Source organism: Methanothrix soehngenii GP6, from assembly GCF_000204415.1.
Taxonomy (GTDB): domain Archaea; phylum Halobacteriota; class Methanosarcinia; order Methanotrichales; family Methanotrichaceae; genus Methanothrix; species Methanothrix soehngenii.
The window spans coordinates 798,561-856,231 of record NC_015416.1 but is presented as its reverse complement, the minus strand read 5'-3'; the positions used below and the strand labels follow the sequence as shown (position 1 = coordinate 856,231).

Annotated in this window: 49 protein-coding genes, 2 tRNA genes, 3 rRNA genes and 5 pseudogenes (2 of these 59 cut by a window edge); 33 read left to right on the top strand and 26 right to left on the bottom strand. The window is 49.1% G+C overall.

All coding sequences use genetic code 11. From position 1 onward, the window contains the following. The 3 genes from MCON_RS04320 to MCON_RS16010 all read right to left on the bottom strand — a co-directional run. On the bottom strand, nucleotides 1–968 hold the beginning of the coding sequence (locus tag MCON_RS04320) for an Eco57I restriction-modification methylase domain-containing protein (protein ID WP_013718798.1). The gene continues 1,753 nt to the left of window position 1, outside the view; only the first 968 of its 2,721 coding nucleotides appear in the window; its start codon is at nucleotides 966–968; the stop codon falls past the left edge of the window. 66 nt (nucleotides 969–1,034) lie between these two features. Further along, nucleotides 1,035–2,132 carry an RNA-guided endonuclease InsQ/TnpB family protein gene (locus MCON_RS04315; RefSeq protein WP_013718797.1) on the bottom strand — a complete coding sequence of 366 codons (1,098 nt, stop codon included), beginning with the start codon at nucleotides 2,130–2,132 and terminating at the stop codon, nucleotides 1,035–1,037. 32 nt (nucleotides 2,133–2,164) lie between these two features. Beyond that, entirely contained in the window at nucleotides 2,165–2,320 is a 156-nt protein-coding gene (locus tag MCON_RS16010) for a hypothetical protein (protein WP_013718796.1), read from the bottom strand. Nucleotides 2,321–2,448: 128 nt separating this feature from the next. On the opposite strand from MCON_RS16010, the gene MCON_RS04310 reads away from it, so the two are divergent. Then, nucleotides 2,449–3,762: an IS4 family transposase gene (locus MCON_RS04310; protein WP_083804753.1), complete on the top strand. Its 1,314-nt coding sequence runs from the start codon at nucleotides 2,449–2,451 to the stop codon at nucleotides 3,760–3,762. On the opposite strand, the gene MCON_RS04305 is transcribed toward MCON_RS04310, so the two are convergent. Both MCON_RS04305 and MCON_RS04300 read right to left on the bottom strand, forming a co-directional pair. Then, a complete protein-coding gene (locus tag MCON_RS04305) occupies nucleotides 3,759–4,886 on the bottom strand; it encodes an IS110 family RNA-guided transposase (RefSeq protein ID WP_232844339.1) in 1,128 nt (375 codons plus the stop codon). The two genes, MCON_RS04310 and MCON_RS04305, sit on opposite strands and share 4 nt — an antisense overlap. Nucleotides 4,887–5,221: 335 nt before the next feature. Then, nucleotides 5,222–5,791 (bottom strand): DUF1614 domain-containing protein, encoded by a 570-nt coding sequence (locus tag MCON_RS04300; RefSeq protein ID WP_232844338.1) that lies wholly within the window; start codon nucleotides 5,789–5,791, stop codon nucleotides 5,222–5,224. On the opposite strand from MCON_RS04300, the gene MCON_RS16645 reads away from it, so the two are divergent. The 5 genes and pseudogenes from MCON_RS16645 to MCON_RS04275 form a co-directional block, all read left to right on the top strand. Continuing rightward, nucleotides 5,790–5,999, top strand: a complete 210-nt coding sequence (locus tag MCON_RS16645) for a hypothetical protein (protein ID WP_232844337.1) — start codon at nucleotides 5,790–5,792, stop codon at nucleotides 5,997–5,999. The two genes, MCON_RS04300 and MCON_RS16645, sit on opposite strands and share 2 nt — an antisense overlap. 308 nt (nucleotides 6,000–6,307) lie before the next feature. After that, nucleotides 6,308–6,538, top strand: a pseudogene (locus MCON_RS17090) (transposase); the annotation flags it as partial. Between the two features lie 229 nt (nucleotides 6,539–6,767). After that, the gene (locus MCON_RS04290) at nucleotides 6,768–7,241 is read left to right on the top strand and encodes an IS110 family transposase (RefSeq protein ID WP_052297524.1); all 474 of its coding nucleotides are present in this window, start codon (nucleotides 6,768–6,770) and stop codon (nucleotides 7,239–7,241) included. A gap of 27 nt (nucleotides 7,242–7,268) precedes the next feature. Beyond that, a pseudogene (locus tag MCON_RS04280) lies at nucleotides 7,269–8,473 on the top strand (IS3 family transposase). Nucleotides 8,474–8,504: 31 nt separating this feature from the next. Next, nucleotides 8,505–8,942, top strand: a pseudogene (locus MCON_RS04275) (IS1634 family transposase); the annotation flags it as partial. Nucleotides 8,943–9,266: 324 nt separating this feature from the next. Here the strand turns inward: MCON_RS04275 and MCON_RS04270 are convergent. The 4 genes and pseudogenes from MCON_RS04270 to MCON_RS04250 all read right to left on the bottom strand — a co-directional run. After that, nucleotides 9,267–10,388, bottom strand: a complete 1,122-nt coding sequence (locus MCON_RS04270) for an IS110 family RNA-guided transposase (RefSeq protein ID WP_083804669.1) — start codon at nucleotides 10,386–10,388, stop codon at nucleotides 9,267–9,269. A 4-nt stretch (nucleotides 10,389–10,392) separates the two neighbouring features. Continuing rightward, nucleotides 10,393–11,244, bottom strand: a complete 852-nt coding sequence (locus MCON_RS04265; protein ID WP_013718789.1) for an IS110 family RNA-guided transposase — start codon at nucleotides 11,242–11,244, stop codon at nucleotides 10,393–10,395. After that, nucleotides 11,237–12,441, bottom strand: a pseudogene (locus MCON_RS04260) (IS3 family transposase). The gene MCON_RS04265 and the pseudogene MCON_RS04260 overlap by 8 nt, the downstream one beginning before the upstream one ends. A 63-nt stretch (nucleotides 12,442–12,504) precedes the next feature. Then, nucleotides 12,505–13,680 (bottom strand): annotated as a pseudogene (locus tag MCON_RS04250) (IS1634 family transposase); the annotation flags it as partial. Nucleotides 13,681–13,916: 236 nt separating this feature from the next. Here MCON_RS04250 and MCON_RS04245 point away from each other — a divergent pair. Continuing rightward, complete coding sequence (locus tag MCON_RS04245) at nucleotides 13,917–14,126, top strand: type II toxin-antitoxin system HicB family antitoxin (RefSeq protein ID WP_013718787.1); 210 nt, start codon at nucleotides 13,917–13,919, stop codon at nucleotides 14,124–14,126. Continuing rightward, entirely contained in the window at nucleotides 14,107–14,334 is a 228-nt protein-coding gene (locus tag MCON_RS04240) for a type II toxin-antitoxin system HicA family toxin (protein WP_048131873.1), read from the top strand. The genes MCON_RS04245 and MCON_RS04240 overlap by 20 nt, the downstream gene beginning before the upstream one ends. 260 nt (nucleotides 14,335–14,594) lie before the next feature. On the opposite strand, the gene rrf is transcribed toward MCON_RS04240, so the two are convergent. From rrf to MCON_RS04205, 7 genes are all read right to left on the bottom strand, one after another. Further along, nucleotides 14,595–14,716 (bottom strand): 5S ribosomal RNA (gene rrf, locus MCON_RS04235). Between the two features lie 121 nt (nucleotides 14,717–14,837). After that, nucleotides 14,838–17,740: ribosomal RNA gene (locus MCON_RS04230) — 23S ribosomal RNA — on the bottom strand. 126 nt (nucleotides 17,741–17,866) lie between these two features. Next, nucleotides 17,867–17,939 (bottom strand) — tRNA-Ala (locus MCON_RS04225). Nucleotides 17,940–18,064: 125 nt separating this feature from the next. Further along, a 16S ribosomal RNA gene (locus MCON_RS04220) occupies nucleotides 18,065–19,535 on the bottom strand. Together the 16S, 23S and 5S rRNA genes with 1 tRNA gene alongside form the textbook arrangement of a ribosomal RNA operon. Before the next feature lie 522 nt (nucleotides 19,536–20,057). Further along, nucleotides 20,058–22,085, bottom strand: a complete 2,028-nt coding sequence (locus MCON_RS04215) for a SpoIIE family protein phosphatase (RefSeq protein ID WP_162144994.1) — start codon at nucleotides 22,083–22,085, stop codon at nucleotides 20,058–20,060. Between the two features lie 311 nt (nucleotides 22,086–22,396). After that, a complete protein-coding gene (locus tag MCON_RS04210; RefSeq protein WP_048131870.1) occupies nucleotides 22,397–22,588 on the bottom strand; it encodes a hypothetical protein in 192 nt (63 codons plus the stop codon). Between the two features lie 362 nt (nucleotides 22,589–22,950). Further along, nucleotides 22,951–23,133, bottom strand: a complete 183-nt coding sequence (locus MCON_RS04205; RefSeq protein WP_048131868.1) for a hypothetical protein — start codon at nucleotides 23,131–23,133, stop codon at nucleotides 22,951–22,953. A 559-nt stretch (nucleotides 23,134–23,692) separates the two neighbouring features. On the opposite strand from MCON_RS04205, the gene MCON_RS04195 reads away from it, so the two are divergent. From MCON_RS04195 to MCON_RS04185, 3 genes are all read left to right on the top strand, one after another. Continuing rightward, a complete protein-coding gene (locus tag MCON_RS04195; protein WP_013718785.1) occupies nucleotides 23,693–23,953 on the top strand; it encodes a transporter suffix domain-containing protein in 261 nt (86 codons plus the stop codon). A gap of 30 nt (nucleotides 23,954–23,983) precedes the next feature. Continuing rightward, nucleotides 23,984–24,679 carry a dihydrofolate reductase family protein gene (locus tag MCON_RS04190; protein WP_013718784.1) on the top strand — a complete coding sequence of 232 codons (696 nt, stop codon included), beginning with the start codon at nucleotides 23,984–23,986 and terminating at the stop codon, nucleotides 24,677–24,679. A gap of 546 nt (nucleotides 24,680–25,225) precedes the next feature. Continuing rightward, nucleotides 25,226–26,716, top strand: coding sequence for a pyridoxal phosphate-dependent decarboxylase family protein (locus MCON_RS04185; protein WP_013718783.1), 1,491 nt, complete (start codon nucleotides 25,226–25,228; stop codon nucleotides 26,714–26,716). Between the two features lie 156 nt (nucleotides 26,717–26,872). Here MCON_RS04185 and MCON_RS04180 read toward each other — a convergent pair. The 3 genes from MCON_RS04180 to MCON_RS04170 form a co-directional block, all read right to left on the bottom strand. After that, a tRNA-Leu gene (locus MCON_RS04180) sits at nucleotides 26,873–26,959 on the bottom strand. A 239-nt stretch (nucleotides 26,960–27,198) separates the two neighbouring features. Then, complete coding sequence (locus MCON_RS04175; protein ID WP_013718782.1) at nucleotides 27,199–27,531, bottom strand: type II toxin-antitoxin system RelE family toxin; 333 nt, start codon at nucleotides 27,529–27,531, stop codon at nucleotides 27,199–27,201. 9 nt (nucleotides 27,532–27,540) lie between these two features. Further along, entirely contained in the window at nucleotides 27,541–27,711 is a 171-nt protein-coding gene (locus tag MCON_RS04170; RefSeq protein ID WP_013718781.1) for a hypothetical protein, read from the bottom strand. A gap of 91 nt (nucleotides 27,712–27,802) precedes the next feature. Here MCON_RS04170 and MCON_RS04165 point away from each other — a divergent pair, with 91 nt between their 5' ends. From MCON_RS04165 to MCON_RS04140, 6 genes are all read left to right on the top strand, one after another. Next, nucleotides 27,803–28,870 (top strand): ABC transporter substrate-binding protein, encoded by a 1,068-nt coding sequence (locus tag MCON_RS04165; protein ID WP_013718780.1) that lies wholly within the window; start codon nucleotides 27,803–27,805, stop codon nucleotides 28,868–28,870. Between the two features lie 54 nt (nucleotides 28,871–28,924). After that, nucleotides 28,925–29,938 (top strand): methyltransferase, encoded by a 1,014-nt coding sequence (locus MCON_RS04160; protein ID WP_013718779.1) that lies wholly within the window; start codon nucleotides 28,925–28,927, stop codon nucleotides 29,936–29,938. A 161-nt stretch (nucleotides 29,939–30,099) separates the two neighbouring features. Continuing rightward, complete coding sequence (locus tag MCON_RS15095) at nucleotides 30,100–30,597, top strand: PadR family transcriptional regulator (RefSeq protein WP_013718778.1); 498 nt, start codon at nucleotides 30,100–30,102, stop codon at nucleotides 30,595–30,597. Nucleotides 30,598–30,647: 50 nt separating this feature from the next. Continuing rightward, nucleotides 30,648–31,250, top strand: coding sequence for a class I SAM-dependent methyltransferase (locus tag MCON_RS04150; RefSeq protein ID WP_013718777.1), 603 nt, complete (start codon nucleotides 30,648–30,650; stop codon nucleotides 31,248–31,250). 20 nt (nucleotides 31,251–31,270) lie between these two features. Next, nucleotides 31,271–32,638, top strand: a complete 1,368-nt coding sequence (locus tag MCON_RS04145; RefSeq protein ID WP_202795828.1) for an MATE family efflux transporter — start codon at nucleotides 31,271–31,273, stop codon at nucleotides 32,636–32,638. A gap of 65 nt (nucleotides 32,639–32,703) precedes the next feature. Next, on the top strand, nucleotides 32,704–33,831 hold the full coding sequence (locus MCON_RS04140; RefSeq protein WP_013718775.1) for an ABC transporter substrate-binding protein: 1,128 nt from the start codon (nucleotides 32,704–32,706) through the stop codon (nucleotides 33,829–33,831). Here MCON_RS04140 and MCON_RS04135 read toward each other — a convergent pair. Both MCON_RS04135 and MCON_RS04130 read right to left on the bottom strand, forming a co-directional pair. Continuing rightward, nucleotides 33,824–34,444, bottom strand: coding sequence for a transposase (locus MCON_RS04135; RefSeq protein WP_202795827.1), 621 nt, complete (start codon nucleotides 34,442–34,444; stop codon nucleotides 33,824–33,826). The two genes, MCON_RS04140 and MCON_RS04135, sit on opposite strands and share 8 nt — an antisense overlap. 110 nt (nucleotides 34,445–34,554) lie before the next feature. After that, nucleotides 34,555–35,004 carry a helix-turn-helix domain-containing protein gene (locus MCON_RS04130; RefSeq protein ID WP_157863667.1) on the bottom strand — a complete coding sequence of 150 codons (450 nt, stop codon included), beginning with the start codon at nucleotides 35,002–35,004 and terminating at the stop codon, nucleotides 34,555–34,557. A 199-nt stretch (nucleotides 35,005–35,203) separates the two neighbouring features. Here MCON_RS04130 and MCON_RS04125 point away from each other — a divergent pair, with 199 nt between their 5' ends. The 14 genes from MCON_RS04125 (at nucleotide 35,204) to MCON_RS04060 (ending at nucleotide 49,901) form a co-directional block, all read left to right on the top strand. Then, nucleotides 35,204–35,572, top strand: coding sequence for a periplasmic substrate-binding domain-containing protein (locus MCON_RS04125; protein ID WP_157863666.1), 369 nt, complete (start codon nucleotides 35,204–35,206; stop codon nucleotides 35,570–35,572). A 379-nt stretch (nucleotides 35,573–35,951) separates the two neighbouring features. Further along, nucleotides 35,952–36,446 (top strand): PadR family transcriptional regulator, encoded by a 495-nt coding sequence (locus MCON_RS15090; protein ID WP_157863665.1) that lies wholly within the window; start codon nucleotides 35,952–35,954, stop codon nucleotides 36,444–36,446. 136 nt (nucleotides 36,447–36,582) lie between these two features. After that, on the top strand, nucleotides 36,583–37,251 hold the full coding sequence (locus tag MCON_RS04115; protein ID WP_202795826.1) for an FmdE family protein: 669 nt from the start codon (nucleotides 36,583–36,585) through the stop codon (nucleotides 37,249–37,251). A gap of 24 nt (nucleotides 37,252–37,275) precedes the next feature. Further along, nucleotides 37,276–38,457: a tRNA (N6-threonylcarbamoyladenosine(37)-N6)-methyltransferase TrmO gene (tsaA, locus tag MCON_RS16840; RefSeq protein WP_013718770.1), complete on the top strand. Its 1,182-nt coding sequence runs from the start codon at nucleotides 37,276–37,278 to the stop codon at nucleotides 38,455–38,457. A 38-nt stretch (nucleotides 38,458–38,495) separates the two neighbouring features. After that, on the top strand, nucleotides 38,496–40,094 hold the full coding sequence (locus tag MCON_RS04100) for an ABC transporter substrate-binding protein (RefSeq protein WP_013718769.1): 1,599 nt from the start codon (nucleotides 38,496–38,498) through the stop codon (nucleotides 40,092–40,094). A 385-nt stretch (nucleotides 40,095–40,479) separates the two neighbouring features. Then, the gene (locus MCON_RS04095; RefSeq protein ID WP_048131862.1) at nucleotides 40,480–41,553 is read left to right on the top strand and encodes a FecCD family ABC transporter permease; all 1,074 of its coding nucleotides are present in this window, start codon (nucleotides 40,480–40,482) and stop codon (nucleotides 41,551–41,553) included. A gap of 5 nt (nucleotides 41,554–41,558) precedes the next feature. Further along, complete coding sequence (locus MCON_RS04090) at nucleotides 41,559–42,395, top strand: ABC transporter ATP-binding protein (protein WP_013718767.1); 837 nt, start codon at nucleotides 41,559–41,561, stop codon at nucleotides 42,393–42,395. 9 nt (nucleotides 42,396–42,404) lie between these two features. Then, on the top strand, nucleotides 42,405–43,736 hold the full coding sequence (locus MCON_RS04085; protein WP_013718766.1) for an ABC transporter substrate-binding protein: 1,332 nt from the start codon (nucleotides 42,405–42,407) through the stop codon (nucleotides 43,734–43,736). Between the two features lie 178 nt (nucleotides 43,737–43,914). Next, nucleotides 43,915–45,096 carry an ABC transporter substrate-binding protein gene (locus MCON_RS04080; RefSeq protein ID WP_013718765.1) on the top strand — a complete coding sequence of 394 codons (1,182 nt, stop codon included), beginning with the start codon at nucleotides 43,915–43,917 and terminating at the stop codon, nucleotides 45,094–45,096. Nucleotides 45,097–45,134: 38 nt separating this feature from the next. Beyond that, a complete protein-coding gene (locus MCON_RS04075) occupies nucleotides 45,135–45,974 on the top strand; it encodes a class I SAM-dependent methyltransferase (RefSeq protein WP_013718764.1) in 840 nt (279 codons plus the stop codon). Nucleotides 45,975–46,001: 27 nt separating this feature from the next. Continuing rightward, a complete protein-coding gene (locus MCON_RS04070) occupies nucleotides 46,002–47,183 on the top strand; it encodes an ABC transporter substrate-binding protein (RefSeq protein WP_048131860.1) in 1,182 nt (393 codons plus the stop codon). Beyond that, on the top strand, nucleotides 47,184–47,543 hold the full coding sequence (locus MCON_RS15085; RefSeq protein WP_013718762.1) for a substrate-binding domain-containing protein: 360 nt from the start codon (nucleotides 47,184–47,186) through the stop codon (nucleotides 47,541–47,543). Between the two features lie 184 nt (nucleotides 47,544–47,727). Continuing rightward, complete coding sequence (locus MCON_RS15080) at nucleotides 47,728–48,177, top strand: ABC transporter substrate-binding protein (protein ID WP_013718761.1); 450 nt, start codon at nucleotides 47,728–47,730, stop codon at nucleotides 48,175–48,177. A 149-nt stretch (nucleotides 48,178–48,326) separates the two neighbouring features. Next, nucleotides 48,327–49,901: an IS1634 family transposase gene (locus tag MCON_RS04060; protein WP_013718760.1), complete on the top strand. Its 1,575-nt coding sequence runs from the start codon at nucleotides 48,327–48,329 to the stop codon at nucleotides 49,899–49,901. A gap of 117 nt (nucleotides 49,902–50,018) precedes the next feature. Here MCON_RS04060 and larC2 read toward each other — a convergent pair whose 3' ends face one another. The 4 genes from larC2 to MCON_RS04040 all read right to left on the bottom strand — a co-directional run bounded on the left by larC2 (nucleotide 50,019) and on the right by MCON_RS04040 (nucleotide 54,549). Continuing rightward, nucleotides 50,019–51,242, bottom strand: coding sequence for a nickel pincer cofactor biosynthesis protein LarC2 (gene larC2 / locus MCON_RS04055; RefSeq protein WP_052297520.1), 1,224 nt, complete (start codon nucleotides 51,240–51,242; stop codon nucleotides 50,019–50,021). A 2-nt stretch (nucleotides 51,243–51,244) separates the two neighbouring features. After that, nucleotides 51,245–53,092, bottom strand: coding sequence for a hypothetical protein (locus MCON_RS04050; protein ID WP_013718758.1), 1,848 nt, complete (start codon nucleotides 53,090–53,092; stop codon nucleotides 51,245–51,247). 179 nt (nucleotides 53,093–53,271) lie between these two features. Further along, on the bottom strand, nucleotides 53,272–53,874 hold the full coding sequence (locus tag MCON_RS04045) for a tetratricopeptide repeat protein (protein WP_048131858.1): 603 nt from the start codon (nucleotides 53,872–53,874) through the stop codon (nucleotides 53,272–53,274). 117 nt (nucleotides 53,875–53,991) lie between these two features. Then, complete coding sequence (locus MCON_RS04040; RefSeq protein ID WP_013718756.1) at nucleotides 53,992–54,549, bottom strand: DJ-1 family glyoxalase III; 558 nt, start codon at nucleotides 54,547–54,549, stop codon at nucleotides 53,992–53,994. Between the two features lie 126 nt (nucleotides 54,550–54,675). Between MCON_RS04040 and MCON_RS04035 the strand changes: the two genes are divergently transcribed. Beyond that, nucleotides 54,676–54,972, top strand: a complete 297-nt coding sequence (locus tag MCON_RS04035) for a hypothetical protein (protein ID WP_013718755.1) — start codon at nucleotides 54,676–54,678, stop codon at nucleotides 54,970–54,972. Between the two features lie 28 nt (nucleotides 54,973–55,000). On the opposite strand, the gene MCON_RS04030 is transcribed toward MCON_RS04035, so the two are convergent. Beyond that, nucleotides 55,001–55,492, bottom strand: a complete 492-nt coding sequence (locus tag MCON_RS04030) for a M48 metallopeptidase family protein (protein ID WP_013718754.1) — start codon at nucleotides 55,490–55,492, stop codon at nucleotides 55,001–55,003. A 296-nt stretch (nucleotides 55,493–55,788) separates the two neighbouring features. Between MCON_RS04030 and MCON_RS15075 the strand changes: the two genes are divergently transcribed. After that, on the top strand, nucleotides 55,789–57,671 hold the 5' portion of the coding sequence (locus tag MCON_RS15075; RefSeq protein ID WP_013718753.1) for a C1 family peptidase. Its footprint extends 106 nt past the window's final position; only the first 1,883 of its 1,989 coding nucleotides appear in the window; its start codon is at nucleotides 55,789–55,791; the stop codon falls past the right edge of the window.

Here is a 57,671-nt window from a genome sequence, read left to right as displayed (position 1 = left end):
GAGAACTCATAAGGGCTGTCCGGATAGTAGAGCCGGCGGATAATGTCTTTTAAAGGTTTGTCATCGATATTTAGCCGCAGGCTGAGAGTGTCCGGATTTTCCCTGCCCGATTCTTTTTCGAAATGGAATATGCCGGAGTTGTAGCGCTCGTCCGCCCGACGGAACAGCTCACAGAGCCTGGGGTAGACCCTCTCCCCAGAGAGGAGGTCCTCCATCTTCATCAGCCTCTCAATCCCCCGGTCCTCGCATATCCTGAGGAAGACTATGCGGTTGACCGTCGCCTGAACTGCATAGTTGAGCTCCCTGGTGTCCAGCTCCGGATTTCGCAGGGCGATATTTCTGGCCAGGATCTCCCTCCAGCCGGCGATCTCCTCCAGGAAGGCAGAATCCACCTGGGCCGTGCCTCTCTTGCCCCTTTTATCCCGGGCATATTTATCAAAAGAGCCTTTAAGGATGGCGTTCTTGGAGAATATGGCCGCAATCTCATCCCACTGCTCCAGATAATCCCTGCAAGTCAGATAGAGTATCCGCCCTTTGGAGGGCATATCCTTCTTGTCCGGCTTCACAGTGCAGTCGTAGACAGAGAACTCCTCGAAGTCGGTGAGGATGGACAGGGGCAGCTTTGCCGTCCAGGCATATCGTCGCAGCTGGAAGGCAGGGTGAATGTCCTCTCTGATGTCCACCGAGGGCTTCTTGGTCTCCAAAAAGAACTTGCGCTGGCCGCCGATGCGAAAAGAGTAGTCCGGAGCCCTGGTGGTGCCGCCCACCCTGATGGCGTCCTCATGGATCACATCCTTGTAGGCCTCGGCAAACCCCTGCTCGTTATCGATATCCCAGCCCAGGGCCTTGAAGAGAGGATCGACAAACTCTCGTCGAACCTGGGTCTCATTGTAGTGCCCTGACTTGTAGGCCTCCCGATTGCTCTCGAACCTCTCCACAAGCTCCACGATCTCTTTAGGTGCCGCCAAATCAGTCTCCCCTCGGATATCCAACCACCTAACACACAAAAAGCCTTTTGGTGACTGCTCCCCGCCCTAAAGAGCAGGGCTTCCACGGCTTCCTGTGCCGACAGATTGCAATCCCAATCTGAGAATATTTATCGCTGCGTTCCAATCCCGGTCCATCGACAGCCCGCACTGAGTGCAGTTATGGACTCTATCGGACAGCGACTTTTCAATGAGAGTACCACACCTGGAACACATCTTAGACGTATTCCTTGGATCTACCAGGACCACCACCGAACCGGCACTTGCAGCCTTGTAAGAGGTTAAAGTCACTAGCATGTTCCAAGCTACGTCTGAGATGCTTTTAGCCAGGCAATGATTATGAACCATGCCTTTGATGTTAAGATCTTCAAAAGCTATTAGACCAAATCTATCTACCAAGTTATGACTAACCTGATGGGCAAACTCATATCGCTTGTTAGCTATCCGCTCATGGACTCGCTCAACAACCTTAAGAGCTTTCTTGCGATCTGGAGTTCCTTTAGGAGCCTTAGAGAGTTTCCTTTGGGCTCTAGCTAACTCCTGTTCTTCTTCTCGGAAGAATCGAGGATTAGCTATCGTCTCACCATTGGAAAAGGTGGCGAAGCTCTCAAGGCCGACATCAATACCTACTACAGCCCCATCTTTCCAGGGAGGGAGAGGAACATCTTCAGTTTCGACGGAGAAGCATGCAAACCATTTGCCTGTGGCTGTCCTTCTGACGGTCAGCCGTTTGATCTTGCCTTCTATCTGGCGATGTAGCTTGATCTTGATATCGCCTATCTTGGGAAGACGTACCATGCCGTTAACAAGATTGCCGCCCTTCTCAGGTTGTGGATAAGTAAATGAATCGTACCAACCCTTCCCTCGGAATCTGGGATATCCGGATTCTTCTCCCGCCTTAACCCTTCTGAAAAAGGCTTTAAAGGCTAGATCTACCCGCTCCTGAACATTCTGAAGGGTCTGAGCATATACGTCTCTCAGTTCGGGTTTATCCTCTTTCCAACCGGGAAGAAGAGCGTTCGTTTCATATTTGGAAACTGATTTGCCTTCATTCTCCCAGGCGTTCTTTCTGTATGCTAGAGTCTGGTTGTATGTCCATCGGCACAAGTCCAGCGTTCGCTCCATCTTGGCTATCTGAGACTTCACATGAAAAACTTAAAAAAACAAGATGCTGCGGATCATCCGCATCCCTCCTTCAAATCTTTCTCCACCAAGTATCCTGCCTGACTGATGATCTTTATCATCTCGTCGATATCCATCATTCTTATGGGCGAAACAGAGCTGGGAATTTTTGGTTTGGTTTTCGTGACCTCTGGTTCTTGATAATTCTCCATGCGTCTTCGGTTAGCAGATCATTCCTAGCACAATCGTTATAAATGCACATTAATTTATCTTCTGAAATAGTTCATCTAATAAGATTTATATGGAATATGTGATACTATATTCAATCCAAGGGATTAGCATGCGAAAAGGAGTATCACAAATTGAGAAAGATATAGTCGAGCAAGAACTAACCAGGATGTTTGAATCCAAGTGGATTCGAGATAAAGCAAGAGAGAGCGGATTGATCGAAAGAGAAAGAAAGATTGATCCAGTGATAATGTTTTGGACTCTCGCTATCGGCTATGGCTCACAGTTGTATCGAACTATAGTGGAGTTGAAACGCGTTTACGAAGTCAGAGGGAAAGTATCAATTTCAGACAGCAGTTGGCATGATCGTTTCACTCCAGAACTGGTAAAATTTCTCAGAGAATGTGTGATTCACGGCATAGAGCACATTTCTGAAGAACCCAGTAGGATTTTGGGTGACCGTCTAGCTAGCTTTCGGGATGTAATGATTCAAGATAGCACTATTATTCGGCTTCATAAAAGCCTTGCTGATAAGTGGCCAGCCACTCGTTCCCGAAAAGTGGCTGCAGGAGTAAAAGTGGCATTTTTAACAAGTGCCATAGCCAATAGTCCAAAAAGCATTTCGATACTGCCTGAGAATACCAACGATGTAAAGACCTTAAAAATAGGTCCCTGGGTAAAAGATATAATATTATTAATAGATCTAGGATTTTACAAATATCAACTGTTCAGCAGGATAGTTGAAAACGGCGGATCCTTTGTCTCTCGCCTCAAGAGCAATGCAAATCCCTTAATAGTAGGAACAAATCAGGTACGCAATACCCGTGGCGTTGATCTAAACGGGAAACATTTGAAAGATATTAAACTAGAAAAATCCGATGATATTTTTGATGTAAATGTGGAAGTATCATTTGACCGAAGATCCTATCGCGGCGAGAGCAAAAAAGATAATAAGATATTTAGATTAGTCGCCATTTATAATACCGAAGCAGAAGAACATCACTTTTATCTAACTAATATTTCATCAGATATATTAAATGCTTCAGAGGTTGCAGCGGTTTATTCTGGGAGATGGGAAGTCGAACTCATCTTCAAAGAATTGAAGAGCAGATATGCGCTAGATCAGATAACAACAAAGAGCCCATACGCGATTGAGGCCTTAATCTGGGTCTCAATTTTGACGCTTCTTGTCAGCAGAAAATTGTATTCGATAGTGCGAAAACTAAATCCCGGTGCCAAAATGGTTCGCTTTACTCAATTGAGATGGAGTAACATCTTTGTCCAAAATTCCTCGCATCTATTGTCTGCGATATTGGATTACCTTGGAATAGAGCATGATTTCTCTACAGTCTTAAATGTGTGTTCAAGTGAGGCACTTGATCCGCATGTCAATAGAGAACGATTCAGGGAGGGATTGTGGTCTTAACCGAAGACGCATGGATAATTCTCGTGATTCATAAGCAAATGATAGATGATGCAGAGCACTTTTCTGGCGAGCGCAACGGTTGCAATATTCTTCTTTCCGCACCTTGCCAATATCCTCTGGAAGAATCTCATTAACCTTGAATTCTTCTTGGTCCTGGATATGGCTTTTGCAACTTCCACCAAGATCCTTCGCATATGCTTAGATCCCGTCTTAGTGATCTTCCCAGTTCGCAGCTTCCCTGCCGATTGGTAGACCGAAGGCACAATACCGAAGTATTTTGCCATCTTATCCGCACTCGGAAAGTCCCTGTAATCTCCCATTTCTGCAATAATGGTAGCTGCCGAAATGAATCCAACACCTGGAACAGACAAAATAATTTTCAAATCATCCTCGAAGGGTTTGACTTTTTCGGCGATCTCAGCTTCCAGAATTTTTATCTTCTTGCTAATATCATCTATGACATCAAGATTTGCCTTGATCAAAAATACCTGAACGGGATCTAATCCATTCTTGATGGCTTCTCTGAGTTCGTCCTCCTTTTTCCGAATCCTCTTCGAAGGTATTCCAGATATGATCTGATCGATCGTCTTTCCTTCCAGAAGCCTATCAATGATATATCTTCCAGATTTGCCAAAAGAGTCGGATATGACTGAGGAGAGCTTGATGCAGCAGGTCGAAAGTGATTGATGAATCTGGTTCTTGATTTTGGACCTTGCATTGACCAGTGTCTCACGAGCACGAGTTATGCTTCTTAGATCTCGGTAGTCTTTTGGATAGATTCTGGAGGGCGTGATGAGATTATTGAGACAATATATCGCGATTCGTTCCGAATCAAGTTTATCGGTTTTCTTGTGCTCAATATTCCGGATCTGATATGCATTGGCCAGGATAAATTCGACATGACCTTCTAGAATGGTGAAGATAGGATACCAAAAACCTCCCGTGGATTCTACAGCCAGCCTCTGGCATCTGTGGTTTATTATCCAGGATCTGAATGCCAAGAGGCCATCTTGGTTCATATTAAAACGTTCTTGGAGCTTCAATCCACTTCGGGATATCATTGTAGCAATAAGAAAATCCCTGTGGATATCTGCTCCGCAAACTATTTCCTTATCTGAGTCCATCGTCTCACTTGCCTGATATGGGCAGATGATGATCACTCGTGCGTGCAACTTCACATACGCGTTCAAAGACGCATTTGGGCATCCACGAGATCATGGTTGTCTTTGTGTCGAGATCATGTCTCAGGTCACAGATCAACCTTCACTGCCCATATCAGCCTTGCCTATGGCTCTATGGGTTTTTCATGCTTTGGGCATGATCCCCGCCTGAGGATCATGGGCTCTTTGTGGTTGGGTCAGAGCACAGCAGCTTTCCACTGAGGCAAAAAGACACAGAGAATTTCCGATTCAAGTCTGCCCATACCAAATAGCGAGTAGCCTTTTTTAGCTTGCTCTGATCAATCGTTTGCTTCCTCGCATGAGCCTCGAAAGAGGCAGACGATGCCAGCTGCTAAGAGGACGGCGATGATTCCGGTGAGAAAGATGCCATCGAAGACCCCTGCTCCGCCTATGGACAGCACAACCGGCTGAGCGCGGAGAAGCTGCAGGGGGGATAGGGCAGGCAGGATCCCTGGGGTGAGCAGGCTGAGGATGTCCGCTCCAATCAATGTTCCTATGGTGCCGCTGATATAAGCCAGAGGAGGGGAGCGGCGATATCCTCTGGCCAGGGCCAAGCCCATTACCGCTGCCAGAAGAGGGGAGAGCCAGAAGGGCAGGACTATTCCCTCGCCGGGAATGGCCTCTGCGACATAGTAGGTGACGGCGGCCACCACCGCCACGCCGAGGACGGATTTGAAAAACGATGCCCGGCCCCGGAGGATGAGATGTGCGGAGACGACCAGAGGTATGATGCAACCTCCGACGTTCACCGCTAGATAGAGGGGATGAAAGGTGGTGGGAAATGCTGCCGGGTATTGGCTCATCGCCGTCATGTACCATCCAGGGTAAGCGGAGATTGGGGACTCCATGAGTGGGATGTCCACCAGGCTTCCCAGAATGCAGCCGAAGACTGCCAGGGTGGCAGTCCAGTGGCTGAAGCCGACCATCTCGAAGGCGGACCGGGATAGATGCAAAAAGAGGAAGATGAATATCAGGGGCAGGGCTAGGATCAGAAGCAGGATGATGACTGTGATGGGCAGTATTAAGATCTCAAACAGGATATTCGCTCCGGATTGATATCTGCTTGAAGGTAAATAGAGTTTTCTGGCATGTGGAATGTTTTAGTAATTTAAAATTATATATTTTCATTAGGATATATAATCATGCCAGGAACCGTCATGATTATATAAATAATGCTCTACTGTATGCAGAACATAAGCAATAAAAGAGGGGGTAGTGTATTTCCTTTTCTGTAAAATGATATAAAGGCCCTGTACCCACTATATGTTTGGAAACAAGGAGGATACAGAGCCATGGAGATATTTGATCTGCTAGAAGATTACCTTGTCAATGTCCCGATTGCGATCGGGACTCTTTCCCCGTAGGTGAAAGATCAGGATGACGGATTAAAGAAGCTACTGACCTGGTTCTTGAACCTGGTCATGCAATTAGAGGCGATACAGCAATCAGGAGCCGAGCCCTATGAGCGAAATGACACGCGAACAACTCAACGCAATGGCTATAAAGAGCGATCTCTTAAAACGCGTGTTGGAGACCTGGAACTTAAAAAACCTCAATTCAGAGACCTTTCGTTTAAATCCTGTGTTTTTAGTGAAACCCACATGAGCACATTGCTCATGCAAGAAGGATGAAAACCTGATATCATTGCAAAGCCATTAATTGCTTTGATATGGGCGGTGAAGGCAGTCCGCCGTTTAGGGGCGTAGACCTCGTTAGTGAAACTAGCCAAATCCCGCGGATGCAAGAATGCGTCAGTAGAACGCGAATGCGAATGAGCACCCTTTGAGGATTAAGTTATCCGCCCATATCAGGACGGGAACAATCATGGAACTGCAGAGGAATAAAGTTTGTGGCATTGACGTGCACAAACGATTTCTGATAGCAACAATCCTTTGCCGAGACGGGAAGAAGGATACTCAACGCTTTAGCGTTACCCTGGAAGATCTCTTAAAATTTAGAGATTGGGTTATCGAAAATGGATGTGAACAGGTTGCCATAGAATCAACTGGAATCTATTGGCATCCTGTTCACTCTGTTCTTGAGGGAAAGATCGACTTGATTGTGGCGAATTCCTACAAAATTAAGCACACGCCAGGAAGAAAGACTGATGTCAGCGATTCCGAATGGATTGCTGAACTTTGTCTCAACGGCATGATTGAGCCTTCCAGGATTTTTCCTAAAGATGATCGAGAGTTAAGAAGGCTAACCAGAGCCAGAGAGGGTTACGTCAAGCAGATGACTCAGGAAAAGAACAAGATACACCATGGAGTGAACCCCTCCGAGTGGACAAAAAGTTAAGCAATGCCGACTCATGGAGGGAAGTGCATGAAGAAGACCAGGCGGCGTTACGACCGGGACTTCAAGATATCAGTATTAGCCGAACTTGAGGCAGGCAAGCCACTTGCTCAGATCGCCCGCGAATATGGCATCCATCCGAGTCTTCCTTGCCGATGGAAGGCAGAGCTGGCTGAAAATCCCGAAAAAGCATTCATGGGTAACGGAAACAAGTACAAAGATCAGGCGAAGATTGCAGAATTGGAGAGACTTCTGGGCCAGGCTCATGCTGAAATTGACCTTTTAAAAAAAGCCTTCGCCATGACCCAGAAGAAGGTCCGCGAGGAGAGACGAAAGCCGATGTTGAGGGACGACATATGATCATTCAGGAAGCTCAATCAGATGGCCTTCTGTTGCCAATATCTCACTCCTGCTTGGCGCTGGATGTGAGTCGCAGCGGTTACTACGAGTGGTTGAAGCGGTCCGAAAAGTTCACTGCGGAGAATAGCGAATCTTCGGATCTGGTTAACCAGATTCAAGAGATAGCTTTGGAGTTTCCTTATTACGGGTACAGGAGAATTACAGCAGAACTTCAAAATCGCGGCTATGCGGTCAACCATAAGCGCGTGCTGAGGCTCATGCGCCAGGAGAAGTTGCTTTGCTATAAGAAGAAGTTCAAGCCGGTAACAACCGATTCCACTCATGGTCTGCCGGTCTATCCTAACCTTCTAAAAGGCAGGGAAATCACGGGACTGAACCAGGCATGGGCTTCTGATATCACTTATGTCCAGCTGCAGCACGAGCATATCTTTCTCGCGGTTATCCTGGATCTCTACAGCAGAAAGTGCATCGGGTGGGAGCTGAGCAGGAGCATAAGAAGCGATCTGGCCATGAGTGCTCTGGCAAAGGCATTGAAGAACCGTTCCAAGGAATCCCTTGAGGGTCTTATTCATCATTCTGATCAAGGCGTTCAGTATGCGTCCAAGGATTATGTAGACTGTCTTAAGGCGCATGACATCCAGATCAGCATGTCGAGAAAAGGAAATCCTTATGACAATGCTTTTGCTGAGAGTTTTATAAAAACACTGAAGGTCGAGGAGGTATATCTCAATGAATATGAGACATTTGAAGATGCATTCAGGAACATATGCAACTTTATTGAAAATGTGTACAACCATAAGAGGCTGCATTCAGCTCTCAATTACAGATCTCCGGTTCAGTTCGAAGTGGAGGTTGCCTTAAATACCATTGCTTAACTATTTGTCCATTATCAGGGGTGCAGTCCACAGATTCGTCCTGGCGAGTAACGATAAGACTCTCGAGGGGGAATTGATGCTTCAATATTACAAAGGCCAAAACGCTGTCGAGAAAGGCTTTCGATTCCTAAAAGACAAAAGCTTCCGAGTGGCAGAAGTCTATCTCAAGAAAGAGGAAAGGATCGAAGCTCTATCCATGATAATGGTTCTATCTCTGTTGATCTATTCGATTGCAGAATGGATGATTCGGAAGAGGCTGAAAGAATCAGGAGAAACTGTGTTAAACCAGCTAGGGAAACCCACGCAATGTCCTACGTTGAAATGGATATTCCAAAAGTTCAGGAATATAAATGAGGCAATTATTGAACTGAAGGGATCGGTTCATCGAGAGGTCATTAATCTAAATGAAGAACAAATTAAAATTATCAAGTTGTTCGGCCTAGGATGTGAAAAATGCTATATCGGATGAGAGACATGCGGGATGTGGGTCAAATGGTGTCTGGGCTCCCTAAATTTAGTATCACAAAATCCCACATAGCCATATTTCATGGTCGTTGGGCTACTGAGCGCCCTGATGGCAAGCTGCAAGGAACTGCCACGCTCACCTAACACATTTTTATTTTTAAGCGAATACCCTGATGCTTGCATCGGGGATAAAGGGCATCCGTGTCCAACTTAGGGATTGAATCAGATCCGAGTAGTACTATCTTTTTGCGGCGACGCCTCGGATGCCCCGTCTGCTTGCAGCGAGGTGCGTCGCCGCCGTTTCGCATGAAAAACCCGAAAAATTGATTTAACCGAACCCTCCTATGCTATCGCTCTTCGTAACAACATAACCTGCCCGCACGATGCAGTCAATCATCTCTTGGATCGACATCTCAATAGGAGACGGCGGTATTAAGGGCTTCTGACGCATATTCTTCTTATCTCTGTCTTCAATATACATTTCTTGATTTATGAGAAGATGGTGAAGAATGCACAGGACCTTTCTTGCCAGAGCAACCGCTGCTACTTTAGATCCCTTCTTGGCTTGAATCCTCAGGAAGAATTTCTTCAGCTTGGAATCCTTGGTTCTCGATATGGCATAGGCGACCTGGATCAGCATTCTTCGGATATGCTTGGAGCCTTGTTTGGTTATCCCTCCAAGGATTGTCTTTTCTGCTGACTGATATAAAGAAGGAACAAGGCCACACCATGCGGCAAGCTGCTCTGGCTTTTTGAAATCAGTATAGTTGCCAATTTCCGCCAGAATGGCAGTTGCAGAAACAAAACCTGTCCCAGGTATAGACATTGCAATGGCTAAATCGTTCTTACGATATTGAATTCTGGCGCTAATCTCTCCATCCAGCTCATCTATCCTCTCCTGGATGGATTTCATCAAGCTCAGAGAACCCCTAATCAAAATGACCTGAGAGACATCCAGACGACTCTTGATAGACTCTTTAATTTGATCCGCCTTTTTCTTAAGTCGTCCAGATGGAATGCCGTCAATTATATCATCAATCTCTCTTCCTTCTAGAACGCAATTCAAGAGGTACATCCCGGACTTGCCAAAAATATCAGAGATAACTGAGGCCAACTTGATGCATGCAGAATCGAGAGATTGGTGTATCTTGTTCTTTTCCTGAGTCATCTGCTTGACGTAACCCTCTCTGGCTCTGGTTAGCCTTCTTAACTCTCGATCATCTTTAGGAAAAATCCTGGAAGGCTCAATCATGCCGTTGAGACAAAGTTCAGCAATCCATTCGGAATCGCTGACATCAGTCTTTCTTCCTGGCGTGTGCTTAATTTTGTAGGAATTCGCCACAATCAAGTCGATCTTTCCCTCAAGAACAGAGTGAACAGGATGCCAATAGATTCCAGTTGATTCTATGGCAACCTGTTCACATCCATTCGCATGAAAAACCCGAAAAATTGATTTAACCGAACCCTCCTATGCTATCGCTCTTCGTAACAACATAACCTGCCCGCACGATGTAGTCAATCATCTCTTGGATCGACATCTCAATAGGAGACGGCGGTATTAAGGGCTTATGATGCATATTCTTCTTATCTCTGTCTTCAAGATACATTTCTTGATTTATGAGAAGATGGTGAAGAATGCATAGGACCTTTCTTGCCAGAGCAACCGCTGCTACTTTAGATCCCTTCTTGGCTTGAATCCTCAAGAAGAATTTCTTCAGCTTGGAATCCTTGGTTCTCGATATGGCATAGGCGACCTGAATCAGCATTCTTCGGATATGCTTGGAGCCTTGTTTGGTTATCCCTCCAAGGATTGTCTTTTCTGCTGACTGATATAAAGAAGGAACAAGGCCACACCATGCGGCAAGCTGCTCTGGCTTTTCGAAATCAGTATAGTTGCCAATTTCCGCCAGAATGGCAGTAGCAGAAACAAAACCTGTCCCAGGTATAGACATTGCAATGGCTAAATCATTCTTACGATATTGAATTCTGGCGCTAATCTCCCCATCCAGCTCATCTATCCTCTCCTGGATGGATTTCATCAAGCTCAGAGAGCCCCTAATCAAAATGACCTGAGAGACATCCAGACGACTCTTGATAGACTCTTTAATTTGATCCGCCTTTTTCTTAAGTCGTCCAGATGGAATGCCGTCAATTATATCATCAATCTCTCTTCCTTCTAGAACGCAATTCAAGAGGTACATCCCGGACTTGCCAAAAATATCAGAGATAACTGAGGCCAACTTGATGCATGCAGAATCGAGAGATTGGTGGACTGCACCCCTGATAATGGACAAATAGTTAAGCAATGGTATTTAAGGCAACCTCCACTTCGAACTGAACCGGAGATCTGTAATTGAGAGCTGAATGCAGCCTCTTATGGTTGTACACATTTTCAATAAAGTTGCATATGTTCCTGAATGCATCTTCAAATGTCTCATATTCATTGAGATATACCTCCTCGACCTTCAGTGTTTTTATAAAACTCTCAGCAAAAGCATTGTCATAAGGATTTCCTTTTCTCGACATGCTGATCTGGATGTCATGCGCCTTAAGACAGTCTACATAATCCTTGGACGCATACTGAACGCCTTGATCAGAATGATGAATAAGACCCTCAAGGGATTCCTTGGAACGGTTCTTCAATGCCTTTGCCAGAGCACTCATGGCCAGATCGCTTCTTATGCTCCTGCTCAGCTCCCACCCGATGCACTTTCTGCTGTAGAGATCCAGGATAACCGCGAGAAAGATATGCTCGTGCTGCAGCTGGACATAAGTGATATCAGAAGCCCATGCCTGGTTCAGTCCCGTGATTTCCCTGCCTTTTAGAAGGTTAGGATAGACCGGCAGACCATGAGTGGAATCGGTTGTTACCGGCTTGAACTTCTTCTTATAGCAAAGCAACTTCTCCTGGCGCATGAGCCTCAGCACGCGCTTATGGTTGACCGCATAGCCGCGATTTTGAAGTTCTGCTGTAATTCTCCTGTACCCGTAATAAGGAAACTCCAAAGCTATCTCTTGAATCTGGTTAACCAGATCCGAAGATTCGCTATTCTCCGCAGTGAACTTTTCGGACCGCTTCAACCACTCGTAGTAACCGCTGCGACTCACATCCAGCGCCAAGCAGGAGTGAGATATTGGCAACAGAAGGCCATCTGATTGAGCTTCCTGAATGATCATATGTCGTCCCTCAACATCGGCTTTCGTCTCTCCTCGCGGACCTTCTTCTGGGTCATGGCGAAGGCTTTTTTTAAAAGGTCAATTTCAGCATGAGCCTGGCCCAGAAGTCTCTCCAATTCTGCAATCTTCGCCTGATCTTTGTACTTGTTTCCGTTACCCATGAATGCTTTTTCGGGATTTTCAGCCAGCTCTGCCTTCCATCGGCAAGGAAGACTCGGATGGATGCCATATTCGCGGGCGATCTGAGCAAGTGGCTTGCCTGCCTCAAGTTCGGCTAATACTGATATCTTGAAGTCCCGGTCGTAACGCCGCCTGGTCTTCTTCATGCACTTCCCTCCATGAGTCGGCATTGCTTAACTTTTTGTCCACTCGGAGGGGTTCACTCCACTGCCAAGTCTAGATCTCTCGTTAGCGATCGTTGCCTCATTTCGCTGAACTTCTCCTTCAATGAGATAGCCTTTCTCAAGCTGCTCATCCTTCTTTGGACGGCCTCTCTTTGAGTCGATGCGTTTGGAGATTTCACATATACTTAAGCCAGTTAGTGTGAAATGAGGATTTTCCGATATCCATCGATCTGCAGCCTTTCTGGCATCAGCTTCACACGCAAAAACTATATATCCCAGTTTCTTAAGCGATTTTCGCGCTTCAGTGAACTCTTTGCCGATCCGTCTATCGAAAGTCTTTGCCTTACTAGCATGCATTTCTCTGGAATCGACCACAACCCACTTCTGATCTATTCCTCCATAGTTAATTTCCGTCTCAAAGATACTATATCGATCATCAGAGCATGTTTTCATCTCTAGATCTAGTCTCTGAAGATCTTTAACCTCACGAACGGTTGTTGGAACGCGAGTTATCCATAGAGTGCTATCGCCAAGAAGACGAATATTCTCGGAACTGAAGAGGGCGCTATCTGCCGCAAAGTAGTTCTTTCCGGAGAAGTCCAGATTAGACTTGAACATCTGAATCGTCTCAATAAGAGTTTTCTTATCCGATTTATTTCCTGAATGGGCCTGGACAAAGAGAGGAATACCGCATTGATTGGTCACCATGCTCACAATGAACTGTTTTAGATCCCAGCGACCGTCTTTAGGATGACCAAGAGTTATCTCCATAGCAGGATTGCAGTCCAGTCCTTCGTAATCGCCATGAACACCAAAACTCGTGGTATCAACATGGTAGATATTAGTGCCAAAAGCGAGCTGTTGCATGCATTTCATGGCTATATTATTGAAAAGAGCCGTCGAGCCAAATTTATTGATCCGGTCGAGGGTTCTGCCGACAACATCCTCGTTAAAATCTTCTGGGACAACACCAGGATTAAAAAGACGTTCTAGCGCTAAATTTTCAAAGTAGCTGGGAAATATATACAGTCTGCGTTCCGCGAAACCCAATCCGTTGATCACCATTGCTTTTATTATCGCAGAATGGCTCAGTTTGCAGTTACGAGTCTTAGGAATCGATTCATCAATCACCTCTGAAATTCCCAAAGCATCGAATATCGCGGCAACTAAACCTAAGTGGTCAAGCGATAGCGTTGATAATTTCATTTCAAGCCCCTTCATATCCCTTTTCCACTTAAAAGATCATGTCAACATAAAAATGTTTCATAAAAGAAATGCCACCTGCGGGATGTGGGATTTGAAGTCGTAGAAAAGATATTTAGGTAGAGCACAGAAGCTTTCCCGTTTGGTGTCTTTTCCGGACGCACAGCAGCCCCATCGACCATGCTGCATGGCCAGGCTGCAAAGTAAGACAACCACCAACAAATTCATTTAATAAATTGGCAGGATATTAGAGCATGCGTTTCGAGGTCGTTGTAAGAACGGATGAGGATGGCTATTACGTTGCCACCGTTCCTGAACTTCCAGGCTGTCATACTCAGGCCAAGAGCTTGGACGATCTGATGAACCGGATAAAAGAGGCAATTTCGCTCTATCTGGAAACGGAAGGCGGCAGTACAGCGGGAAGCTTTGTGGGAGTGCAAGTCGTTGAAGTTGAGACCGCTTGAAGCCGAAATAGTGATTAAAGCTCTCGTCAAGATAGGCTTTCAGCCGGTAAGACAGAAGGGCAGCCACCTCATCATGAAGCATCCAGATGGAAGGAAAACCGTAGTCTCCGTGCATCCTGGAGAAGAACTTGGGCGAGGAATACTGAGGGAGATCATGAATGATGTCGGGATGAACAAAAAGGAATTTCTGGATTTGCTGAAGAGATAGGATGCGGCATGGTTGCCTGGATTTGTGATAATAGCAATTCGGAGAGCCCTAAGCTCCAGTTGTGGTTAAAAAAAGAAAGTTAGGTGAGCACGGCAGCTCTCCGTCCGGCCGCCTTTCCGGGCGCACAGCAGCCCGATCGACCGTGCAGTATCGATAAGATGGAAACCGTCATCCGTGCAGCGAGGATAAGTTGGGTTTAATGTGCAGTAATTCTGGAGCCCAAGCTCGGCTTGAAGCTCTAATAAAAAGATATTAGGTGAGCATGGCAGCGATCTACAGTTCCCGAGGGCTCGCGCACCTAAGTACAATGCAGAACGTGGACAGGCTTATCTTCTGAGTTCGGAATGGGTTCAGGAGTTTCCCTGTCGCTCTGGCCGCCATGCTCGATTCCAAGATCCGGAATCGAACCGGTATTTCTGCCACCCTAGACCTAAGTCCAGGGATCTTGGCTTATAAGCCGTGCATATCGTTGCTTTGCGACACAGATTTCGCCCGAGCTTAGCGGAGCGCTGCAGAGTTGTTAGTAGCTGCGAGCTGAACACCTCGTTGCCTTGGTGCGTACACACCAGCTCTATCAAACTCGTCTTTTACGAGTACTCTAAGCGGTCTCTTTTCAGGGGCGGTTTCGGGCTTAGATGCTTTCAGCCCTTATCCGCGAGCACGTAGCTGCTCGGCATGCCTTGCCAGACAACCGATAGACCAGAGGTGCCGTTGGTTTGTTCCTCTCGTACTAAAACCAACCTGCCCTCAGACCGCAATACACCCCTAACAGATAGTAACCGACCTGTCTCACGACGGTCTAAACCCAGCTCACGATCTCCTTTAATAGGCGAACAACCTCACCCTTGGCCGCTGCTGCACGGCCAGGATGGAAAGAACCGACATCGAGGTAGCAAGCCACCGGGTCGATATGTGCTCTTGCCGGTGACGACTCTGTTATCCCCGGGGTAGCTTTTCTGTCATCTAACGCTCTCACCAAGAGAGCTGAGAGGTTCGCTAAGCCCGACTTTCGTCTTATCACCTCTTGCTATGCGAGGTAACATCAGGCTGACTTATGCCTTTACACTCTTTGTTGGGTTTCCGACCCAACTGAGTCAACCTTAGGGCGCCCTTGATATCTTTTCAAGGGCGTGGCGCCCCACCCAAACTGCCCACCTACCGAGGTCCTCTTCTCAGAGTGAGGGCGGCGGCTCCGAAAGGGTAGTATTCCAAGGGCGACTCCACTCGGACTGGCGCCCGAGCTTCGACGTCTCCTACCTATGCTCTACAATCAGAACCACAGCCCAACGGCAGGCTGCAGTAAAGCTCCACGGGGTCTTCACTTCCCATTAGGGGTCTCCAGACTCTGCACTGGAATGTAAGGTTCACCGGGTACCAGCTAGGGACAGTGAGACTCTCATTGTTCCATTCATGCAAGCCGCCAATTAAGCGGCAAGGTACTACGCTACCTTAAGAGGGTCATAGTTACCCCCGCCGTTGACAGGCCCTTCCTCCCGTTGAACCGGGTTTTCAGGTACCTGCACTGGGCAGGATTCAGTGATTGTACTAGTCCTTACGGATTCGCAATCACCTATGTTGTTATTAGACAGTTAGAGTCCCCTCGTCACTGCGACCTGCTTTTTGCAAAGCAGGCACCACTTATCCCGAAGTTACGTGGCTAATTTGCCGAATTCCCTTAGCTAGCATATGCCGAAACGCCTTAGCCTTCTCAGCTTGGGGCACCAGTGTTGGATCTCGGTACGGACTTTCAACTCCCTTTTCACGGACTCCTGGAATTTGCCAACTTACGTCATCACGCTTTCTCCTGGTTCTCGCCATTACGGCTCTCCACAGGATTATACGATTGAACGCCCAGGCAAGGACGCTTGACATATCCGGAAGCGTCAGTTTTAATGTTGAAAGGTACAGGAATATTAACCTGTTTCCCATTTGGCGTACTCCGATTAAGGTACGTCTTAGGACCGACTGACCCTCGGCTGACGAACATTGCCGAGGAACCCTGGCCCTTACGGCGATCGGGATTCTCACCCGATTTTGCTGCTACTGCTACCAGGATTTTCGTCTCTACGCGGTCCACACCTGCTCACGCAGATGCTTCTGCCCACGCAGAGCGCCTCCCTACTAGATCACCTTGCGGTGCTCCGTGGTATCGGTAATCGGCTTAGCCCCGTCCATTTTCGGGGCCCTGAATCTCGACTGGTGAGCTGTTACGCACTCTTTAAAGGATAGCTGCTTCTAAGCTAACCTCCCAGTTGTTTATGACCCAGGACTCCCTTAAGTGTTGACACTTGGCCGATATTTGGGGACCTTAACCACGGTCAGGGTTGTCTCCCTCACGGACTAGAAGCTTACCCCCCAGCCCGGACTGCTGGTCGTCTACGACGACGGCGGTTTTGGAGTTTGACAAGAGAACAGACCCTTTCGAGTCCGGCTTCCCCAATCAGTGCTCTACTCCGCCGACTATCTCAGACCAGGTCATACTGCGATATGTTTCGGGAGGAACCAGCTATTTCCGACCTCGATTGGACTTTCACCCCTAGACGCGGGTCACGAGAGCGATTTGCATATCAACACCTCAAACGGTCCTCCACGCAGCTTTCGCCACGCTTCGACCTACCTACGCCTAGATCGCCCGGCTTCGGGTCGCATACGGACGACTGCACGCACTTGTATACGTCGCGCCTCTTCTCATGCGCGCTTGTCGCTTTCGCTACGGCTTCCTCTGTTAAAGAATTAGCCTCGCCGCCAATATGCACTCCCTGGTTCGTTCTTCAAAACGCATGTTAGAACGCTGGCAGTCTCTCTCGTACTGCGGCGTTGCCACCGTTTCCTTCGAAAGAAAGATCCTTTGGCGCCCTAACGCACTATCGCCAGCCAATTTCAGGCTCTTTGCACCTCCCTATTTGGGGTACTTTTCAGCTTTCGTTCACACTACTACTACGCTATCGGTCTCAAGTTGTATTTAGCCTTGGAGGTTGGTGACCCCCAAATTCCCGCGCGATTTCCGACGCACGGTACTCAAGTCATGGTCTCGGTATTGATCTGTTACGACTACGTGGCTCTCACACTCTATGGCAGGCCATTCCAGGCCACTTCGACTTCCAGATTAAAACGTTTAGACCAGCTTATAACACCACATCTCCCTTGCAGGATTCGGTTTAGGCTCTACCGCGTTCACTCGCCGTTACTGACGGTATCTCGGTTGATTTCTCTTCCTGTCCCTACTAAGATGTTTCAATCCGGGACGTTCCCGATCCTTGAGGATCAAGTCTTAGACTTAGGATTTCCCATTAGGACATCCTCGGTTCAATGGCTCCATGCGCCTCGCCGAGGCTTATCGCAGCTTGGCACGTCCTTCTTCAGCACTTGAGCCGAGCCATCCCCTGGCTGGCATAAGCAGCTTATGCCCCACTAAACTCAGTGAGCGTCTGGTCGCAAAGCTTGTGCACGGCTTCCTTGGACCGTAATCTTGCGGATTACGGACCTCGGCCCTTCCACATCGAGTCTGCCTCGATGTGTGCATTAGTTCAAATGGACTTGCTGGGATTCGGACCCAGGGCCTCCGCCTTGCAAAGGCGGCGCTCTACCAGCTGAGCTACAAGCCCCAAATCCTGCCCAGCAGATGATTATCAATTTGGCTGGATAGATTTCTTTTTCTATGGTCTTGATCGACATTTCAGCTTCCGATTGGCTCAGAGAGCGGCATGCTGTTTTGCATGCTCGTAACGTTAGGAGGTGATCCAGCCGCAGATTCCCCTACGGCTACCTTGTTACGACTTAACCCCCCTTGCAAAGCCCAAATTCGAACGCCTCCAAAGAAAGCGCTCTCATTCAGACCCTACTCGGGTGGTTTGACGGGCGGTGTGTGCAAGGAGCAGGGACGTATTCACCGCGTTCTGTTGAAACGCGATTACTACGGATTCCAGCTTCATGAGGGCGAGTTGCAGCCCTCAATCCGAACTAAGATTGGTTTTAGGAGATTCCCGTCCCCTTTCGGGGTAGATACCCATTGTACCAACCATTGTAGCTCGCGTGTAGCCCGGGATATTCGGGGCATACTGACCTACCGTTGCCCATTCCTTCCTCCGCTTTAGCAGCGGCGGTCCCCACAGTGTACCCGTCACTCCAGAGAGTACGCTGGCAACTGTGGGCGTGGGTCTCGCTCGTTGCCTGACTTAACAGGATGCTTCACAGTACGAACTGACGACGGCCATGCACCACCTCTCAGCTAATCCGGCAAAGTCTTCAGCCTGGCCTTCATATTGCTGTCGGTCCCGGTAAGATTTCCGGCGTTGAATCCAATTAAACCGCAAGCTCCACCCGTTGTGGTGCTCCCCCGCCAATTCCTTTAAGTTTCAGCCTTGCGGCCGTACTTCCCAGGTGGCTCGCTTCACGGCTTCCCTACGGCACCGACAACGGTCGCACCGTGGCCGACACCTAGCGAGTATCGTTTACGGCTAGGACTACCCGGGTATCTAATCCGGTTCGTGCCCCTAGCTTTCGTCCCTTGCCGTCAGGTCCGTTCTGGTGAGACGCCTTCGCCACTGGTGGTCCTTCAAGGATTACAAGATTTCACCCCTACCCCTGAAGTACCTCTCACCTCTCCCGGCCTCGAGCCAGACAGTATCTCCTGAAAGCCTGACAGTTAAGCTGCCAGATTTCTCAAGAGACTTATCCGGCCGGCTACAGACCCTTTAGACCCAATAATAACGGTTACCACTCGAGCCGCCGGTGTTACCGCGGCGGCTGGCACCGGTCTTGCCCGGCCCTTGCTATGAAATGCTTTTTAGGCATCTCGACAGCCAGATTTGTAACCTGGCACTCGAGGTTCCCTTATCGCTGTTGCCAGCATTGTAAAGTTTTCGCGCCTGCTGCACCCCGTAGGGCCTGGATTCGTGTCTCAGAATCCATCTCCGGGCTCTTGCTCTCACAACCCGTACCCGTCGTAGGCTAGTAGGTACGCTACACCCACTACTACCTGATAGGCCGCAGACCCATCCTTAGGCGCCGGAGCTTTAAATCTCGATGCATTCCAGCAATCGAGACCTATCGGGTATTATACCCAGTTTCCCGGGTTTATCCCCGTCCTAAGGGCAGGTTGTCCACGTGTTACTGAGCAGTTCGCCATGTATTGCTACATTCGACTCGCATGGCTTAGTCGAACCTCGATAGCAGTAACCTCTGGCAGGATCAACCAGAATTCTCTAGGAAGTTTTCGTTATATTCCGAACCAATCGGAATTGGCTGAGTCGCCAAGACCATTGTCAGACACGAAAAAACTCGCGTCTCCACTTGTTCCGTATATCGCAACCTGGAAGTCGGCCCATCATTAAATCAGGGTCGCAGCCTTAGGGATGCGATGCCTAAGCGGCCCATTACTGTAGGCAGCTCTATTATTTAAAGCTTGCCTTTCAGCGAGCTTTGTTCTGCATCCAGTATTGGCCCATCGCCAAAGGAGTTTCTCCTATTTATATTTTGTGACCTTTGCGAGATTCATCTGAGCAATCCTCAAGTGAATTCGCGGATCAGGCCAAAAGGATGAACTCTTTCGGCTCCGAGTTGTGATCGAAGTTCCTATTTAAGGATTTCGCCATTCAAACATTCCGGTTATGATCGGAGCCAAATGACGATCCAGTGAACCCACCACATCGGCCTCTACCCCATTCAGACAATGCTATTTAAAGTTGCCGCAAACAGGCTAAATGCCTGCTTCCTTCGCCAATTCATCTTCGCTTGATAACTATCATAGCGAGATCAACTGGATTCATTGACCCCACCGAGAAACCCTGAATCTCCTTCTCTGCGATCCATAGAATCTCCTCTGCGGATAGAGTGCGATTGTTTATGACCAGATTAATGAGCCTCTCCAATCCGAAAGGCTCCCCATCTTCGTTCTCGGCCTCGACAACCCCATCAGAATATATGACCATGACATCCCCAGGTTGAACGGGTATGCACGTCTCCTCCAACTCCAGCCGATCTAGCATGCCCAATGCTATTCCTCCTCCACCCAGCGTATCCACCATACCACCAGGATCAACGATAAAAGGCGGATTAAAACCGGCATTCACATACTCTAAGATATGATTGGAAGGATCAAGGAGGGCATAAAAGCAGGCCAGATTCGTGCCCCGACCGTACTGGCTGATCTGAGAGTTGAGCTTGCTTATGGTATTGGATGGCCCCATCTTTTCCGGACAGGCGCGGATGAGAGCTCGCGACATAATGGCGAGCATGGCCGCCTGAATCCCATCTCCTCCCACTCCCGCCATGGCCAAGGCGATCTTATCATCCATTCTAGAGACATCATAAAGATCGAAACGATTCGTGCTTGAGGGATTGTAGAGAGCCTCGATCTCATATCCCTCCTCCTCAGGAAGAACGGAAGACACTAAACTGAGCTTTACCTCATCGATAAAGTCGGTCTTCATGCCCGAGCCGCTCAGCTTGAGGGCATCTGTATCCAGAGCAGCTGCGTAATGCTTCAGGTCTGATGCCATGCTGTTGAAGGCCCAAGCCAGATCCGCCAGCTCTCCTGAGGTATTCGCCCGGACATCGAAATCTCCTCGCGAGATCTTCTCCGCCATCCGGGCTAAAGAATCGATGTCCTCCTCAATCCTCCTGCCAATCAGGAATCCTGCTCCCAGCACTGCAATGACGGTTATGGCAAAAGCACTGAGGGCCATATCCCTTACTCTTCGCGAGGAGTCGCTCAATCCCTGGGTCGCACTGCTAGCCACCTCCTTGATGCCGGCATCGATGAACCGGGCGGGAAGGCTCATCTCCTCCGAGGCATAAGCAATGCCCAGGATCCAGCCAGGGGTGGTTATGGGCGAATATGCCACATATCCATCATCTCTCCCCAAAGCAACAATGGCAGATCCAGAGCTTCCTTTAAGCATCTTCTTTGCTACCGCCCTTACCTCAGGACTGGCAGCCTCAGATAGGTTTTCCGAGCCGAATATGATATTTAGTGGCTCGTCCGGCTTGTTATTGGACCGAGCTACTATCAGGCCAGTCCCGTCGATAATGAATGGATAGCCTCTGCCTCTCATCATGGAGAGATCTGTGAAGATGGACTCGATTGACACATCCATCCCCATGATGCCCGCGAATTCGCCCTCTCGGAAGAAGGGTGTGGTGATCGTCATCATCCTGTCGCCCTCATCATTCTCATAGGGTCCTGTCCAGATGGTCTTCTTTCTGGATTTGGCCAATGCATAATTGGGCGTGTCCTTGTAGCTGAATGGAGCAGTGCTCTTCAAGGAATCAGTGCTATAAGGCCAGGTGACCAGCACCCCGTCTTCTGTTCCAATGTAGGAGAGGGTGAGCACAGGCTCGGTCTCATGCAACGACTGCATGACCCTTGCAGGAACGCACAAGGATCTTATGGTGGCATTCCTCATCCCAGGAGTGAAATTTGAGCTGGTTGGCGCAATCCATATGCCAGGCGGAACGCAGCTATCGCTCTCCGAGAAGCTGCTGGCATAACTGGCCACCAGCTCATTCTGATGAGCCAGACTCCCGAAGAACTCGTTATACTGATTGGCCTTGGCAATGGCGAGCTGAACCTGATCAGCCTCATTGGGCATCACCAATAGAGCGGAGCGGTTCAGGGATACGCTGAGTTGTGTTATGTTCTCTTGAACATCACGGGATGCCTGATCCATCTCAAGGAGAGAAACGATGCCCACGTAAAAGAGCGGCAAGAGGGCAAAGGCTGCCAAAATCACGAAAATCTTGAATCCCAATCCTTTGATGCCAGCCATTCTTTCCATTTTTCTTTTTAAACCCAGACGTCAGCAGCTCATTCTTCGCTTTATCTCTTCATATCTATTATCAAATCGCTACCACTTTGCCATCACTGCGGCTATCATTTCAGAGCCCTGGGAGGGCAGCAGCATACGATGGTGTTGATTGATCTGATGGTATAAGCTTTTTCTCTCCCTTTTTTTCATAATTGCTATATGTTTTCTCCACCGTTTTCATGCATGCCCCCCATACAATATAAAGGCCGCGTCATCCAACTGATTGCCCCCTCTGCAGCTGATGTAGAAAGACATCAAAGATCGCCGAAAACGCGGGAGCTCCCCTTTCCAAATATCTCCTTTCTGTGATCGAGGCCGCCCGGGAAAGACAATACAACCCGGCCGAAGAGGAATAACTCTTCAACAGCAATCGAAGAGCTGAGAGAAGAGAATGACAGGCTGAAAGAAAGGCTGTACATCCAGACCCAGCTTTCGGAGAAATACAAAAGAGAGGCAAAGCGCCTCCAGGAGGTTGCAATGAATGCTGCTAACTTCCAGAGAACGACAGATTGACCGGGAACTCCTTGCGGTGCTCCGACGAGGACCGAGACATGACTATCAGCTCCTGAGGGCCCTCGGAATCCAGCCGTCAGACTGAGATCTGATGCGGGCTGTGAATGAGCAACGGGAGCCGCTGGAGATGCACGGCGTCAGCAATTAGATTTAGCGATAAGCCAATAGCTTCTCCCTTTTTTGTAGAGACCTTTATTAAAGCTCACAAACGAGGAGCGATGGTCGAGAAATATAACCCTTTCCACCTTCACCTCGACCTGAGCCCGCCGCATGGCAAGAGAAGCTCTGCAGTTGCTCAAGGCTTAATATAGGCATTCAATCCGAGGGTAATCGGCTTATCATCAACTTTAGCGGTAGTAACGATATTCCCATGTGTACTTGCAACAACAAGGGTTTTGCCGGACGACGATGGGGTTGGTTTTTCCAGGTCAATTTCTATGAAGAGCTTATTTTCCTTGATTTCTACTTTCAGAGTCATACGAGTTCTCCTAGTGGCCATCTTTTAGACATGCTCATCTATTACCCTTTCCCTAAGAGATCTTCAGACATTTTTCGATGATTTTCGCGCTGCAACCATGAGGCTCCTTTTCTTTAACGGTTGAGCGATCCTTTAGTTGCATGCTCGGGTCGTTGCCTCCAGAAGGATAATCCTCCATCCGAGTAATTCGAACTCTTCTCGCAGATCCGCAAGGTTTCAAATGTGGCAGTTCCAATGTCTTTTGGCCGCTCTATATCCAGCCAACGAATTTCCCGGGGCAGCAAAGCCGGCTGCCAGAGATCGGCCTTCCGTTATTCAGCAGATCTTAAGACAGCTCCGCCAGCCTGATGTCGGGATCCTCTGCCTCTTCCGGTTATCCCGCCGTGCCCGCCATCATATCCCTGGCCCAACGCCGATCCGCCGCCTGGGATAGGGCGTCATGAATCAAACCAGGACGAGATGTATCACCCTGACGGCTCCGGCCTTGTACTCTTCGATCCCAGCAACATCCTTAATGCTAGAATTCAAGTGCTTTCAGAGCCACTAGGATGTGGGACCCATGAAATATGATGCTCAAATTCTGAAGCGCTGGTTGGGAATGGCCCTATTCATTCTCTCCTTCGCCTTCTACGGATTCCTGCTTCTCGTGCCGCTCACCCCGTTCTCCGCTGAGGGCAAGATAGCATTCTCCGCCGCCGTGGTCGTTTTAGCGGAGGGTTCATTCTGGCTCTCGGTCCTCATCCTGGGCCGCGAGGCGATAGCAAAGTATCGGAAAGTCGATTGGCGATCCCGCCTTTCCGGATTGCTGAAAAAGATTTAAACCAGCGTGTGCAAGAGGGTGGCTGATCTTATGTTGCCCCGTGTAATTTTGCATAATGCCGTCAGCCTGGACGGCAGGATAGACGGCTTTCCCATGGACCTGCAACAGTACTACGAGCTGATTTCCATATGGAAGGAGGATGCCACACTTGCCGGATCTCACACCTTTCTCCAGGCCGCGAGCGTTGCCCCGCCGGAAGATGAGAGCGCTTTTGTCCCGCCTAAAATGGATCCGGGCGACAAGAGGGCGATTCTGGTCATCCCTGACAGCCGCGGGCGCATACGCACCTGGCATTATCTGAGGACTCTTCCCTACTGGCGCCATTTTGTGGCCCTGTGCTCAAAGTCAACGCCCGATGATTATCTCGAATATCTCAAACAGAGGCATATCGACTGCATAGTCACCGGCGAGGATCATGTGGACCTGAGGACGGCCCTGGAGGAGCTGTGCTCTCGCTATGCCGTAAGGGTGGTGCGGGCGGATGCGGGCGGCACATTGAACGGCCTGCTCCTCCGCCAGGGGCTGGTAAATGAGGTAAGCGTGCTCATCTATCCCAGCCTCGTAGGGGGAGAGACGACGAGCAGCATCTTTCGCGCCCCCGACCTGCCGGCCGCCGCGGATGGGGCTCCTGGCCAGGGGGCAGAGGGCACGATCTCGCTCCAACTCATGAAGACAGAGAAGCTCAAAGGTGATGTGATGTGGCTGCGCTATGAGGTCCGGCGATAGCCTGGCGGGAAATGCGGCCCAAATGAAGTCTTTAAATAGAATTCTTCCGCCTTCCTCCCTCCATGCCATGACACTGCATCATTTACCGCCTTGGCCACCATGGGGCAGCCAGCAAGATATCATTCGCCTTCTCTCTAAGTTGAGAGACTGCCTTGCCGTCATCATGCAACTGCCTGCATAGCTGCTCATAGTTTGTAAAGTGGTGCCGCCCATAGCTGAGCAACTGCTGAAATGAAGGGCGTGGGGTGTTGTAGTGCCTGGCAACTTCGTTATAGAAATCCCTTGGTGTAGACGTTATTTTGACATGGCAGTTATAAGCCCGAATAAGGGATTTGGAGTCGTATGATGGTTTTACAGGCATGTTTACCAATCTTTCTTAATCAGCCACGTTGCAGACCAGGATCTTAAAAGTTCTCATTGCCTTAATCCTATGTGCAAGAATAAATGAGATGATAGGAGTGAATCTATCAGAAGTAGCAGGGATAGACGCGAGTAATTTCTACCCTCTGCAAATCACTACCTTGAAAATACGCTTAGGAGGAGAATATGATCATGAAGGAGACCGATGTGATGCCAGGAAAATCGGCAGAAGAATCTCTTGACCCTGAGGACTGGGAATCCATGCGCATGTTAGGCCACCGAATTCTAGACGACATGATGGACTATCTGGAGACGCTGCGGGACCGACCGGCCTGGCAACATGCGCCGGTTGATGTAAAGGCACATTTTGCGGGATCTCCCCCTGTTATCCCCCAAACACCAGAAGAGATCTATCAGGAGTTCACTCAGTACATACTGCCTTACCAGATCGGCAACAGCCATCCGCGTTTTTGGGGCTGGGTAGCTGGAACCGGAACCGTGATGGGGATGTTTGCGGAGCTGATATCGGCTGCAACTGATGCCGTTAGTGGCTCCTTTTCCTACCTCAGCAACAACTACGTGGAGATGCAGGTTCTAGACTGGTGCAAGACTATGCTTGGCTACCCTGCCACTGCCAGCGGCCTTATTACAAGTGGATGCTCCGCTTCGAACCTCATCGGATTAGCAGTAGCTCGAAATGCTAAAGCCCAGTTTGACCTGCGAAGCAAGGGCATGCGGGCTGCACCGCAGCTAATGACTCTCTACTGCTCAGAAGAAGCTCACTCATCGATCCAGAAAGCTGTTGAGCTGCTCGGCTTTGGAAGCAGAGCGCTGCGCCGCGTACCTGTAAACGAATCCATGCAAATCGACCTGGAATCCTTAAAGGAAGCAATCAAGACCGATCGCGAGGGTGGGTACCATCCAATTTGTGTTGTTGGAGTCGCTGGAACTACCAACACCGGAGCCATTGACGATCTTGAGGCTCTTGCAGAAATATGCAGTAAGGAGGGTTTGTGGCTGCATGTCGACGGTGCATTCGGTGCATGGGCGGCCATAGCACCGAGGTCGAAACACCTTGTCGCCGGCATAGAAAGAGCTGACTCTCTGGCGTTCGATCTCCATAAATGGATGTACCTGTCGTATCCTATCGGCTGCGTGTTTATTAGAGACGCCGATGAACACCGTCGCACGTTCTCACTGACACCGACGTATCTCGCACACGGTGAAGGAGAGCGCGGATTGACAGGTATCGACGTGCCCTGGCTCTCTGACTACGGTTTTGAACTGTCGCGCGGCTTTCAAGCTCTCAAGGCATGGATGACTATTAAGGAACAAGGCACAGAGAAATATGGACGCCTCATCCAACAGAATATCGACCAGGCTCATTATCTAGCTAGCTTGGTCGAGAAATCTCCTCAGCTTGAGATGGCATTGCCAGTTTCGCTTAACGTAGTCTGCTTCCGATATATCCGATCAAACATGAGCGATTCCATGCTCGATCTTCTCAACAAGCAAATTGAGGTAGAACTTCAGGAAAAGGGGATTGCCGTTCCCTCGATTGTTACCATCAAAGGCAAAAAGTACCTGCATGCTGCAATAACAAATCATCGGAGCCTTCAGAGCGACTTTGACTTATTGGCGCGAGAAGTAGTTCGAATCGGAGATGAGCTGGGCTAAAGGAAATTGCTATAAGCTCATTCCCGAATGCGCTGGCTGCCGTCCCGGGTCTAGGCTGATGAATGCCAGGTGCAAAGCCTTCCTAAGCAATGTATAACAGGCTTGGAGACAAATCTAGGAGAAGCCCAATAAGCGATATCAAGAAAGAGAAATTAGTGCGGGGGACGGGATTCGAACCCGCGAACGCCCGCGCGACAGGGCCCTCAACCTTGCTCCTTTGACACGGGCGTGGAAAACCCCCGCTCGCAAATATGAGTTATAGATCGGCTCGCTTAGCCGATCCCAGCTCTAAGATAGCTCTAGCGACATTGAATCGAGGTCAAGAGCCCTCTTCTTGATCTCTTCTGCCGCCCTTGTCACCATTCTCCATTGGCCAATTCGGTACGAATCAAGACGACTGCAAACTGATGATTCTCCGGCCGCTAATATTCGATACCCAGAGGTGGTTCACACTAAATGAAAAAGACATCCTCTCCTATCTGTTACAGATAATCGTATAGGAGGTTTATTTCCTTCAACAGCTCAATTGTTCTGTCCTTTTGAAGGATCTCCTCCGTCTTCCCATAGGCTTCATTGTGATGCCCTAAATACAAAAACACAATGCAATCATCTATAATCGTATATGCTATAACAAAAGGATCGACATGCACAGCACGGACCCCTTTAAGCCTATGGCTTTTGGGCTCTCCCATATCAGGATTGATCAGAATCTGATCTATTTTATTAATGAACCTGTCTTTAAGCGCCTTGTTTTTCCTTGTTAACTTAATAAATTGCCTGTCAAACTCAGGGACTCTATAATAAATACATCTCATAAAATTTGGTTACAGTTCTCTGAGCGAGTTCAAGAATTCATCTTTGTCACTATAGCCTTTTCCCTTCCCAGCCTTAAACTCTTTTATGCCTCTAATAACTCCTGACGCGAACTCATTTGCCTGAAGATCTTCTAAGGAAGATTTTTCCTTCTTTGAGGCTGGCTGAACTACTGCACTCATTAGATTAACATATTGGCTGAATGCATACTTAAAGTCTCTTCTCCGGCTGACACATCCATTTAAGCCCATAAGTTAGCATACAGTAACCGACATGCGCGGAGTCCAGGTTTCGATCCCGGAGGATCCGCATAGGGTCATCGCGATCAGCCGAGGAATCATAGACACTGCCATGTACTCATTCGGCGTGCAGGACAAGCTGGTAGGCGGGAGCGTATACAACAAAGATAGTGGGTATGGCAACTACACATACGACAACGAGACCCATCGCATATGCCCCTTTATCTCCTTCCTGCTCAATCCGGATTATCGGAATCTCACCAATGTGGGAGCTTTTGGCGGGCCCCTAGGAGTTGCACCCAACGTAGAGGTTGTGGCCTCACTTAATCCAGACCTGGTGATAATGAGGGATCAGGGCGCAGATGAGGAAAACACAGCTAAGTTCCTGGACGCCGCAAAGCGCCTGGAGATTCCCGTAGTTGTGCTGAAGTATGCGGACTGCTACGATGATATCAGCGTCGGCACCATATATGAAGAGATCAGGCTCTTGGGAGAGGTATTTGGAAAACAGGAGAAGGCAGAGGAAATTGTCGCCCTCATGAACGAGCAGGTAGAACTGATCAGGGAGCGGACCAAAGACATTGCAGATGAAGACAAGCCACGAGTGCTGTACTTCGGCGCACCATCCTATGCAAAGGATAGGGGAGGCGCAGGCTATGCTTTCGGCACAGATACCATAGAGTCTGCTTTCCTGGAGGACATAATCAATGCCAAGAACGCTTATGACGGCGACAATACCGAGCTAATCTCCGCCGAGCGCCTTTTATCCATAGATCCCGATGTAATAATATTGCCGACATACTCCGGCTACCATCCTCCCAGTGTGATGTACAATGAAGAGCAATTTGGGAAAGTCCAGGAACTTAGGGCCCTTAAAGATAGGCGGGTTTATTCCCTTACGGCCACACCGATAATGGACGAGAGACTGGAGTTTCCAATTAACTTGATGATAGCGGCGAAAGCTATCTATCCGGATCGCTTCGAGGACATAGATCTTGAAGAGTGGATTGGCAATTACTTCAAAGAGCTTTACGGCGTGGACGATGAGAAGGCAAACGAGCTTATGGACGCGCTGCTTCTGCGCTACCTGGAAATAACCTGAATTGATCTTGTCAAGTGATCGCCCAATACAACTTCAGAAATAGGAGAAATTTCAATGAATCTGCCAGAGGTAAATGTCAGCTGCGAGGAGCTTTACAGGATGCTTTATGCTCCTATTAAAGCTAAGCTGATGATGAGTGGAATCGAGCTAAATGTCTTTAACCAGCTATCCGAGCCCAAATCGGCAGAGGAGGTGGCGAAGGAGATCCGAGGTCAATCCCGGAACACCATGCTATTTTTAAATGGCCTGGCTGCCTGCGGCCTGATAGAAAAGCATAACGGCCTCTATCGGAACGCACCAATTGCACAGGCTTTTCTGGTTGAGGGAAGCCCAACCTACTTAGGAGAGGGGTTTGCCCATCAGGCCTCCATGACCGATGCGATGCTGGCAAACCTGACAAAGATGATCCGAGAGGGACCGCCGGCAAAGCCTCCGGAGGACGATGCCGATCCTCAAAAATGGAGCCAGTTTGCATCCTGGATGGCCAATAATGAGCGCGCGGGCATTGCCCAGCAGATGTCAGAGCTGATCTCTCTGCAGCCTGAGTTTGCATCATTTCGAAAGATGCTGGATCTGGGCGGCGGTCCAGGCATCTTTGGAATTTCAATGGTCGCAAAGCATCCCACCATGAGGGGAGTGATCTTTGACCGAAAGCCTGTAGTCGAAGTTGCGGAGAGGTTCATCAAAGAGTATGGAATGGAGGACCGGATGGAGGTTCTTGCAGGAGATTACAATCTTGATCCCATTGGCGAGGGTTACGATCTCATCTGGGCAAGTGCCACCCTCAACTTCGCCCGGGAGAATATGGACTCTGTGATGAAGAAGATCTACGAGGCCCTCAATCCCGGCGGCCTTTTCGTGAACCTTTCTGAAGGCCTTACTGATGAGGGAACGAAGCCGGACTTCTATGTGCTCTGTACTGTGGGCTGGGCCATGAACGGCCCGATGATGGCCTTCGAGCAGGGCTTCATTGCCGATGCCATGCTGAATGCTGGATTCAGATCGGTGCGGTCTCGCACTCTTCGAACCGGATGGGGACCAATGGATATCGACATTGCTCGAAAATAAGAGGGCGTGATTCTAATCTATTTTTTTTAAAATTATGAGCGAGATGTTGATAGCTTTTATATGAAGTAGTTGTAATATATTCATACTAATCAATACCAAAACTCGGATAAGTGTTAACCAAAAGGCATATATATCTATACTGACATGTCGTTATCGATATAATGGCAACTGGTCTCTTGAAGATGTTGATGCTTCATATCATAAAAGGGGGTGAAGTATCCGGCTATGATTTAATAAAGAAAGTGGAAGCAATCACGGGAGAGAAACCCAGCACAGGATCGATCTACCCATTACTAAAAAAGATGGAGAGGGAAGGCTGGGTCTTAGGCAGGTTCGAAGATGGCAAGACCTACTACAGCCTGACTGAGACCGGCAAAGAGCACATAGCTCAGATAAAAGAGGCAAAACACGAGTTTATCAAGAAGATTCATCAATCAATAGCTTTGGCCAACGAAACCTTTGAAGATAGCGATATCCAGGCCCTCATGAATGAGATGCATGACACTCATAGAGGTGTTCATTCTCAGGACATAGAACAGTTGAAACTCCTTGAGTCATTAATTCGTGAAGTCGCTGAGCTTTCGCGTAGAGGTGTTGGGCGAGGAAAAATAGAATCCATCCTCTTGCAGGCCAGGGATGAGCTAAAAAAACTTGATTAGAAGTATTTCAAAAGAAAACTGAGTTTTGGCTTCAGGTGTAGAGGGCAACTATGACTGATCTGAATCATTATGATGGTGAAAATCGCTATGGACAAAACGGACACAGACGATGCCGAAGTAGCTTCTGGATACACGATCCCGAGCAGGTCTTCAGTGAGCTTAATCTCAGAGAGGGCGACTGCTTCCTCGACATGGGATGTGGATCTGGAGATTATGCCATTCGAGCTTCAGAGATCGTCGGGAATTCAGGCAAGGTATTTGCGCTGGATAGGTGGCAAGACGGCATAGATGATCTGACTGAAAAAGCCGGTTCTCTTAGGTTGAATAATTTAAGGGCAATCGCCGCAGATATCACCGCCCCGTTGCCCATCGAAGATGGCAGCATCGATGTTTGTTTCCTGGCGACAGTGCTTCACATATTCAAACTGGCCGATGTAGAAGGCGTTTTGTTCAACGAGATTCGCCGCGTCTTAAAGCCCGGTGGGCGAATTGTAATCATCAACTGCAAGAGAGAAATCCAGCCTTTCGGTCCGCCGGTGCATATGCGTCAGTCACCAGAAGAGCTCGAAGGATGTATCAATAGTTACGGCTTTGAAAAGACAAGCCTAGCGGATCTTGGGTTCAATTATATGATCCAATTTATTAAAAAATGATGACGGACAGGAATTCTCGGTTGATTGAAGGGCCCATACCAAAAACATTGATCATGCTGACAATCCCCATGATTTTTGGAACTATTAGCATGATTATTTTTAATTTGACAGATACCTTTTTTGTCGGCCAGCTGGGAACCGGCCAGCTAGCGGCGATGAGCTTCACCTTCCCTGTTGTCCTTTTCGTAAACAATTTGGCCCACGCAGTTGCCATTGGAGCCTCTGCTGTGATTTCACATTCAATCGGTGAGGGAAATCGCAATAAAGTAAAAAGACTGACGACGGATAGCATAGTTCTATCGCTGTTACTCGTGGGCTTCATTGTGCCAATTGGTCTTCTTACCATCAACCCTTTATTCCATTTCTTAGGAGCTTCCTTAGAAATCATAACGTATATCAGAGAGTATATGGTAATATGGTATCTCGGTTTGGTTTTCATTGTAGTCCCAATGGTTGGAACCAACGCAATTAGAGCAGCCGGAGATACAAAAACACCCGCATTCATCATGATGTTTGCAGCTGGCGCAAATATTATTTTAGACCCAATTTTGATTTTTGGAATCGGCCCGGTTCCACGTCTTGAAATTGCGGGCGCTGCAATGGCCACAGTAATCGCACGGGCCCTAACCCTGATTATGTCATTGTATTTTCTGTATTATAACGAGAGGATGCTTTCGTTTGATATTCCCTCGTTAAATTCCATCCTTGTTTCCTGGATTCAAATTCTCTACATAGGTTTGCCCAATGCAGGAGCAATGATAATCACCCCCCTTGCTGCCGGATTTATTACCAGAATAGTGGCTACTTATGGCTCGGACGCTGTTGCTGGTTTTGGCATTGCGACTCGAATGGATTCGTTTGCCCTTATAGTTATTATGGCTCTCGCAAGCGTGGTAGGTCCTTTTATCGGTCAGAATTGGGGCGCAGGTAAGTTCGATCGCATCAAATCTGGGACGAAATTCAGTTACCGATTTTCCCTGATATGGGGCTTGATTATGTTCATAGTGTTTGCATTTTTGGGTGGCACAGTTGGATCGATATTCAGCGATGATCCTGAGGTTATTTCAGTTACAGGCCTTTATCTGTCAATTGTTCCAATAGGATATGGCCTGTATGGGATTGTGGCAATTTCAACATCTGCAATGAGCGTATTAAAAAAGCCAATACACGCAGCAATTTTGACACTTACTCAAGCATTTATTTTGTACATCCCAATGGCTTATGTTGGCTCTCTCCTGATTGGCCTTTGGGGCGTATTTCTCGCACTCCCTGTATCGTATTTGGTCTCAAGCATTGTTGCAATTTATACGCTTAATCGAATTATAATGTATAGAGAAAAAACAGTCAAAAGAGTGATTGATCAAAAGATTATTCAAATGGAGGCATAAAATTGACAGGAGGAGATAATACGAAAAAAATTAGACCCTGTGGTGTGCATAGGGCGGTACCGTTCATGAGAGTCCCGCTTACCCTCGGCTTTGCTGTCATGGGCCTGCTGGTCTTCATTCTCAGCAGCAACGTCCTGGCCGCCGATGAAAAAGTGGATACGCTTACGGTTGCCGCACTAAGCGGCGATCAGGGATTCCCCTCGCCCTACGGCCATTACCCGCATGGCGGAGGGTATATCATGATGAGCTTCATCTTCGACACATTGATATGGAAGGATCAGAACGGCTTTGTGCCCGCTCTGGCAGAGACATGGAAATATCTGCCGGATGAGAACGCCTATCTCTTCCACCTGAGAAAAGGCGTTACTTGGAACGATGGCGAGCCCTTCACTGCAGATGATGTGGCCTTTACCTTCCAGTATACTAAAGATCATCCCTATCCGCTGGTGGACTCAAGCATCATTGACAAGGCGGAAGCCATAGACGAGAACACCGTTAAGATCGTCCTCACAAAGAGCTATGCGCCCTTCCTGGACCAGGTGGCAGGTGCTCAGCCAATCCTGCCTCTGCACATCTACAGGAATATGAGCGATCCCGATGACTACAAGGATGAAAAAGCACTTACAGGCACTGGTCCCTTCCGGTTGGTTGACTATGACCAGACACAAGGGACCTACTTCTACAAGGCCAATGAGGATTACTATCAGGGATCTCCAAGGGTCAAGCAGCTCAAGTTCGTAAAGGTCAGCAATGAGATGGCGTCTGCATCCTTAAAGAAGGGTGACATCGACGCTGCCAGCGTGCCAGCTGAAACAACGGAACCACTGGAAAAAGAAGGATTTGATATCAAAGAGTCACATGACACGACCATGATCATGGCCATAAACCATAAAAAGGAACCATTCTCTGATGTCAGGTTCAGGAAGGCCATCTACTACGCCATCGATCGCCAGGCTCTGGTGGATATCTTCCTTCGGGGCTTTGGCTGTGCAGGCTGTCCCGGGATCCTGCCTTCAGACCATCCATGGTATAATCCCGACCAGGAGCAGTATTCCTTTGACCCGGCAAAGGCAGAGGAACTGCTGAAGGAAATGGGATATTCCAAAGATGGTCAGTACTTCTCTAAGGATGGAGAACGCCTGGAGATAGAGCTGCTAGTACAGCCGGGCTTAAATAAGCCCAATTTTAGATAGTAAGTGCCTTCCCTCGATATGTCCATTTGAATGGCTTTGCCATTGTCTTGTTGAAGTACTCGACAAACGCCAGAACCTTGGCGTTCAGATCATTGATAGAAGCAAAGCTGGCCCGCCTGAGCAGCTTCCTGACCAAAATGCTAAACCATATTTCGACCTGGTTCATCCAAGAAGCGTGTATCGGCGTGTAGTGAAAGACAATTGAGTGAGATGGATCGGCCAAGAATGATTCGCGAGTTTCGATTGACTTCAGAATACCATCTCTGCCTTTGATTCCTAAGTCGATGTCCAAGTCGGATACATCTGCCACATACCTCACAAGAGACTCTGATTTATGGATATTGAGATTGTCGGCGACAAAGTGCCAGCGGGATGTGGATAAGGATCTTTCTACCACCTCCTTGATATGGGATACGAAGTCATCTTCATTGCGCGTATCGCCGCAAGAAATGGTGTCAACCTTTCCCTTGGCTACCGCAAAGCTCACGATGAATGATTGAGTTCCATGCCTGATGTATTCAAACTCCCTGCGTTCCACTTTTCCTGGTGCCATTGGCAATCCAGGGTGTTTGCGTTCGAGAGCTTGTACCCCAGTCATTTCATCGATGCTCATTACGACTTCACCTTTTTGAGCCAAATTAATGGCTTGTTGATACAGTGAATTGATATCGTCTACCTTTTCGTCGAATTGATCGTCCGGAGCAGGTGTTAGCCAGTAACGAATCAAGTGCGGTTGGAGGTCATTTTTTTTAGAATCCTGGCAGAATGACGAGCTGAAATCGTATCTACAATGCCCCGCTTTATTACTTCTGCTGCAATCTCACGGCTTGTCCATTGGCTAATTGGACGTCCCGATTCTTCAGGTTTCTCACAAGCCAGCTGTTGGATCTGACAAATCTGGTTTGCAGTTAAACGAGGTGGTACTCCTGGTCTTGGCAGGTCATCCAAGCGTTCTTCAATACTCAGATCATCCAAAGAAATCGGCTGCAAGTCCAGCCATCGTCGTCGCCATAATCGAGCAGTGTCCAAGGAAACCTCTAATTCATTAGCGATTTCACGATTGTTCTTACCCATCGCAGCCAGCAAAACAATCCGTGCTCGGATAACTTTTTGCTGCCCTGTAGTATACCGACGAACAAGCAATTCCAACCCTTGGCGCTCGACGTCGTTCAAGTTGATTGCTGGTGGTTTCGGACCCGGCATTGATACTCCCCTGTTGTAGAGTATCTGTCAATGATTATATATAAAACCTTATCGTTAGGTTCATCTCAGCCCGGCTGTACTAGTAGCTCCCACTGAAGAGCGCCTCGGAGAGCTGATCGAGCATCAGCTTGAGTCTGGCGGCATCACGGTCAACCTGCGCAGCATGGATTTGAAGACCAAGGATAGCATGGTTGACGACTGGAAGTTCGACCTGGCAATAAACTATCACGGCGGCATGGGTGCTGATCCTTCAGTCCTAAATCGTATCATCATTGGAACAGGGCTCTACAGCTCACGCTACGCTGAAGATGTGCAGCTTGTTGATCTGCTAAATGAGCAGGTTTCAGAGATGGACCCTGCCAGGCGCAAAGAGCTGGTCAGTCAGGCTCAGGAGATCATCGCATGCGACCTGCCATCTCTGCCTTTGTTCTATATCGACTCCTTTTGGGCCTCTGATGACAGGGTGAGCTTCTACTATACTTACGGAGGAGTGGCCATGGGAACGCCAACGGCATTGAACAAGATGGCCTTTGTTTAAAATTGGATACTGTTGCTGCGGCCCGATAAGCTGCAGTCAGTTCATTTTTTCAAAAATTCGGGTAGTATGACAAAAATTACTGCAAAATAGTATCGATATCCTGCGACTTGATCGATCTTGCTATAGACATCCTGGCAGCAAGTGTCTGAGGTATATCAAGAACCGATTGGTGGAGATGGCAATCATTTTCATCTCTTCTAATTTTTTATGAAATTATAGAATTCTATTCATACTTTATATGCACACAGGCTCAAAAAGTATATATATCTGGATTGATATGTCTAAATCGATACATAGACATGGAAGCTGATTGAGTGAATAGATCGAATGGAAGTATAACCAACAGCGATATATGCATCGATATAGCGATACTGATATAATGGCAACTGGTATCTTGAAGATGATTATGCTTCACATCATGAAAGATGGTGAAGCATCCGGCTACGATATAATAAAGAAAGTGGAAGCGATTAGCGGAAAGAAACCCAGCACGGGATCGATCTATCCGCTATTGAAAAAGATGGAGCGAGAAGGCTGGATCTCAGGAAGAGCCGAAGACGGCAAGACCTACTACAGCTTGACTGAGATCGGCAAAGAGCATGTTGCTCAGATAAATGAGGTTAAACATGATTTCATCAAAAAGCTCCATCAATCTATAGCTCTGGCCAGCGAAACGTTCGAAGATGCCGATGTGCAGGATCTCATGAAAGACATGCATGACCTTCACAGGGGAATGAGAGTTCCCGTAAAAGAACAGATAGAGCTGCTCGCTCCGCTGATTCATCAGGTTGCGGATCATCTGGAAACCGACACGGATCGAGAGAGGGTCCGGTCTGTAATTCTAAGAGCCATAGATGAGCTGAAGAAGATATAATCAGAGACAGTTGGATTCGGAGATGGTTGGATTGAGCGAAATGAATACAGAACAGATATTTGCAGAAGATAGACGAATTGAAGACTTTAAGCAAAACCCTAGAGGAGAATTTCTTCAGGCCATACGTGAGAAAGATATGGCCCGCTGCCTCGTGAAGACTGCTGAGATCCACGGGCACTTCTGTCCGGGAAGCGCTCTTGGCGTCATGGCTTCGGTGCATGGCCTGAATCTTCTGGGCCTGGATTCGATCTCTTCCGACGGATTAGAGGACCTCATGGCCGTTGTAGAAACAAACGCATGCTTCGCCGACGGAGTGCAGGCCGTATCCGGCTGCACCTTGGGGAACAACGCCCTGGTCTACCGCGATCTGGGAAGGCTGGCAGTTACCTTCGCCATTCGAGGAAAGGAGACCGGAGTCCGCATAAGGGTTCAGCCCGATTTCAGCTCTAGCGTGGCCAAGGCCTCCCCGGAGTTCTACCCTCTGATGGAAAAGGTCATCAAGAATCGGGAGGGCGGCGCAAGGGAAAAAGCAGCATTTCGAAAAGCGGGGAGGCAGGCGGCCTTCGGCGTCATCCAGCTACCATTCGATGAGCTATTTGCAGTCGAGACCTTTCGGCCTCTGCTGCCTGAATACGCTCCAATTACGGAGAGCATCGTCTGCTCCAACTGCGGCGAGATGATCATGGCCACTAAAACCGTGGGCGGTCTCTGTTTCATGTGTGCAGGAGAAGCTTATCGTCAGGTCGAGGGAAGAGGCATTGTTGCCAAAGAATCTGAAAGACCATCTGCTTCAACCAAGAGCTGACCCAAATATCCTGGTGAGAGAGAAATGGATGCAACAGATACGACTTGCGGGCGTCAATGCGATAGGCCGAACAGACATAAAAAGGGAAAAAGCAGCTTCTGGATGCAGGACCCGGATCTGGTTTTCGGCGGGCTTGATCTGCAGAGAGGAGACTGCTTTCTAGATTTGGGCAGCGGGCCGGGAGATTATTCCATTCGAGCCTCGAGGCTTATAGGCGATACCGGTAGAGCGTACGCTCTGGATAAAAACCAGGATGCGATAGTTGATTTAAGGGATAAGGTCGTTTCAGAAGGATTAAAGAATATTAAGGCTGAGGTCTGTGATATTTCCGGTCCTCTGCCGGTCAAGGATAGTTGTGTAGACATTTGTTTCATATCTACCGTGCTTCACTCCCTCAATCTGGCCGATGTAGAGAGCACCCTGTTTAGCGAAATAGGGCGTGTTTTAAAACCTGAGGGGCGGCTGGCAATTATCGAATGCAAGAAAGAGGACCAGCCATGCGGACCGCCGATTGATATGCGCATATCAGCTGAAGAGCTGGAAAGAACGATAACAAAACACGGTTTTAGAAAGTTGAGCTTGTGCGACCTAGGCTATAACTACTTGATTCAGTTCAGAAAAATCCCCGAGGAGTTGACCGATTTGTTGAAACAAAAAGATGCCAGCATTGTACTGCATCCGGTGGGTATTATAAGAAGCAAGATAGAGAAACCATTCCTTGTTGCCGGTGAAGAGGGACTAAAAATGCAGGGCGACCTCAAAGATGCCGTAGTTAAAATTCATGAGATGCCTGGAGAAATCTCGAATATCATCATCTACGAAGGTCTGGATGGCATCCTGGACGGAATTGAGGAGTATTCTCATCTTGTAATTTTATATTGGGCGCATAAAGTCCCCGAAGAGGGCCGGTCGCTTACGAGGGTGCACCCCATGGGCAGAGAAGATATTCCCGAAAAAGGCATTTTCTGCACCTGTAGCCCTGCAAGGCCCAATCCGGTGCTTATGACCGTCGTCCATCTGAAGGGACGAAAGGGAAACGTCCTGGAGGTCCTCGGCCTCGACGCTGTTGATGGAAGCCCTGTTATCGATATAAAGCCTTACGTCAAGGACTTTTTCCCGCAGGAAGATGTCCACATCCCTGAATGGATGCAACGCCTTCAAGAAGAGGTAAATAAAGGCAAATCACCGAATAAAACGCAGAGCTAATAGCATTTTTTTAGTTAGCAAAATTTGTAGGAGGAATTTTGATTAGGAAAAATCTGCCGATTAAAGGGACTCGTGGAGCTTTGTCCTCAAAAGTTCCCCTTGCCCTCGGATTTGCGGTCGTGGGCCTGTTGCTTCTCATTTTCTGCAACATGGCAGCGGCTTCCGATGAGACCATAGACATGTTTACAATTGCCGACCCAACCGGCGACTGGGGATTTCCCTCTCCTTACGGCCATTACCCGAGAGGGCCTGGATATATCAGAATGAGCCTGATCTTCGACACACTCGTATGGAAGGACCAGAACGGCTACGTTCCTGCTCTCGCGGAGAGCTGGCAGCTGGAGGACGACGCTTACGTCTTTGACCTGAGAAAGAACGCGACCTGGCAGGACGGAGAGCCCTTCACCGCTAATGATGTGGTTTTCACAATCGATTATACCAAAGAACATCCTTACCCTCTGGTAAGCCCAAAACTTGTGAAGTCTGCCGAGGCTCTGGACGACTATACCGTCAAGCTCTATCTTAATGGCTCTTATGCCCCGTTCATCGAGATGGTTGCGGGAGCGCTCCCCATACTTCCTGAGCACATCTACAGCAATGTGGCCAATCCTGCCGAGTTCCTGGAGGATGAAGCCTTAACCGGCATGGGTCCCTTCAAGCTGGTCGATTACGACAGGGCGCAGGGGACATACCTCTACGAGGCCTATGACGATTACTACCTGGGCGCTCCAAAGGTCAAGCAACTCAGGTTCGTAAAGGTTAGCAATGAGATGGCGGCTGCGGCACTGGAGAAAGGCGATGTCGATGCAGCGACAGTCCCTCCCGAGAAGGCTGAGGATCTGGGGGTGGCGGGCTTTGATGTCCTGAGAGGTTCACACGACGGCATCACCAAGCTCATGGTCAACCACAGGAAGGAGCCATTCTCCGACGCAAGGTTCAGACAGGCTCTGTACTACGCCATCGACAGACAGGCTCTTGTGGATACGGTCTTGCGCGGCTACGGAATCATCGCCAGCCCCGGCCTCCTAGCCCATGATAACGATTTATGCAATCCCAATGTGGAGACATACGATTATGATCCGGCCAGGGCCGGGGAGCTTCTGGAAGAGCTGGGCTACACCAAGGACGGCCAGTACTTCACCAAAGACGGTGAGCCCCTGGAAATGGAGATGCTGGTCACGGCCACTGACGAGCGAGCAGGAGAGATGATAAAGCAGCAGCTAGAGCAGACTGGGTTCAAGGTGACTCTTAGAAGCCTCGACTCCAAGGCACGGGACAGCCTGGTTTCTGAGTGGGACTTCGATCTGGCCTTAAACAGTCACGGAGGAATGGGAGCAGATCCTGAAATCCTGAGCAGGCTTATAGGCGAAGGATTTTCGTTCAACAGCGCCCGCTACTTTGAGAACCAGGAGTTAAATGATCTCTTAAGCCGGGAGGTTTCTGAGATGGACCCCGATCGCCGCAAGGAACTCGTCGATGAGGTCCAAGTGTTGCATGCTCAGGATCTGCCGATGCTGCCCCTGTATTATGCCGATTCCTGCTGGGCGCACGATGGTCTGATCGACATGTATTACACCAAGCGGGGGATCGCCATGGGAACTCCAATAGCGCAGAACAAACAGTCCTTCGTGAAGTGAATGCAACTATTTTGGGGGCGAAATAGCGGAAAAAGGCCGCTATCAGCCCAATTTTATCCAAGGATCTTATCCGTCCGTCGTGAACCTTGGTGAGCTGATGGACATTAATTGCAGATATCATATTTTTCCTCTCAAATTTGATTGCGCCGTAGCACTCGTTGAATAATAATAAGGATCTCAATCAAACGATCTCGAATCCTGCAAAATTTTATATGCTATCTCACAACGCTCGGGATTATAGCAGCAACCTTATATACGAAATATGTATCTTTTGCTACGATTATATGCAAGGTTAATATCAATTGTTAATCTTTCGCAGGAAGTGCGTGGCGGTAATGAAGATGATCGGATTCGATAAAGGCGGCGGTGTTCAGTATTGTCAGATATGATCAGAAAAACAAGCTTGTGGGAGCGGTTGGGCTTTGACATCGCATATGGTTACTCAGAAGGGAGAAAGGTCCTGATCCTCTCAGCTCTCTTCGTATTGCTTCTTATCACGGTGGGGGTGGCTATAACCTTTGGAGCCTATAGCATCTCCATTGTTGATGTTTATGGAATCGTACTGGCTCATCTGTCGCCTTTCGGAGACCTATCCAGTGTCACCAAGCTCCATAACACCATTGTTTGGGAACTGAGAATCCCCCGAGTCCTCCTGGCCGTGGCTGTAGGCACAGCCCTGGCCACGGCAGGCGCAGTATTTCAGGGTTGCTTCAGAAATCCACTGGTCGAGCCTTATATCCTCGGCATCTCCTCTGGGGCTGCCTTTGGCGCTGCTATGGGCATAGTCTTTTCCAGCTTCTTCCTGTCCATTCAGCTCTCTGCATTTATCTTTGGGTCTATGGCTGTGGCCATGGCCTACTTCCTGGCCAGGGTCAGAAAGGAGACGCCCATAGTGACATTGATCCTGGCAGGTGTGATCATTGGCTCCATCTTTTCTGCAATGGTCTCCATTCTCAAGTACATAGCCACAGATGCGGCTTTGCGGGAAATTGTATTCTGGCTGATGGGCGGCTTCTATTACGCCACATGGAATGATGTCCATCTGCTCGTGCCCATAATAATCCCCAGCTTCCTTATTATGTGGGCCCTGGGCTGGAAGCTCAACATCCTTTCCATGGGCGATGACGAGGCCAGAGCCCTTGGAGTCAACCCGGAGAAATACAAGTTTGTCCTGATAACCCTGGCCACTCTTGTTACCTCTCTTGCAGTATCTACCGTGGGAATTATCGCCTGGGTGGGCCTGATGATGCCTCACGCCACTCGCATGATGCTTGGACCCGATCATCGATATGTGATTCCTGCATCAGCAATGCTTGGAGGATCTTATCTTTTGGTCTGCGATACCATGGCACGAACGCTCACCAGCGCTGAGATTCCTGTAGGAATCATCACCTCCATCCTCGGTGCGCCGTACCTGTTCTATCTTCTCAGGACCAGAGGGAAGGCGATGCTGGGATGACGCCAATGCTCGAGGTCAAAGATCTTCACTTCAACTATGGAAACACCACGATACTCAAGGGCGTGTCCTTCGATGTGAACGAGGGCGAGCTATGCGGCCTATTTGGCCCCAATGGCTGCGGAAAGACGACGCTCTTCAAGTGCTGCCTGAACTTCTTGAAATCCCATCTCGGATCTATCCGCATGGACGGTAAAGACGTCAAGGACCTCAGGGTCGAGGATATGGCCAAGATCGTGGCCTATGTGCCCCAGGAGCACAAGCCTCCATTCCCCTATCTGGCCAGGGAGGTGGTCTTGATGGGCAGAACGCCTCGGCTTAATGGATTCTTCGGCATCAGCCGGGAGGATAAGATGAAGGCGGCCGAGGCCCTGGATCTCCTGGGTCTTACAGAGCTGGCTGACTATCCTTATAATCAGCTATCAGGAGGCCAGCGCCAGATGATACTGATGGCCAGGGCCATCGCTCAGGAGACGCCGCTCATGTTCCTGGATGAGCCGACATCTGCGCTGGACTTCAGTAACCAGATCCGAATCTGGAGGATAATGCGAATGGTTGCGGAGAGGGGAGTGACCATTCTGGCCTGTAGCCACGACCCCAACCATGTTAGCTGGTTCTGCGACAAGGTGGTGGTGATGAAGGACAACCGCATCCTGAAGGAGGGAACATCACAGAGCGTCATCACTGAGGATACAATGGACGAGATCTACCAGGATGTATGCTCTGTAAGGAGCATTGGCGGCATAAGGATGGTGCTGCCAAGGGATGTGGCGCTCCGACAGGAGATGGAGGGCTTTGGGAGATGGGACCAATCAAGAGAATGCATGAGCAGACAGCAGGTTTGAGGTGTTAATATGTCGAAACAGTTGTGTTTTATGCTAGGAGCAGCATGCCTGGTCTTGTTGCTTGCAGTAGCAAGCGCATCTGAAGGCGCTGTATCCAGTCACGCAAGTGTTCCAGGAGACACTGACGGGGACAATAAGGTCTCAGACGATGAGTTGAAGGCAGCCGAAGAGTCCTACAAGAAAGGAGAAATTTCGACAGAGGAGCTGGACAAGATCCGCCATATCAAGGAGAATTATCCCAGGATCATAATCGATGCCACTGGCACAGAGGTCACGATTTATAAGCCGCCCGAGAGGGTATTTCAGATAAGTACCGGCCTTATTGCCACAACAATGTATGCCTTCGGAGATGCAGAGAAGATCGTAGGGAAGGGGGGCTGCACTAAAAGCGGAACTACCACCAGAAGCTTTACTTATAACGGTAAGAGCTACAGCCATAACACACCGTGGTGTATAGAAGGGATTCTGTATCCAAAGATGTTGGATGATGAAGCCATACCGTTCAGCGGCTCCATCGGTAAGGAGAATTATGAAACTATTGCCAGCACTAACCCGGATATCATCATTGTAAGCACCAGGCAGTGGGGGAGGGACAGCGGAGAGACATATCTCAAGAGCATAGAGACAATGAGAACGCTGGGAGTCCCGGTTGTCGTCCTCAATCAAGTCGCAAAATACGATGGAGATGAGACTGAAGCTGTCTATACTGAGGTAGAGCTTCTCGGAAAAATATTTGAGAAAGAGGATAAAGCAGAAGAGATAATAAATCTTCTCAAAGAACAGGTGGATTTCATCAAGAGCCGGACTGCAGATATTCCTGAAGACGAGAAGAAGAGCTTCCTTTATCTGGAGCTATCCAGTTACAGTGCGGGAAAGGGTGGTGTCGCTTATGTCGATGGGGAAAATATCCTTGAGCCTATTCTGATTGAAAACATCGTCAATGCGAAGAATGAATTCAAAGGAGAGGGCCGACAGCTTATGTCTGCTGAGCAGCTATTGACTCTTGACCCTGATGTCATATATCTGCCAACAGCTCAGGGCGTTCACACTCCTGATGAGCTTTACAACAACGAGAGCTTCAAAGATCTGCAGGATCTCAGGGCCATCAAGGAAAGGAAGGTCACAGGACTTCCACTCATCGGCTGCAGGACCGAGAGGCTGGATTTCCCCGTCAGCCTGATGATCGAGGCCAAATTCACCTATCCCGATAGGTTCCAGGATGTAAATGTCGGAGAGTGGCTGATTGACTACCACGTGAAGCTTTACGGCATAGATGAGGAGACAGCTCAGGAGATAAAGAGGGGCTTGTGTCTGGAATGGCTTGACGATACGGGATTTTGATGGTGAATTTAATGTGGAAATGCAAAAATTTTTTTGTGGCATCAGAGTGGCGGGACTCTGACCAGGAATACGACTTTTCAGAAATGCAAAGGACGTATCGGCAAAACAAGGACGGTCCTTCCAACGGATGTGGTGCTCAGGAATGTGAAGTCTAGCGGCAGACAGCGCAGGTGACACTATGATAAAATATATGAAACTTTGTAAGCTCGCCTCAATATGTTTTTGTTTCATATTGGGAGCGGCATTAGCGTCTGAGGAAACGAGAACTGTTGTAGATGGCAGGGGAGCATCAGTTCAGGTACCTGCAGAGATCGATCGAGTGGTGACCATCAGCGATGGATTGGTGGAGGAAGTGATGACTGTCTTGGGTGTGCAAGATAAGCTGGTTGGCCTCGGGTCCGAATGTCTGCCTAAAGTCTGGCAGATCGATTATCCTACTGTGAATGGCGGAAACTTCAGCTACCATGATGGGATGAATGTTGTCAATTATCTAAATCCAAAGATCAAAGATCTGCCCCTGGTTGCTAAAAGCGGTGTGGCCCCCAATTACGAGGTTCTTGCAGGCCTGAAACCCGATGTCATCATCGTAAGGGCCGGTGATTGCACATTCTGGAAGGATAAAGACGGCATGAAAAAGGCCATCGATTCCATAGAGTCTCTTGGAATTCCCCTGGTGGTCACCTATGGTCCCAACACCTGCGAGAAGCCCAGCCTGGATAAGCTGTCTGAAGAACTTAGGATCGTCGGTCAGGTATTCGGCAAGGAAGACCAAGCAGATAAACTTGCAAGATATCTTGAAAGCGAGGTCGATACAGTAAGGGAGAGAACAAGAGATATCCCGAACAGCGAAAAGCCGAGCATGCTCTTGTTTGGGCTATCGCCTCAAACCAGAGGTAAGGGTGCTGCTGGGGATGCTTGGGGACTGAACACCATTGAATCATATTTCTTGGAAAATATCGTAAACGCTCGCAACGCATTCCATGAGCAGGTCTCGACCGAGGTAGTGAATGCAGAGCGTGTGCTGGCCATTAATCCTGATGCAATTGTGCTGCCCACGGATTTTGGCTATCATCCCCCGAGAGAGATTTATGAAGCGCCCTATTATCAGAACCTACAGGAGCTGGATGCGATTAAGAACAAAAGGGTTATGGCACTCCCCTGGTCGCCCTGCAACTGCGATAAGCGGCTGGAGTATCCAATCGATGTGATGGTGATGGCCAAGGCCGCATACCCTGATCGCTTTAAGGACATCGATCTCGGAGAGTGGCTGCTGGAGTTCTATCAGAATGTTTACGGCGTAGATCGTGAGACGGCTGAAGGTCTGCGCTCCGCTCAATGGATGGACTGGACGGCGGAGTAGAGCCAGGTCTCGAACCAAATGTTCTGGGAGAGGGCTGTATGATTACATCATTGGATTGGAATGAAGTATGGAAAGAGAGAATGGCCAAGTCCATAGAATCGGGTAGAGGAAGGGACTGTGTGGACAACTGGAGCAATAAGCATGAGGCCAGCAATTACGGCCGGATGCTTGAGGAGGAGGATCTGCAGTCGATCGCGCCATTCAGGGACATCATGGCTCTATCTTCTCCGTTTGCAGTTCTAGACATCGGAGCAGGCACTGGAAGGCTTGCTATACCGTTCTCCAGGATTGCTTCCAGGGTTACAGCGGTAGAGCCGTCAGCACAGATGCTAGAGGTATTGAACGATGATCTCAAGAGGCATAAGATCGAAAACATCGATTGCATTCAGAAACGGTGGGAAGATGTTGAAATCCCGACTGATCTGTTAATGAAATACGAGCTGGTCGTGGCATCTTTCTCCCTGGGATTTCTGGATCTTCGAGAGGCCGTTTCAAAGATGATTGAGGCCTCGTCGAGGTACATTTGTCTGATGTGGTTTGCGGGAGAGCCTTCCTGGGATGCAGATTACAGAAAGCTCAGCGCTGCACTATTTGGAAAGAGCGACTATCAAACCATGCCTAAAAGCGACATAATCTTCAATGTGCTTTACCAGATGGGCATCTATCCCAATATCCGGGTCTTCCGCTTTGAGATGCTCCACCGCTTCACCTCCCTGGACGGGGCTGCAGATTACTTCGCTGGAAAGTTCAATGCTCTATCCTCGACTCAACGATCAGTGCTAAAAGATGTTCTTCCACAGATTCTAGAAGAGCGCAATGGCCAGTGGATTTTGCCATATCGTGCGACCAATATGATGCTCTGGTGGGAGAAGAATTAGCTGAATCCAATCTTTGGTGGTGATAAATTGAGCAAGCATAAGTTTTGGGCTTTAGCCCTCTTGATGATTGTCCTCTGTTTACAGGGGGCCGCGGAAGAAACAAGAGAGGTAACAGACAGCCGTGGCGTGGCAGTAGACGTCCCGGCCGATATCGATCGTGTAGTGACCATCAGCGACGGCCTGATTGAAGGAACGATGTTGGTCCTGGGAGAGGAGGATAAGATTGTGGGCATTGGCTCCACCTGTCTTCCCAAAATCTGGAATTACACCTACGAGAGCGTAAAAGGCGAGCCCATCATCTACCAGGATGGAGCAAATCCGGTCAGCCTCCTCTATCCCCATTTAAGAGAGCTTCCAATTGTGGCCAATGGCGACGCGGCGCCCAACTTCGAGGCCATCGCCGAGCTGGAACCGGATGTTGTTATCCTGAGAGCCGGCGACTGCTCCTTAAGGTACAACGATGAGACCGCCCAAAAGACCATATCCAGCTTCGAAGCACTGCGAATACCTCTGGTGGTGCTATACGCTCACAACTTCAATGAGGAGCAAAACAAGGATATTTCTACCATATCCGACGAAATCAGAATCATCGGCAGCGTTTTTGGCAAGGAGGCGGAGGCAGATGAGCTGGCAGAATACCTGGAGGTCCAGGTGGATCTGGTAAGTCAGAGGACTGAAGATGTCTCAGAAGAGCAAAAGCCAAAAGTACTCATCCTGGGGCTGTCTCCCTCTGCCCGGAAAGAGGGCGGTGCAGGACAGGTCTTCGGCCTGGATACTATAGAGTCCTATTTCATTGAAAATCTGGTTCACGCTGAAAATGCCTACCATGACCCCGGTTACTTCAAGACCCTTAACGCCGAGCAGCTTTTGGCCCTGGATCCTGATGCCATCGTGCTCTGCACAGCATCTGGATATCATCCGCCGCGAGAGCTCTACGAGGCTCCGTACTACCAGAACCTGCAGGAGATGAGGGCGGTAAAGGACAGGAACGTGACCGCTCTCCCCTGGTCTCCGTGCAACTGCGCCAAGCGGTTGGAGTATCCTATCGACGTGATGGTCATAGCCAAGGCTGCCTATCCGGACCAATTCCAGGACATAGACCTGGCCCAGTGGCTGCTGGACTTCTACAAGAATGTCTACGGAGTTGACCGGGAGACGGCTGAAAAGCTGCGATCGGCCCAGTGGATGGACTGGACGACGGAGGATTGAATGATGATCAAGAACAGAAAGACACAATTTTTTTTGCTTCTTCTGGTGACAATGGGCTTTTCATTGGCGGTGCCCATCTCGGCAGAAGAGCACAAAACCGTAACCGATATGCTTGGACTGAGTGTCGAAGTTCCATCGAATATCGAGCGAGTAGTCGCCATCGATGATGGTTTTGTCGAGGGCATCATGTATCGGCTGGGGATACAGGACAAGATTGTAGCTCTGGGCGCTCCCTGCTGCAAGAACGACTACGATTATTCCTTCGAGACGGTAGACGGCAGCAGCTACGAATTCAAGAACGGCATGAATCCTGTTAAATACCTCATGCCGGAGTTAGCCAAACTCCCGGTTTTGGTCTAAGGCGCAACTGCTGTCAACTACGAGACGCTTGCCTCCCTGTAAGCAGATGTAGTTTTCCTCCGGGGGGTCACGGGCGTTTTCTGCAGGATCTGATGAGAAGATCGAGAAGACCATTGCATCGATTCAATCGCTCGGAATTCCGCTGGTAATACTGGTCGGCCCGCTATTTCAGGAGCAGCCAATTGTGGATCGCATCGGAGATGAGATCCGGCTGGTGGGTGAGGTCTTTTCTCGAGAGAAGGATGCTGATGATATCGCCTCTTACCTGGAATCGCAAATCGATGAGATACGCAGTCGTACCAAAGATGTCCCAGTGGAGGAAAAGGTTCGTATGATGCAGCTGGGGCTCTCGCCTAGAGCAAGGGAAGGAGGAGGTGCTGGCATGGCCTGGGGCCTCGATACCATCGAGTCGTACTTCATCGAGGATACAGCAAATGCCAAGAACGCATACGAGGGGACAGGTGCCTTCGTTGTAGTCGCCACGGGGCAAATTCTGACAATGGACCCGGATGTCATTGTCCTCCCGACGGCACAGGGCTATCACCCGGCAAGCGAGCTGTACACCGCTCCCTACTACCAGAATCTACAGGAGCTTTCAGCGATGAAAAATGGACGGGTCTATGCTCTGCCCTAGATTCCTTACAACCTAACCTCCCGGATCAAATAGGAGCATAAACCGATCAATATCAATTATGAAGCCTCTATTTTGAGAAATAACTCATATTAGCCTTGCGTGGCGAAAGGTATTTATACTTTATGCGCCTACTTATATTGGGGCACATAATGAAACCCACTAGAAGAATCAAAGTGAAAAATGGTATCGAATATTGGTATGAAGAAACACCCTATTATGATAAGGAGAAGAAGCAGATCAGACATAGATCAAAATATTTAGGCAGAAACGTCGATGGCCAGCCGGTCCGGATGCGTTCCGCTCCATCTGAGATCAAAGAGAAGACAAAGAAGAAAACTGCAGAAGTCAAGTCATCTTTTGATTATGGTTCTATACTTGTGCACCAGTCAATAATGGAAGAACTTAACTTAGATCGCTATCTAGAGAACCTATTACCCTCAACCGAGGCGTCCATGATTCGCGCATTGGTATTCAACCGAATCATAAGACCTACGGCAATGAAGAACGTCGATTCATGGTTCGAAGGGACCGCTCTTGCTCTTGAATCTCCTCAAATCGACCTTGCCAGCCAGCGAGTAAGTGAACTTCTCTGCCGGGTGGGTGAAAGCAATATCCCTGACCGCTTTATGTCCCAACTGATTGAAGGAACCAGCACCAAAAGCACTCTCATTTACGATATTACAAGCCTATCAAGTTACTCTCAACTTATCAACCTTCTTGAGTACGGATATAATCGCGATGGAGTGGATCTTCCGCAAATTAATATGTCCTTGATTATGGATAAGGACAAAGGAATCCCTGTGATGTATGACATCTTCCCTGGAAGCATTTCTGATGTCAGTACGCTTTCCGGCACTTTGAAAAAGATTAAGGCTCACGGAGTCCAAAACTATGTTGCTGTGATGGATCGGGGATTCTTTAGCTTGGGCAATCTCTGTGAGTTGTTGGACAATAAAATTTCGTTTGTCATGGCTGCTAAGTTGCAGTTGAATGATCTGAAGCAACTAATGACCGAAGCGCAAAAGGACATCGATGACGTAAAATACCTGCATAAGTTTAACAACGAGCCAATTTTTGCTAAGCCAATGACATATAATATTGATAATATGGAAGTCCGCGGGTACGTGTATTATGATCCTAAATTGGAGCAAAACGAGAAGCAGACCCTTCTTAGCAGGTTGTACGATATTCGAGAAGAGCTGCTCAAGGTTCGCTTGAAGAAGAATAGCAGTCCTCAAGTGGCTTTTAAAGAGAAAGCGCGAGGATTCGGAAACTTCTTTGAATGGAATGTGGTAGATAATCGCTTTGATGTTTCGATTAAACAGAATGCTGTGACTCAAAGAATGAATAAAATGGGTAAGTATATCCTGTTCTACTCAGGGGACTTCGACTGGCTAAATTGTCTTTCTCTTTATCGGGAGCGCGATGAAATCGAAAAAAGCTTTAAGGCTCTGAAGAACGAAATCGATATCCTTCCGCTGAATACTCATAGTGAAAAGACAACAAGAGGCTTCATCTTCGTCGCTTTCCTGAGTCTAATCATTAGGACGAGGTTGATCAATATGATGAGAGAAGCGAAGCTACTGGATAAGTATTCTGTTGAACTCTTGCTTCTGCAATTGGAGAAATTGAGAAAAATCACTTTGGCGGACGGACAGATATTAGTCACCGAAATGACAAAAAAACAGAGGGAAATACTTCAGGCGCTAAACCTGTGCGCCTGAACTTTTCGGGAGGTTAGGTTACAACTGGGCAAAGCGTCTTGAGTACCCGATCGAGGCGATGGTCATCGCCAAGGCCTGCTGGAAAAATATTTAGTGCATTCGGCCCAAGGTCCACCCTTAGGCATCATCAAGGCGAGCCAGCCCGGGCAGTTCCCTCTTGACGGCTTCCGTCACATGGTTCAAAGGAATGTTCAGGCATTCAGCCATCTTTTTCAGATCCTCGTACTCAGGCTTTATGCTTATTATCTTTCCATCAACATATGACGTCTTGACCCTAACCTCGAAGATCTTGCCCTGAATTGAGAACTGACGCGGCACTCGCTCCCTATCAGCTACAACTCGCGGAACCTCTTGCACTCGCACCCCCAGTGTCCCAGTCTCTTCCATGAGAACCCTTATCATCCTGTCACAAGCACTGTGATCGGTGATCACTGAGATGATGCTTACAGGCCGGTTCTTCTTGCCTTGGGCTGGGGTCACGAAAACGTCAACTGCACCCTCTTTAAACAATCTTTGCATGACATAGCCCACCGTCTCCCCGGATAGATCGTCGATATTTGTCTCAAGGAGGATTATGCTCTCCCTTGTCGCTCGAAAGCTCTCTCCTTCAAGGATTCTCAGAACATTGGGCCTTCCATTCAGATCGCTAGTTCCGGCACCGTAGCCCACAGCGATTGGTTTCATGGCCGGATAGAAATCCACAATATAGTCCGCAAGATTGGCCAGGAGCGCGGCGCCGGTGGACGTTGTCAGCTCACTGTCCACCGGCAACGAGGAATAAGCCATTTGATGCTTGCACAGGATTTCTAGAGTTGCAGGCGCGGGACCTCCTATCTGGATGCCGTCTATTCCGACTGCACTGGAACCAAGGGCCGGCGGAGTGGCATAGATGGTTCCCTCCAAGAATCCCTCTTTATCGAGGATGTAGGCCGATCCAAGAACCTCGAAGAGCGTTTTCAGCGATGCAACCCTGCAGCTGGAGAAGCTATGGCGGTGCACCCGCTCTCCGGCCGCGATCAGGTCCTCTAGCACAGACACGACAAGGCCTGAGGCCTCCCTGGACAGATTCAGCTCTTCCATCAGTTTGCGAGCAGATGCAACCAGCACAATTCCGCTGCGAAATCTCTCTTCCATTAGCACGACATCTATCTTTTTGGCAGAGATCCCGCAAGAGCAGTTTTTTTCGAATTTATAGGAGAAAGCTGTGCAATTTGGCAGCTCTCCTATTGCTTTGGCTAAAGGCTCCAGGGTGGCTGGAGACCGTATTAGATCCACCAGTGAGGAAAGAAGCATCTCACTGGATATTCCAGCAACCCTCGAATCTATGACTAAAGTTTTCAATTTTAGGGCATCCCCTCGGCTGGCGCAGTCAGGCTGCTGTAGATCCTGCGGGCAATACGGGCCACTTCGAGAGCGTTCTTACGTGCTCCTGGGATGGCTCTTGTTAGATAAGCCCCGCTCTCTGCCATCTTGGAGGCCGCCTTTTCGTCCTCTCCCAAGACGGCGGCTATTGCAGCAGGTACTGTGATGTTGATGATCGTGTGGCCAATGTACTGCAATTCCTGTGCCAGCACAGCGCCTGCGAATATGGCAGTTCCCATATCCGGGTCATCTCTCCCCTTTCCCTCGAGGGCAAACTCCGGAACCGTCTTGGCCGACAGGTCCTCGATATGGTATTTCTTGCCATCTATCTGCACGTCATAGGATATGTAGGAGTCGAATCCCCAGAACTTGTCGGTGAACTTGTCCGTTCTGCGCGCCTGAGGCCGAAGAGCAGTGAACTGGAGGCTTATCTTCTTGCCTGTGAACCCAGAGAGAACTGTCGAGCCCCTTTCCTCAACATAGGCTTTGCGCTTATCGTCCAGAATTCTGGCCACATCCTCGACCTTCTTTCCGGACTTGATCAGGTCATAGGCATCCATCGCTCTCCGGTAAATGGCGCGGTCCCGCACATCCTCGCTGGCGAGAATGCAGGCCCGGCTCACGGGTCCGCGGCTGACCTCCTCTGCCTTTCGAGTGATTGTGTTCAAGGCGCACAACGACATCTCTGGATCAATGAAGGACCTCATCTTGTAATCCTTGATCTTCTCAGCCACCTGGAAGACGTCTCCGTCGAATTTCATCAACAATCGCAGGGTAGGAAGGACATCTCCGCAGAGATGACCCAGAGGTGGATTTACCGGCCCTCCAGAGAAACCTGCTCCGATTACAGGAGATTCCTCAAATCCAGCAAATATCTCGTTTAAGGCCATAGAGCCGATAACTGAAGGGCCGCCGATATCCTTTAGTATGAGACCGAAATCTCCAATGACCCTTGCAGTATCAAACTCGTCTTTAGACCCGCGGACATGCAGCTTTTCAGGAAGCTTGGCAGCCTCAATTGCACCCTTGCCTGCCAGATAAGCCGAGTCCACGCTTCCAAAGGCGCCAAACTCCTCGCCGAGGAATGCGTCGGGATGGACCAGCTCCATGGCCACTGTGGCACCGATGAATGCAGGCCATAGAGGGTATGCTGATATTCCAGCGCCATTCATGCTCTTCATCATGGCCTCGGTTCCGATCTTGGCAGCATTTCGTGCTAGCTCTGGAAAATTATAGTCCTCTCCAAGAGAGCTGTGACCGTAGATAGCTCCGCCAGCGATGAATGGAGGCAGGATCGATCCATCGACACTTGTCAGCTTTTTGTCCATAAGCTGCTCATACACGGCCATGTAAGCTGGGAATGCGGGAACTCTATGAGTGAACTTGGAGGTGACAAGGGCGATTGCGCTGGTCCTGGCAGCGCCCGAGTGCATCCTGGCTATCGCTCCTAGCTTCCTGTTGCCCATGGGCACTCCTGCTCGCGCGCATGTTCCGCAGAAATAGGCCAGCGAGGCCACCAGCAGCGCGGCGTTCTCCGGTGATGCCCCTGCTTGCATTGTCTCTTTTACGGCCTTTTCAATGACCAGATCGAGGGGAATATGAGGCAAAGATGCATCAATCATGGTAATTCCGCTCATAAGCCTCATCTCGGGAGAACTCATCCCCCCAAAGGTATCCTCAGCCAGTGAGTTAGCCGCACAAAACGCAGGTATCACCAAAGATCCATGACCCTTGGTTGCCGCTTCGATCTTGTCGTTGGTCATGTAGTCCGGCTTGAATGTGGCTGCCATTGACGCGGCCAGTATCGCTCTTGTTCTTTCTTCGTTCATATTATTTTCACTCCACCATCTTTTATCATATAAGCGCCAAAATATTAAAGGATTGCCTTAAGGCGAAAAAATAGCCTCTTCTCGGAGGATGATGGGGATACGCTCCTGGACTGCCTCCGACAGGCCGTCGGCCACATCGAAGATGACCCGGCCTTTCTGCCAGATGCAGTTGGCGATGACTACGTCTCCTGAAAAGCCGCGCTGGCCATCCTCCCCAGCTCCCTTGCCCTGGCGAAAGCGGCATCTGCGTTGACGCTGTCGCCGGTTGCTCTGAGAGCTTCACCTTTGTTGTACCAGGCCAAAGCATAGTCCGGATTGATCCTGATTGCCTCGTCATAGCAACGGATGGCTTCTGTATAGTTGCCTTGCTCTCCGGAAGCTCTGCCTTTGTTGTTCCAGGCCAGAGCGTCGTCTGGATCCAGCCCGATGGCCAGGTCATAGCAGTGGATGGCTTCAGTAAAGTTGCCCAGGTTGGCGTAAGCATTTCCTTTATTGTTCCAGGCCATGCCGAAGTCCGGATTGATCCTGATAGCCTCGTCGAGGAATCTAATGGCTTCACTGTGGTTGCCCTGCAAATGGTAAGCTACGCCTTTATTGTTCCAGGCCATGGCCAAGTCCGGGTTGATTCTGATTGCCTCGTCATAGCATTGTATGGCTTGCACATATTTGCCCTCAATGGCATAGTCAAGGCCTTTGTTGGTCCATTCTTCTGCCGTTTGCTGCCCTTGTACGCTGTGAGCTAGAATAAAGAGGAGGAGCAGTAAGCTCCAAAAGCATTTCATGGCCCTTTATGTGATCTTAAAGGAGATAAACTTTTCGAAAATTGTATCTATATGGCATTTCTCTCCCTAATGCAATATTTATCAATGCATTCTTTTGTATGATCGCACCTGTTCATTTCAATCCCCTTTGCATATCGCCAGAGTCTGAGCCTTGGCCTGCTCCATCTTCTTCTTACCCACGAATACCTCTACCAGCTTCAAGGCGAACTCCATCGCCGTTCCCGGAGTGCGGCTGGTTATGATATTTCCATCAACCACCACCCGATCACTGGAGAACTGGGCGCACGACCTTACCTCCTCCTCCCCAGAAGGATGCACAGTGGCCTTCCGGCCCTGCAAGACTCCCGCTTTAATCAGGACCGATGGCGCTCCGCATATAGCTGCCACATACTTGTTCGCCTGATTCAGCTCCCTGATCATATTCAATATCCGTTCATCCTTTCCCAGGTTGATGAAGCCGGGCGCTCCTCCAGGAAGGACCAGGCCGTCCAGATCTTTATGATTGATCCTGCCCAGGCTGGTATCAGGCATCACCCGTACCCCATGAGATCCCTCTACCAATCCATCCTTCAACCCAGCGGTTACCACATCTATTCCCGCGCGTCTCAAGATATCAATGACGTTGATGGCCTCGATCTCCTCGAAGCCATCTGCCAGAGTAACCAGTATCTTCATGCCTTATAGCCTCCTCAATCAAGCTATTGGCATTGAATCCTTAAGTCTATTACTATTGATAACCCTCATTTTGGCAATCGCAATGCTAATCAATAAATATGGACCGGACCATCAGGGGTGCATATCATGATATGCAAACGCTGCGGACGGTGCTGCCTCCATCTGGACATCTTCGTCGTCAATCCCCGGTCAATTCTTCCCGACGGAAACATGAATAAGAACGATCCTGAGGCCATGATCCACAAGCCTGCGGGGCAGATGTGCCCCCACTTTGCCAATAAATCCGGACCAGAGGAAAAGATCGCAACCTGCACCATCCATCATCTGCCCTGTTATAGAGACACTCCCTGCGAGAAGTTCGAGCAGATCGGCCCAGAGGATTCCTTATGCCTCTTGAGCAGCTACCTGGATGGAAGGAAATGAGCCTGGAATGGGTCAATGGAATGCATCCCTAGACACCTTTTGCCTCCAGCGTCTCGGATGCCATCAGAAATCCGATTGCCCTCTCTGCCAAAGGATACCTATTCACCAGGGCCTTGAACCTCTTGCCATGATTCGGCTCGATGAGGTGGGCGAGCTCATGCACTATAACATAATCCTCCACCCATTGAGGAAGGCTTGCCAGACGGTCGCTTATGAGAATGGTCCGGGCGGCACAGTTGCACGAGCCACGCCGGTGCTCCTGGCGGGAGGAATATTGAATGCTATTCCAAGACAGGCTTCCCCGGAAATATCTCTCATTTAGGGCTGCCGCCCTCTGGCTTAAATGGAGGTCGTCCTTGGGGTAGATCCGTTTCTCCAGCCTGATTTGAAGCTTCTCTATATGGGCCCGAAGGGCGGCATCTGAGATGGATGCAGGAGCCAAGACCTCCATCTTTCCCGCCACCATCCGGGCCTGAATGGTCTTCTTCCGTCGCGCAGACCTCTTCACCACGATCTCCATGGAACTGAGCCTCCAGAATGATTGAGTTTGAGAGTTATTAATAGCTTTCTTCCCCAAATCTATATGGGACTATGACCGGATTTCACGGACATTCTTATTTATTATATTCACAATGCATATCATTTGCATATCATCGGCATTTCGCTTTGATTTTTCATCACCCCTTCATCTCAATTGCCTGTGCCAATCCTATCGCATCATCCGCAAACATAATTAACTATGAGATTATTTTTAAAAAACATAAGTTTACCTCAGTATTTGCCTCAAATATATCAAGGGGGTTATTAAGCTTGGGAATGGATGAGATCAAGGAGATTCGAAGCAGGATCAAAGGGATGAACCTGACCTGGACCGCGGGGGAGACAGCCGTATCAGAACTGGCCACAGACGAGAAGATGCACTACCTGGGGCTAGTGGTCCCGGAGGATGAGAAAGCGATGATCCTGCAGATGGCGGAAAGGGATAGATCTCTTGCGGCAAAATCGGGATCTGTATCCATATATCCCACCCAGTGGGACTGGAGAGACGTGTCCGGCAACGACTGGACGACGCCGATAAAGGATCAGAGGCAGTGCGGCTCTTGCGTTGCCTTTGCCACTGTGGCGGCCATTGAGTCCAATTTGGAGATCTTCAAGAGAGACCCATCCCTCGATCCCGACCTTTCCGAGGCAGATCTTTTCTTCAGGGGCTGCGGCGACTGCTGTGGACGGGGCTGGTATTTCACTCCCGCTCTGAGATTTGCTCAGTCCAGTGGAGTTCCTGACGAGGCATGCAATCCTTATCAGGGGGATAAGACCGGCAGCTGCCCGGACAGAGACAAACGCGTGGTCAAGATAGAGAGCTGGACGACCATAACCAACAGCTCCCAGGCCAAGGAGTGGCTCAGCCAGCGCGGTCCACTCATCGGCGGGCTGAGCGTTTATGAGGATTTCTTCTATTATGAGAAAGGAGTCTATAAGACTGCATACGGCGGATATATGGGCGACCACGCAGTATGCGTTGTGGGCTTCGATGATGCCAAAGGCTGCTGGATCTGCAAGAACAGCTGGGGACAGGGCTGGGGAGAAAGCGGCTGGTTCAAGATCGCCTACGGAGAATGCGGAATGGGAAGCCAGTTCGCTTTCTATGGAGTTCAGTTCACAGCAGACGATGACCTGATCATGCCAAAATCAGGAAGGGTTATTGTGCGCTTTACCGGCAAGAGCACCACTCTGGAGGATGAGATCTGGCTATACCGTCCTGAGGAGAAACTGATCTTCCGGGCGGTTGACTCCGATCTGGGCAAGATCCATGATCTGGGAGCCTTTCCCGCCGGAACCCGGCTCACATTTGCCCTGAAGACTTCAGCGGGGCATATCTTCTACAGCGACCAGCTCTTAAACGACGACGTCTGCGACCATGTTAACAAAACCGGCATTGGAACCTACAAATGGCAGCTTAATTGGGAGGACCTCTACGGCCTGGGGGAGAAGGACTACAACGATGTGAGCATGGAGATTGAGATCATTAGCGCCACCAGCGAGGATCTGGTGATGCCCAAAGAGGGAAGGGTCTTTGCCACCCTTAAACAAAGGCATGCCGCCACCAAAGAGGAGTTCAGGCTGAGTTCTCCGGAGAATAGGTTGATCTTCACCCTGGATAGCCCCATGGGAAAGGCAATAGACCTGGGAAAGTATCCCGAAGGCGCCAGCCTCACATTCGCCTTCAAGACACTTGAGGGTTACACCTACTACACCGATCAGGTGAAAAACCCAGATTTCTTGAGCCACGTGAGAAAGCTCCCCACTGGATACAACAAATGGGAGCTTCGCTGGGAGAAATCCTATGGGATGCGCCTCAAAAGCTACAAGGATCTCACAGCAGAGATAATAGTGGCACCCATCGTCCGAGAGGATGTGATTTTGGAGAAAGACAGCCACGTGGTGGCCAGACTGGTCAGCAAGAATACGCCCAATCATAACCAGTTCTGGCTCTATAAGCCCGAGAAGAAGCTGATCTTCGACTCCATTCAGGGAAACGTGGGCAAGAGCTTTGAGGTAGGAGACTATCCGACAGGAACCAGGCTGATCTTCGCTCTGCAGACCCAGGATGGGGCCTTCTTCTACACAGACAGCGGCCTCAATGAGGACGGGAAATCGCACGTCCTTCGGCTGAAGCTCGGATCGAATAAATGCCAGCT

What these genes read in the sequence shown, in the direction of transcription:
- MCON_RS16010 (WP_013718796.1), bottom strand. Translation starts at nt 2,320, where the DNA reads ATGGAGAATTATCAAGAACCAGAGGTCACGAAAACCAAACCAAAAATT.
- MCON_RS04310 (WP_083804753.1), top strand. Translation starts at nt 2,449, where the DNA reads ATGCGAAAAGGAGTATCACAAATTGAGAAAGATATAGTCGAGCAAGAA.
- MCON_RS04305 (WP_232844339.1), bottom strand. Translation starts at nt 4,886, where the DNA reads ATGGACTCAGATAAGGAAATAGTTTGCGGAGCAGATATCCACAGGGAT.
- MCON_RS16645 (WP_232844337.1), top strand. Translation starts at nt 5,790, where the DNA reads ATGAGTGGGATGTCCACCAGGCTTCCCAGAATGCAGCCGAAGACTGCC.
- MCON_RS04300 (WP_232844338.1), bottom strand. Translation starts at nt 5,791, where the DNA reads ATGGAGTCCCCAATCTCCGCTTACCCTGGATGGTACATGACGGCGATG.
- MCON_RS04290 (WP_052297524.1), top strand. Translation starts at nt 6,768, where the DNA reads ATGGAACTGCAGAGGAATAAAGTTTGTGGCATTGACGTGCACAAACGA.
- MCON_RS04245 (WP_013718787.1), top strand. Translation starts at nt 13,917, where the DNA reads ATGCGTTTCGAGGTCGTTGTAAGAACGGATGAGGATGGCTATTACGTT.
- MCON_RS04205 (WP_048131868.1), bottom strand. Translation starts at nt 23,133, where the DNA reads ATGACTCTGAAAGTAGAAATCAAGGAAAATAAGCTCTTCATAGAAATT.
- MCON_RS04195 (WP_013718785.1), top strand. Translation starts at nt 23,693, where the DNA reads ATGAAATATGATGCTCAAATTCTGAAGCGCTGGTTGGGAATGGCCCTA.
- MCON_RS04190 (WP_013718784.1), top strand. Translation starts at nt 23,984, where the DNA reads ATGTTGCCCCGTGTAATTTTGCATAATGCCGTCAGCCTGGACGGCAGG.
- MCON_RS04185 (WP_013718783.1), top strand. Translation starts at nt 25,226, where the DNA reads ATGATCATGAAGGAGACCGATGTGATGCCAGGAAAATCGGCAGAAGAA.
- MCON_RS04175 (WP_013718782.1), bottom strand. Translation starts at nt 27,531, where the DNA reads ATGAGATGTATTTATTATAGAGTCCCTGAGTTTGACAGGCAATTTATT.
- MCON_RS04170 (WP_013718781.1), bottom strand. Translation starts at nt 27,711, where the DNA reads ATGAGTGCAGTAGTTCAGCCAGCCTCAAAGAAGGAAAAATCTTCCTTA.
- MCON_RS04165 (WP_013718780.1), top strand. Translation starts at nt 27,803, where the DNA reads ATGCGCGGAGTCCAGGTTTCGATCCCGGAGGATCCGCATAGGGTCATC.
- MCON_RS04160 (WP_013718779.1), top strand. Translation starts at nt 28,925, where the DNA reads ATGAATCTGCCAGAGGTAAATGTCAGCTGCGAGGAGCTTTACAGGATG.
- MCON_RS15095 (WP_013718778.1), top strand. Translation starts at nt 30,100, where the DNA reads ATGGCAACTGGTCTCTTGAAGATGTTGATGCTTCATATCATAAAAGGG.
- MCON_RS04150 (WP_013718777.1), top strand. Translation starts at nt 30,648, where the DNA reads ATGACTGATCTGAATCATTATGATGGTGAAAATCGCTATGGACAAAAC.
- MCON_RS04140 (WP_013718775.1), top strand. Translation starts at nt 32,704, where the DNA reads ATGAGAGTCCCGCTTACCCTCGGCTTTGCTGTCATGGGCCTGCTGGTC.
- MCON_RS04135 (WP_202795827.1), bottom strand. Translation starts at nt 34,444, where the DNA reads ATGAGCATCGATGAAATGACTGGGGTACAAGCTCTCGAACGCAAACAC.
- MCON_RS15090 (WP_157863665.1), top strand. Translation starts at nt 35,952, where the DNA reads ATGGCAACTGGTATCTTGAAGATGATTATGCTTCACATCATGAAAGAT.
- MCON_RS04115 (WP_202795826.1), top strand. Translation starts at nt 36,583, where the DNA reads ATGGCCCGCTGCCTCGTGAAGACTGCTGAGATCCACGGGCACTTCTGT.
- tsaA (WP_013718770.1), top strand. Translation starts at nt 37,276, where the DNA reads ATGGATGCAACAGATACGACTTGCGGGCGTCAATGCGATAGGCCGAAC.
- MCON_RS04095 (WP_048131862.1), top strand. Translation starts at nt 40,480, where the DNA reads ATGATCAGAAAAACAAGCTTGTGGGAGCGGTTGGGCTTTGACATCGCA.
- MCON_RS04090 (WP_013718767.1), top strand. Translation starts at nt 41,559, where the DNA reads ATGCTCGAGGTCAAAGATCTTCACTTCAACTATGGAAACACCACGATA.
- MCON_RS04085 (WP_013718766.1), top strand. Translation starts at nt 42,405, where the DNA reads ATGTCGAAACAGTTGTGTTTTATGCTAGGAGCAGCATGCCTGGTCTTG.
- MCON_RS04080 (WP_013718765.1), top strand. Translation starts at nt 43,915, where the DNA reads ATGATAAAATATATGAAACTTTGTAAGCTCGCCTCAATATGTTTTTGT.
- MCON_RS04075 (WP_013718764.1), top strand. Translation starts at nt 45,135, where the DNA reads ATGATTACATCATTGGATTGGAATGAAGTATGGAAAGAGAGAATGGCC.
- MCON_RS15085 (WP_013718762.1), top strand. Translation starts at nt 47,184, where the DNA reads ATGATGATCAAGAACAGAAAGACACAATTTTTTTTGCTTCTTCTGGTG.
- MCON_RS04060 (WP_013718760.1), top strand. Translation starts at nt 48,327, where the DNA reads ATGAAACCCACTAGAAGAATCAAAGTGAAAAATGGTATCGAATATTGG.
- MCON_RS04050 (WP_013718758.1), bottom strand. Translation starts at nt 53,092, where the DNA reads ATGAACGAAGAAAGAACAAGAGCGATACTGGCCGCGTCAATGGCAGCC.
- MCON_RS04045 (WP_048131858.1), bottom strand. Translation starts at nt 53,874, where the DNA reads ATGAAATGCTTTTGGAGCTTACTGCTCCTCCTCTTTATTCTAGCTCAC.
- MCON_RS04040 (WP_013718756.1), bottom strand. Translation starts at nt 54,549, where the DNA reads ATGAAGATACTGGTTACTCTGGCAGATGGCTTCGAGGAGATCGAGGCC.
- MCON_RS04035 (WP_013718755.1), top strand. Translation starts at nt 54,676, where the DNA reads ATGATATGCAAACGCTGCGGACGGTGCTGCCTCCATCTGGACATCTTC.
- MCON_RS04030 (WP_013718754.1), bottom strand. Translation starts at nt 55,492, where the DNA reads ATGGAGATCGTGGTGAAGAGGTCTGCGCGACGGAAGAAGACCATTCAG.